Genomic DNA, 56,249 nt, shown 5'->3' with positions numbered 1-56,249 from the left:
CGCGACCGAGGCTTACGCTCTGTACGACCCGGACCTGACCGGTCCCCTGCCGGCCCTGCGTCTCGACGTCAAGGCGGCGTACGCCGGCAACATGAAGGCTGGCAACGAGTTCAACAATGACACGAGCCAGACCATGGTGGTCCAGGCCGTCGTGGGTGGGATCGCGATGTCCGGACTGGGATTCATGCAGGCCACCACGTCCGCCGCTCCGACGAACACCAAGGGGGAACCCGACGGCTACGGCGACAGGGGCACCTACACCTTCACGTTCGGTCAGCCAGTGAGCAACTTGGTTTTCACCCTCACGGACATCGACTCAACCTCGAACGACTTCCGCGACGCCTTGGTGATCTCCGGCGGTTTCACCCCTGAGTTCACGGCGCCCGGAGTCGAGCTCTTCGTGAACAACGCCAACGGCAACGGCAACCAGACGACGCCGGACCGGTGGTACCAGTCCGTGAGCGCCAGTGCGGCCGTTGACGACACCGCCGGCTCGAACGGCAACCTTCGAGTGAAGTTCGCCGGGCCCGTCTCGACCTTCGCGATCACCTACTGGAATCGGCAGAGCGCATACGACGCCGGCACCGACACCAACCAGCGCATCTTCGTCAGCGACATGACGTTTGACTACAAGCCCTGCTGAGGCGCCTCTTCCACGGGCACAACAGCCCGGCTCCGCACTGCGGAGCCGGGCTGTTCGTCGTCGTGGAGCAGGTCAGCCCTTGCTGGCCTTGCGCGACTGCGAGGCGGTCTTGGCGCGCGCGTTGGCGTCGAGCACGACCTTGCGGATGCGTACGGCATCGGGGGTGACCTCGACGCACTCGTCGTCGCGGCAGAACTCCAGGCACTGCTCGAGCGACAGGTGGCGCGGCGGGATCAGCTTCTCGAAGTTGTCGGAGGTGGCGGACCGGATGTTGGTCTGCTGCTTCTCCTTGGTGATGTTGACGTCCATGTCGTCGGCGCGCGAGTTCTCGCCGATGATCATGCCCTCGTAGACCTCGGTGGTCGGCTCGACGAACATGATCCCGCGCTCCTGCAGGTTCGTCATGGCGTACGCCGTCGCAGCACCCTTGCGGTCGGCCACGAGCGAGCCGTTGGTGCGGGAGCGGATCTCGCCGGCCCAGGGCTCGTAGCCCTCGGAGATGCCGTGCGCGATGCCGGTGCCGCGGGTGTCGGTGAGGAACTCGGTGCGGAAGCCGATGAGGCCACGCGCGGGCACGAGGAACTCCATCCGGACCCAGCCGGTGCCGTGGTTGGTCATCGACTCCATGCGGCCCTTGCGGGAGGCGAGCAGTTCGGTGATCGTGCCGAGGTACTCCTCCGGCGCGTCGATGGTGAGGCGCTCGTACGGCTCGTGCGTCTTGCCGTTGACCTCCTTGGTGACCACCTGCGGCTTGCCGACGGTCAGCTCGAAGCCCTCGCGGCGCATCTGCTCCACGAGGATGGCCAGCGCCAGCTCGCCGCGGCCCTGCACCTCCCAGGCGTCGGGGCGCTCGGTCGGGAGGATGCGCAGCGACACGTTGCCGACGAGCTCCTGGTCGAGGCGGTCCTTGACCAGGCGGGCGGTCACCTTGCCGCCCTTGGTGCGGCCGACGAGGGGCGAGGTGTTCGTGCCGATCGTCATCGAGATTGCGGGCTCGTCCACGTGGATCAGCGGCAGCGCGATGGGGTTCTCGGCGTCGGCCAGGGTCTCGCCGATGGTGATCTCCGGGATGCCGGCGACGGCGACGATGTCGCCGGGGCCTGCACTCTTGCCGGGCTGGCGCTCGAGGCCCTCGGTGACGAGGAGCTCGGTGATCTTGACGTTCTTGACCGAGCCGTCGCGACGGATCCACGCCACGGTCTGGCCCTTGTTGAGGGTGCCCTCGTGGACGCGCACCAGCGCGAGCCGGCCGAGGAACGGCGAGGCGTCGAGGTTGGTCACGTGCGCCTGCAGCGGCGAGCCCTCGGTGTAGACGGGGGCCGGGATGGTCTCGAGGATCGTCTTGAAGAGCGGCTCCAGGTCGCTGCCCTCGGGCATCGTGCCGTCCTCGGGAGCCACGAGGCTCGCGATGCCGGCACGGCCCGACGCGTACACGACGGGGAAGTCCAGCGCGTCCTGGCTGTGGCTCTCGTCGAGCAGGTCCATGAAGAGCTCGTACGTCTCCTCGACCACCTCGGTGATGCGGGCGTCGCTGCGGTCGGTCTTGTTGACGACCAGGATCACCGGCATGTCGGCGTTGAGCGCCTTGCGGAGCACGAACCGGGTCTGGGGGAGCGGGCCCTCGGAGGCGTCGACGAGCAGCACGATGCCGTCCACCATCGACAGGCCGCGCTCGACCTCGCCACCGAAGTCGGCGTGGCCGGGGGTGTCGATGATGTTGATGACCATCGGCTGGCCGCCGCCGGCCGGTCCGGCGTAGTGGACCGCGGTGTTCTTCGCGAGGATCGTGATGCCCTTCTCGCGCTCGAGGTCGCCCGAGTCCATCACCCGGTCGGCGACGCTCTCGGCCTGGTGCGCGGTGAAGGCACCGGCCTGGCGGAGCATGGCGTCGACCAGCGTGGTCTTGCCGTGGTCGACGTGCGCGACGATCGCGACGTTGCGCAGGTCGGAGCGTGACTGGGTGGGCATGCAGGGGCCTTCCGGGGCAGACGAGGTGGCGCGGGGGCGCCGGGGCGCGGCCGGCACGGCCGCAGCGCGTCCGAGTCTAGTGCGCCGAGCCGCGGATCGAGACTTCGCGGGCTCGCCCTCCGGTCGCCCCTACGACCCCTTCCCGCTGTCGGAGTCGCGGGGTAGACCTGTGCCATGACCTCTCGGGAGATCCACCTCACAGTTCCTGCCCCTCGGTGCACCTTCATCCCGCCCTGGCTGGCCGAACGCGTCGACGGCCCGGAGCGGGCAGCCCTCGACGAGTCGCTGCGCACCCGGCGGAGCGTCGAGGCCCGCTCGGCCCGCAGGATCGTGGTGTCCGGCGGGTCTCCTTGGACCGTCCACGACGCCGACTCGACCACCTCCCTGCCCGGCACGCCCGTACGCAGCGCGGGCGATCCGGAGTCCGGCGATGTCGCGGTCGACGAGGCGGCCACCGGCATCGAGGCGACGCTGGCGATGTTCGCCGAGGTCCTCTCGCGCGAGTCCCACGACGACGCCGGAGCCCCCGTCAGCCTGACCGTCCACTACGGCTCGCGCTACAACAACGCCTTCTGGGACGGCACCCAGCTCGTCTTCGGCGACGGCGACGGCCGGGTCTTCGAGCGCTTCACCAAGCCGGTCGACGTGCTCGCCCACGAGTTCTCCCACGCCGTCGTCGAGCACACCGCCGGCCTGGTCTACCAGGGCCAGTCCGGCGCGCTCAACGAGTCGGTCGCCGACGTCTTCGCCTCCTGCCTCAAGCAGCGGCTCCTCGGGCAAGAGGCCGCCGACGGCGACTGGCTGATCGGTGAGGGCATCTTCAAGCCGTCGATCAAGGCGCGGGCCCTGCGCGACATGGCCGCGCCCGGAACGGCGTACGACGACCCCGAGCTCGGCGCGGACCCGCAGGTCGGACACATGGACGACTACATCGAGACGACCGACGACAACGGCGGCGTGCACCTCAACTCCGGGATCCCCAACAAGGCGTTCCAGCTCGCGGCCGTCGCCATCGGTGGCACGGCGATCGAGGGCGCCGGCCGGGTCTGGTACGACGCGCTCGTCGGCGACGCCGTCCCCGAGGACGCGGACTTTGCCACCTTCGCCGCTGCGACCGTCGCGGCTGCCGGGCAGCAGGCCGACGCCGTACGCGAGGCGTGGGCCCAGGTGGGGGTCGAGCCGACAGCAGGCACGTCGGCACCCTCGAGATCCTCCGCGCCTGCAGGTGCCCAGCGGCTGCGGGTCGAGCGCAGCGGCGGCTTCATCGGCCGGACGGAGACGGCAGAGGTCGACCTCGACGACGACCTCCGCGGACTGGTGGCCGACGCTGCCCTCACGGCCACGACCGGTGGGTCCGAGCGGCCGATGCCCGACATGTACGTCTACACGTTCACCGTCGACGGCAGCGACCCGATCCGGGTGCCGGAGCACCGGTTGACGGCGAGTCAGGCGGAGCTGGCCCGGCGCACCCTTCCGTAGGGGTGAGGGATCCCGCTCGATTCGAGCGTGGGTCAGGGATTTCTTGACGAAACGTTGCGAACGCGCTCCACAGGCGGACTAGACCGGGTTACGGTGCGCGCACGCCACCAGACCGTGGGGAGCCCGTTCGGGTTCGAGGGTCGGTCGGCGCCATCACTCGCGCAGCGCGAGCACATCGCGCTGCCTGCATCCCAGAGGAAACACATGTCTCACTTCTCGACCGCGCGCTCGCGCGGTGTCGTCGTCCTCGCTGCCGCGGCGGTCCTCGCCGTCGGCGCCGGATCCGGTGCTGTCGCCGGGTCCCTGATCACGGGCCAGGACATCAAGAACCGGTCCATCGAGGCCGAGGACCTCGACCGCGGCGCGGTCACGACCACCAAGGTCAAGAACCGGACCCTCAAGCTCAAGGACCTGAGCTCCGAGGTCACCGCCAAGCTCGGCACGCAGGGTCCCGCCGGCCCCGCCGGCGCTGCCGGCACTCCCGGCGCCAAGGGCGAGACCGGCCCGCAGGGCCCGAAGGGCGAGAGCGGCACCGCGACGTACGCCGGCCCCAACTGGAGCATCGTCGACCGCAACGTCATCGGCAACGGCGACTCCTACCTCCGCTCCGGTCCGTTCGTGGGACCGACCGTCAAGCCGCCGATGGGTGTCGGCAGCCTCGGCATCCGCACCGGCTCCGGCGCGGACAAGGCTGCCTTCGGCAACCAGGTCGACTTCGCCGGCAAGCCCCTCGCGTCGATCGCGTCGGTCAGCTTCTGGGAGTTCACGACGGGTGAGAACCGTGGCACCACGCAGGCGCCCACGCCCGACAACCTCGCCAGTGTCGCGATGGAGATCAACCCCAGCAACGGTGCCCAGACCTTCAGCACCCTGAACTACGTGCCGCACAACCTGCCCGCCAACGTGTGGACCAAGGTCACCGCCGACACCAAGGACTGGTGGCTGAGCGGCGCCGCCGGCACCGCGACCGGCTGCAACCAGACGACGTACTGCACCCTCGACGAGGTCAAGGCGAAGCTGCCCAACGCGACGCTCTACACCGTCCAGGTCGGCAAGGGCCGCGACAACGCGTTCTCGGGCGCCATCGACGCGCTGCAGCTCGGCGCCACGACGTACGACTTCGAGCCCTTCGGCGTCATCGAGAAGACCTCCTGATCCAGGTCCGACCACCACGGACGGCCCGCTGTGCACGGCACAGCGGGCCGTCCGCTGCTCCCGGCAGGAGAGGACCTCCCTCGGGGTGGCGGCAGGCCCGCGCCGGGCCAGTAGGTTCGGCCGCATGCCTCGACTGCGTCGCACCTTCCCCGACCAGCCGGGCTGGTCGCGGCGTCGCTCGGGCAAGGGCTTCGCCTACCTCGACGAGCAGGGCAACCGGCTCGACGCCGAGCAGGTGCAGCGCTGCAAGGACCTGGTCATCCCGCCCGCGTGGACCGACGTGTGGATCACGCCCCACGCCCACGGGCACCTGCAGGCCGTCGGCACCGACGACGCCGGTCGCAAGCAGTACCTCTACCACCCGCAGTGGCGCGCGAGCCGCGACGCCGCGAAGTTCGACCGGATCCTCCTCTTCGGCAAGGCGCTGTCGAAGGCGCGCGAGCGGGTGCTGGCGGACATCGGGGCCGAGGGGATGTCGCTCGAGCGCTCGTGCGGGGTCGCCGTTCGCCTGCTCGACCTCGGCTACTTCCGGATCGGCAACGACGTCTACACCGACACCAACGGCTCGTTCGGCCTGACGACCCTGCGCAAGGACCACGTCTCCCGGCACGGGGGCGCGCTGCGGTTCCACTTCGTCGGCAAGTCGGGCGTCGAGCACACCATCGACATCGACGACAAGGCGGCGATCGAGTCGCTCGAGGTGATGCGCCGCCGCCGCGGGGGCGGTGACGAGCTGCTGGCCTGGAAGGACGGCAAGCGCTGGCGCGACCTCGGTGCGAGCGACGTCAACGACTACATCCGCACCTGCTTCGGCATCGAGGCGACCGCCAAGGACTTCCGCACGTGGCACGCGTCCGTGATCGCGGCGGCCGTGCTCGCCGAGACCGACGAGGCGGGGGAGACCAAGGCGTCGCGCAAGCGGGCCGTCTCGGGTGCGATGAAGGAGGTCGCGGAGTTCCTCGGCAACACCCCGACCCTCGCGCGGACGGCGTACGTCGACCCGCGCGTCGTCGAGGCGTACGAGCGCGGACGCACCATCAAGGTGCGCGCGACGTACGACACCGCGGACGCGCGGCAGGCCGCGCTCGAACGGGCCGTGCTCAAGCTGCTCGCGACCTGAGGTCTTCCCGACCTCGGTTCCACTGGGCCAGACCACCCCTGGGGATGGGACGCTTGTCACCTCGGAACGGGCCACGGGTGCCCTAGGTTGTGCCGGTGCCCCGGGTACTGATCGACGCATGACGACCGTCGCCGGGTGGGCGGGCACGGCGCGGCGCCACGCGGTCGCCCTGCACACGAACTTCCTCGTGCTGGCCTTGCTCGGCCTCGTGGTCAACCCGATCGTCCTCGGGGCCGTCGGCTCGGTGGCGTTCGGCATCTGGAAGACCGCGCAGCAGGCCCTCACCTTCGTGACGTTGGCCGACGGACGCTCCACCCAGGCGCTGAAGTGGGTCGTCGCGTCCCGCGACGGCGAGGTGCAGGGCGACGAGCTCCGACGCGACGTCGGGGCGACGCTGGTGGTGTGGCTGCTCTGGCTGCCGGTCTCGCTCGCCGCAGCCGTCCTCCTCGTCGGTCTCGCGCTGCCCCGGCTGGTCGACGGCGCCGACCCGAGCCTGACCTTCGGTGTGGGGGCGGTCCTCGCGGTCGGCACAGTGGTCGGCGGAGTCCTCGGGATCCCCGACGCGGTCCTGCGGGGGAGCAACCTCGTGCACCTCTCGGCGTACGCCTCGACCGCAGTGGCGGTGGGCGTGGCCGTCGCCTCCGTGGTCGCCGTGTCGCTGTCCGGCGGCCTCGTCGCGCTGGCCGTGACCTCCGTCGTGGGCAGCGTGGTGCTCGGGGCGACCACGTGGTGGATCGCCGGCCGTCGCGTGGCCTGGTGGGGTGCCGCGCGTCCGCATGCGGGTGAGATCGGCCGCCTGTCGCGGTTCAGTGGCTGGCTGCTCGCCTGGGCGACCGTGGACCGGGTGCTGGTGTCCGCGGAGCTGCTGCTGCTCGGCGCCGTGCTGGGGCCCGCGCTCGCGGCGTCCTTCGCCATCACGTCGTACGCCACGGTCTTCGCGGTCGGCGCCGGCATGCTCACGACGGGCGCGATGATGCCGAGCCTGGGCGGGCTGCTCGCCAGGGGCGGCGACGCCGAGGCGGCCGGCCTGGTCTCGCTCGCGAAGAGCCTCAACGCCGCGATCATCGTCGTGGCCGGCGGGGCCATCGTGCTGCTCAACGAGGCCTTCGTGACGGCCTGGGTCGGCGCCGAGCACTACCTCGGCGACCCGGTCAACGCCCTCATGGTGGTCGCGATGGCCCAGGTGATGCTGCTGCGCACCGACGCGCAGATCCTCGACGTGAGCCTCCAGGTCGCGCGGATGGTGATGTGGGTGGGGTCGTCCCTCCTGGTCAGCGTCGTCATCGCGTGGCTGGTGCTGCGCGAGACCGAGAGCGCGACCGCGATGTACGTCGCCCTGATCGCCGCCCGGCTGCCCGCCAGCCTGCTGGCGCCCCGGCTCGCGCGGGAGCAGGTGCCCCACGTGCCGGGAGCGGGTCGCGGGCTCGTCGCGGTGGTCGTCGGCCTGGCCTCCTGCGTGGCGCTCGGCGCGGTCGTCTCGCCCGCCGGCCCGCTCGTCGAGATCGCGGTGTCGGTGGTCGCACTGGCCGGGCCGACGGCCCTCGTCCACGCGTACGTCCTGACGCCCGACGCCCGCCGGTGGCTGCGCAACCGGACCGGGCAGGACGTGACGCCATGAAGATCGCCATCACCGGAGCCGCCGGGTTCATCGCCTTCCACGTGGCCCGAGCCCTGCTCGCGGACGGGCACGCGGTGTCGGGGATGGACTCGTTCACCGGCCACGACCCGGACCTGGCGCGGCAGCGGCTGGCCCTGCTGCTCGAGCACCCCGAGTTCGAGTTCGTGCAGCTCGACCTGAGCGAGGCCGCCGATCTCCAGGACTGGTTGACCCGGACGGCTCCCGACGTCGTCCTCCACCTCGCCGCGGAGGCCGGGGCGCGTACGTCCTTCGCCGACCCCGGCGCGTACGTCCGCGCCAACATGATCGGCACCCTCCACCTGCTGGAGGCGTGCCGGGTCGTGGCGCCCGCGCACCTGCTGATCGCGTCGTCGTCCTCGGTGTACGGCGCGAACGAGCTCCCGCCGTCAGCGGAGACCGACCGCACGGACTTCCCCGTCTCGTTCTACGCCGCGACCAAGTCCAGCGCGGAGTCGATGTCGCACGCCTACTCCCATGCCTTCGACATCCCCACCACGTGCCTGCGCCTCTTCACGGTCTACGGACCGTGGGGCAGGCCGGACATGGCCCTGTTCACCTTTGTCCGGTTGATCCTCGAGGGCGAGCCCATCGAGCTCTACGGCGACGGGCAGCTGATGCGCGACTTCACCTACGTCGCCGACGTCGTCGACGCGGTGCTGGCGCTGATCCCCCTCACGCCGGCGCCGGGGCAGGCGCACCCGGCGAGCGACTCGCTCAGCCCGGTCGCGCCGTGGCGGACGGTCAACGTCGCCGGCTCGCAGCCGGTGCTCGTCACCGAGCTCGTCTCGGCGGTCGAGGCGTCCCTGGGCACGGTGGCGGAGAAGGTCCTGCTCCCGCGTCAGCAGGGCGACGTGGTGGACACCCACGCCGACGTCGGGCTGCTGACAGCGCTGACCGGCCTCAAGCTGCAGACCCCTGTGGGAGAGGGCGTCGCCGCCTTCGTCGAGTGGCACCGCGCGCACTATCGCGTGTGAGGCGCCAGTGCAGTGAGGTAGGAGTCAGCGACCGCGGCCGGCGTCATCGCCGCCACCCGTGCCCGGGCGTGGTCCAGCGCTCCTGGTGCGGGTGCGGCGACCACCCGGCGTACGACCTGCGCCACGGCCTCGGGTGAGTCGCGGTCCGCGACGAAGTAGGGGTAGTCCGGCCCGAGCAGGGCGCGGTGCTCGGGCAGGTCGGAGGCCACCACAGGTACGCCATGGGTCACCGCCTCGAGCACCACGTTGGGCAGGCCCTCGTGGTGGCTGACCAGGATCACGGCCAGCGACCGTTCGAGGACCGCGTGGACGTCCTCGACGTACCCGGCGAGGTCCACCGCGTGGTCCCGCACGATGGCTCTCACCTCGCTCTCCAGTGCGCCCTGGCCCACGATGACGTGCCGGAGGTCCGGGTGCGCGGCTGCGCTCAGCGCCATCGCACGGGCGACGACGTGGACGTTCTTCTGGTGCGCCAGCCGACCGATGAAGGCGATGGTGTCCCGGGCCGCCGGAGCCCGCGGCGGGGGTGCGACGACAATGTTGTCGACGACGACGGTGGGACGCGACGCGGGCCGCCCTGCCGTCCGCCAGTAGTCAGCCCCTTCGCGGGAGATGGCCAGGATCAGGTCCGCGCGACGGCCGAGAGGTCGGCGTATGGTGCTGCGCCACCCGGGCGGGTGCGCCGAGTCCCGTTCGGCGATGACCCAGGGGAGGCCGAGCCCCGCGAGGGCCAGCCGTCCGACGATGTCGCCCATGGTCAGCCACGTCATCACGACGTCCGGTCGGGTCTCCCTGATGATGCGCCGCAGGTCGACCACCGCGCGCGGGTCGCGGTGCGAGCGGCCCGCGGGGAGTGGCCGATCGACGATGCCGGCGAGGTCGAGCTGCGACTCGTGAACCCCGCCGGGGTGTCGCACCAGCACGACATCCAGACCCTCGCGCGTGGCGAGCTCGTTGACGAGGCGTACGCACTGGCGCTGCGCACCGCCGTCGGCGAGGTTGGGGATGAAGACGAGGAGCCTCATGGCCGTCGGAGTCTCCCAGACCCCGATCGCACCGGGTGACTGAAGCGGCGTACACCCGCAGGGGTGAGGCCAAGTCTTTACCTGGGAGCATCAATCGTCAGGTTGCCCCTGACATTGGGTGTGATCAGGGTTACGTTGCCATCGTCACGTCGACCTGTGGGGTGGCTGTAGGGCTGGGATGGGTCGGCGTGACGATCAGCGGTGGGCATCAGGCCCGCCCTGGAACGAAGGGGACCCATCAGCATGCCCAACTTCAACGCCACGCGCTCGCGCGGAGTCGTCGTCCTCGCGGCCGCGGCCGTGCTCGCCGTCAGCGCCGGATCGGGCGCCGTCGCCGGCGCCATGATCACCGGCAAGGACATCAAGGACCGTTCCGTCGAGGCGCGCGACCTCGGTCGCGGGTCGGTCACCACCACCAAGGTGAAGAACCGCACCCTCAAGCTCAAGGACCTCAGCTCCGAGGTCACCGCCAAGCTCGGCGTCCAGGGCCCGGCTGGCCCTGCCGGCGCCACCGGCGCCAAGGGCGACACCGGCGCCAAGGGCGACACCGGCGCCAAGGGCGACAAGGGCGACAGCCGCGTCACCTACGTCTCCGACCTCAACGGCCCGTGGACGGTGCGCGCGGCCGACGTGGCGGGCGCAAGGTTGACCGGCGACGGCATCATGGCAGGTCCCTTCGCGAATCCGGGCGCCTGCGGCACCGCCGGTGTCGACTACGCCCGCGTCGACTTCTCCGGGATGAACGGGCAGCCGCTGTCGTCCCTGGACAACCTCGTCTACTACGCCCGCTACTTCTCCAACACCGACACGGCCGGCGTGGGCGCTCCCAGCATGCGCGTGTTCTTCGAGGGCACGACCGGCGGTCAGGCCAACCGGCTGACCTTCTCGCCCAACACGCAGTTCAACACCCCCACCAACTACGACATCGGCGAGGGCGAGTTCCACGAGTGGGTCGTCACCAGCGGCACCGCTCGATTCAACGACGACGCGGGCAGCAACCCGGCCGGTGAGGCCCCGTGGTCGTCCTACATGGCCGCTCACGGTGCCAAGAAGATCGTCAACATCAGCATCCTGAACGGCTGCGGTGACGGCACCAACTGGAGCAGCCTGCTCCGCTGGGCCGAGGTCAACGGCCAGACCTACAAGTTCGGCAGCTGATCCAGAAGAGCTCACGAGGTTGCGAGGGTCCCGGCCACATCGGCCGGGGCCCTCGTCCCGTCCCAGGGGTCGTGCGTCAGAGCTTGCCGACGACGTAGTCGATCGCGCCGGTGAGCTTCTCGACGTCCGCCGGGTCGATCGCGGGATACATCGCGACGCGCAGCTGGTTGCGGCCGAGCTTGCGATAGGGCTCGGTGTCCACGACGCCGTTGGCTCGCAGCACGGCCGCGATCTGCGCCGCGTCGATCGAGTCGTCGAAGTCGATCGTGCCGATCACCAGTGAGCGGTCAGCAGGCTCGGCGACGTACGGGGTCGTGTACGCAGTCCGCTCCGCCCAGCCGTAGAGCGCGTCCGAGGAGGCCGTGGTGCGCTCGACCATGCCCGTGAGGCCGCCCTGCGCGTTCATCCAGTCGAGCTGCTCGGCCATCAGGAAGAGCGTCGCGACCGACGGGGTGTTGTAGGTCTGGTTCTTCGAGGAGTTGTCGATCGCCGTCGGCAGGTCGAAGAACGGCGGGATGTAGCGGTCGCTCCCCGCGATCTCCTCGGCGCGGGCGAGGGCGCGCGGCGACATGAGCGCGATCCAGAGCCCGCCGTCGGAGGCGAAGCACTTCTGGGGGGCGAAGTAGTAGGTGTCGACCTCGGTGAGGTCGACCGGCAGGCCGCCGGCGCCGGACGTCGCGTCGACGAGCACGAGCGCGTCGTCGGCCACGCCCGCGGGGCGGCGTACGGGCGCCATCACCGCGGTGGACGTCTCGTTGTGCGCCCAGGCGTAGGCGTCGACGCCGTCCTCGGCGACCGCCTCGGGGCGCGAACCGGGATCGCTGGCGATCACGCTCGGGTCGGCGAGCCACGGCGCCTTTTTCGCCGACGTGGCGAACTTCGAGGAGAACTCGCCGAAGGTCAGGTGCTGGCTCTTCTCCCGGATCAGGCCGAAGCAGGCGATGTCCCAGAACGCGGTCGCGCCGCCGTTGCCGAGGACGACCTCATAGCCGTCCGGCAGGTCGAAGAGGGCGGCCAGGCCCTCGCGTACGCGGCCGACCGTCTGCCTCACCGGAGCCTGGCGGTGGGACGTGCCCATCAGCCGGTCACCGGTCGCGGCGAGGGCGTCGAGGTGGCTGGTCTGGATCTTCGACGGACCAGCTCCGAAGCGGCCGTCGGCCGGGAGGAGCTCGGCGGGGATCTTGAGGGCGTCGGTCATGGAGGAACCTCACGTGGAACGGGAACGGTGGGTCCTGACGACGCTGTCAGAGAAGTCCCTATCCTGACATCCGCCGCTTTGCCACGTACGACGGGGGACTCAGGATGGACACGGACCTGCGCATCCAGCGGGTGCCGATCACGCACCCCGACGCGCAGCTCCTCGTCGAGGCCGTGCAGGAGGAGTACGTCGCCCGCTACGGCGGTCGCGACGAGTCGCCGATCACCCCGTCGGACTTCGACGACCCGCAGGGACAGTTCTTCGTCGGCTACGTCGACGGCGTGCCGGTGACCACCGGGGCGTGGCGGCGCAGCACGGTCGTCGCACTCGGCGTCGACGTCACGGCCGAGATCAAGCGGATGTACGTCGTGCCGGCGCAGCAGCGCCGCGGCATCGCCCGGCGAATGCTCGCCCACCTCGAGTCCACCGCCGCGGCCGCCGGGGTCGAGGGCCTGGTGCTGGAGACCGGCCTCGAACAGCCGGAGGCGATCGCGCTCTACACGTCGTCCGGCTACGAGCCGGTCCCGGGCTTCGGCTATTACTGCGGCTCCGACCTCAGCCGGACGTTCGGTTGCCGCCTGCACCCGGTGGTCGAGTAGTCCGTCGAACTACACCGCTGATCTTCACGCGTTGCCCGGACGAGCCCTCGCGGGCCGACCTACGGTCGCGTGGTGCGCGGATCGTCGTGGGTCGTCGCAAGGGTCGTGGCGACCCTTGCCCTGCTGCCGACCCTGCTGGTCGGCGCCACCTCCGCGTCGGCCGACGAGACCGGCACCTCGCCTCGCGGCACGGTCACCAGCTCCGCGCCGTACCTGATGCCGCTCGAGCCGTACGCCGGCTACCAGCCGCAGACCACCTGTCGCCGCCACCCCAAGCCGGGCGTGCTCATGCTCGCCGACTGGCTCGTCGCCCGCGGCGGTGGCTACGGCGCGATCACCCGGCCCTGCGAAGGGTCGAGCACCAGCGAGCACAAGGAGTCGCGAGCCTTCGACTGGGTCCTCGACGCGACCAGCGAGACCGACCAGGCGCTGGGCGCCGCGCTGCTCGACGAGCTCCTCGCCCCGGACGACACCGGCCAGCCGAGTGCGCTCGCCCGGCGGATGGGCATCATGTACGTCATCTGGGACGACCAGATGTACGCGGCGTATGACGGCTTCGTCGCCAAGCGCTACCTCAGCTCGGGCTGCCGCAACCGGCGCACCTGCTCACCGACGCTGCGGCACCGCGACCACATGCACCTCTCACTGACCCGGCAGGGCGCGAAGGGCCTCACGTCCTGGTACGCCGCCCAGGCGGCGCTGACGGTCGCTCCGCCGACGGTCGCACCGCCGACGTAGGCTCGTCCCATGGAGCGCGGCCTGATGCTCAACGACGGTGACTGCGGCTTCTGCATGCGCACCGCCGCCCTCGTGCCGCGGCTCGGCGTCGACATCGACAGCTCCACGATCCAGGCGGTCGACCTGGCCGCCCTCGGCGTCGACGCAGAGCGTGCGGTGGTCGAGATGCCGTACGTCCACCCGGACGGGCGCGTGGACTACGGGCACCGGGCCTTCGCCGCGATCCTCGGCACCGGTCCGCTCCCGTGGCGGGTCGTCGGGCGCCTCATGCGGACCTGGCCGATCGACCCGCTCGCCCGCCGCGTCTACCACTGGATCGCCGCGAACCGGTCCCGGCTGCCGGGCGGGACCCCTGCCTGCGCGATCGACCAGCGCTAGTTCCCCCAGGCCTCGTTCCAGCCCTCGACGTCGCTGGCCGGGCGGGTGCTCGGGCCGGCGTACACGGCGGAGGGCCGGATCAGTCGGCCGGTCGTCTTCTGCTCGAGGATGTGGGCCGACCAGCCGCCCGTACGGGCGCAGGTGAACATCGACGTGAACATGTGGGCCGGCACCTCGGCGAAGTCGAGGACGATCGCCGCCCAGAACTCGACGTTGGTCTCGAGCACGCGGTCGGGACGACGCTCCTTGAGCTCGGCCAGCGCGGCCTTCTCGAGCGCCTCGGCGACCTCGTAGCGCGGGGCGTCGAGCTCCTTGGCCGTACGACGGAGCACGCGGGCGCGCGGGTCCTCGGCGCGGTAGACGCGGTGGCCGAAGCCCATCAGGCGCTCGCCGTTGTCGAGCAGCTCCTTGACGTACGACGACGCGTCGCCGTCGCGCTTCTCGACCTCCTCGATCATCCCGAGCACGCGCGACGGCGCACCGCCGTGCAGTGGGCCGGACATCGCGCCGATGGCGCCGGAGAACGCGGCGGCCACGTCGGCGCCGGTCGAGGTGATGACGCGGGCGGTGAAGGTCGAGGCGTTCATGCCGTGCTCGGCGGCCGACGACCAGTAGGCGTCGATCGCGTGCGCGTGCTTCGGGTCGGCCTCGCCGTGCCAGCGGATCAGGAACTTCTCGGCGAGGGTCTTGCCCTGGTCGACCTCGGCCTGCGGGACGACCGGCTTGCCGAGGCCGCGCGCCGACTGGGCGGCGTACGACAGCACCATGACGGCGACGCGGGACAGGTCGAGGCGGGCCTGCTCGTCGGAGATGTCGTAGGTCTGGCCCATGCCGAGCATCGGCGCGAGCATCGCGACGCTGGCCTGCACGTCGGCGCGCACGTCGCCGGTGTGGATGGCGATGTTGTACGGCTCGGCCGGCGGCAGGCCGGGGGTGTAGGAGCCGTCGACGAGGAGGCCCCAGACGTTCTCGAAGGGCACGCGGCCGACGAGGTCCTCGATGTCCACGCCGCGGTAGCGCAGCGCGGAGCCCTCCTTGTCGGGCTCGGCGATCTGGGTCTCGAACGCGACCACACCTTCGAGGCCGTGCTGGATCTCGGTCATGGGGACTCCTTGTGAATGCGGGGTCCCGGGAGGAACAGCACGGGACGGCTCATTGTGCACCCGGCGACTAGCCTCGACGCCATGGACCTCTCCGGATTGCGCGAGGAGTACGGCCGGGGTGGCCTCGACCTCCCCGACCTGGCCGACGACCCGGTCGAGATGTTCGAGCAGTGGCTGCAACAGGCAGTCGACGCAGGCGTCCACGAACCCAACGCGATGGTGCTCGCGACCGCGACGCCGGACGGCCGACCGTCGAGCCGGATGGTGCTGCTCAAGGGCGTCGGCCCGGACGGCTTCGTCTTCTTCACCAACCACGCGTCCCGCAAGGGCGACGAGCTCGCCGCCAACCCGCACTGCGCGCTGCTCTTCCCCTGGCACCCCCTCGAGCGGCAGGTGCGCGTCGAAGGCGTCGCGTCGGTGCTGAGCGACGCCGAGGTGTCCACCTACTTCCACTCCCGACCGCGGGGCGCGCAGCTCGGGGCGTGGGCATCCGCCCAGTCCCGGCAGGTCGCCTCGCGCGACGACCTCGCGGAGGCGTACGCCGCCGCCGGTGAGCGCTTCGGCACCGACGAGTCCGCGGGGTCCGTGCCGGTGCCGCCCACGTGGGGTGGCTACCGCGTCGTGCCCGAGGCCGTCGAGTTCTGGCAGGGGCGGCCCAGTCGGCTCCACGACCGCCTGGTCTACCGCCGCGCGGGCGACGGCTGGACGATCGAGCGGCTCGCGCCCTAGCCGACACCATGAAGGCAGTTCGGCCGGGGATCAGCCGGGCTGAGCGTGGCTGGGGACTGCACCGGCGCGAACTGCCTGCATGGTGCGCGGTCCACTGCCACATCGTCGCTTGTGAGTGAGCGCTCACTCACTTACACTCGCCGACGTGACCCCTCGTGCCCGCCCGATGACCCCCGACGACCGCCGGGAGGCACTCGTCGACGCGACCATCCCGCTGCTCCACGAGCACGGCCGCACCGTCACCACCAAGCAGATCGCCGACGCGGCGGGTGTCGCGGAGGGCACGATCTTCCGGGTCTTCGACTCCAAGGACGACCTCGTCACCGCGGCCGTCGACAAGGCGCTCGACATGGAACCCTTCTTCGCCGACCTCGAGTCGATCGACCTCGACCAGGACCTGCGGGCGCGGCTGACCGACCTGTGCCGCCACCTGCAGGACCGCTTCCGCGGGATCTTCCTGCTGATGAGCGCGATGGGAATGGTCGGCCCGCCCAAGGCCCACCGACACATGGAGGACGGTCGGCGTCGGGCCGAGAAGATCATGGTCGCCGTGGTCGAGGCTGACGCCGACCGGCTCACCTGCACGCCGGTCCAGCTGGTCCACATGCTCCGGATGCTCACGTTCTCCGGGACCCACCCCCACATCAGCGACGGGCACATCCTCACGCCCGACCAGATCGTCGGCACGCTGCTCGACGGCGTACTGAAGAGCAAGGACTCCTGAATGCTGCTCCGTCTCGTCCGCACCTACCTCCGGCCGTACTCCGCCCCGCTGGCCGTCGTGGTCGCGCTGCAGTTCGTCGGCACGATGGCCGCGCTCTACCTGCCGAGCCTCAACGCCGACATCATCGACAAGGGCGTGGTGACCGGCGACACCGGCTACATCGTGCGCCACGGCGGGCTGATGCTCGCCGTCTCGCTCGTGCAGATCATCTGCTCGGTGATCGCGGTGTGGTTCTCCGCGCGCAACGCGATGGGGTTCGGCCGCGACCTGCGCGCCGCGATCTTCCACCGCGTCGGCACCTTCTCCGCCCGCGAGGTGCAGCAGTTCGGCGCCCCATCGCTGATCACCCGCGAGACCAACGACGTGCAGCAGGTTCAGATACTCGTGCTCATGGCCGGCACGCTGCTCGTCGCGGCGCCGATCATGATGGTCGGCGGCATCATCATGGCCGCCCGCGAGGACGTCGGGCTGTCCTGGCTCGTGCTCGCCGTGGTGCCGGTGCTCGGCGTCTCGATCGGCTTCATCGTGCGCAAGATGGTGCCGAGCTTCCGGCTGATGCAGGAGCGGATCGACGAGGTCAACCGGCTGCTGCGCGAGCAGATCACGGGCGTACGCGTCGTGCGGGCCTTCGTCCGCGAGGAGCACGAGGTCGAGCGGTTCCGGGGCGCCAACCAGCAGCTGACCGACGTGGCCGTACGCGCCGGTCGCTGGCAGGCCGCGATGTTCCCGACGGTGATGATCGTCGCCAACGTGGCGACGGTCGGCGTGCTGTGGTTCGGCGGGCACCGCGTCGAGAACGGGCACATGGAGGTCGGCGCCCTCACCGCGTACATCTCCTACCTCATGCAGATCGTGATGTCGGTGATGATGGCGATGTTCATGCTGATGATGGTGCCGCGCGCGTCCGTGTGTGCCGACCGAATCAGCGAGGTGCTCGACACCGAATCGTCGGTCGTGCCGCCGGCCGACCCCGTCACCGACCTGCCCCGACGGGTCAGCCTCGAGCTCGACCGCGTCACGTTCGCCTACCCCGGTGCCGACGAGCCGGTGCTGCGCGAGGTCACCCTGACCGCGCGGCCCGGCGAGACGGTCGCCATCGTCGGGTCGACCGGCGCCGGCAAGTCGACGCTCGTCAACCTGGTGCCCCGCCTCTTCGACGTGACCGGCGGCGCCGTACGCGTCGGCGGTGTCGACGTACGCGAGATCGGTCTCGACGCCCTGTGGTCGCGTCTCGGGCTGGTGCCGCAGAAGGCGTTCCTCTTCCGCGGGACCGTCGCCGACAACCTGCGCTACGGCAAGCCCGACGCCACCGAGGACGAGATGTGGGCGGCCCTCGAGATCGCCCAGGCGAAGGACTTCGTCGAGGCGATGCCCGACGGCCTGGACGCCGAGATCGCCCAGGGCGGATCGAGCCTCAGCGGCGGGCAGCGCCAGCGGATGGCGATCGCGCGGGCGGTCATCCGCCGCCCCGACGTCTACCTCTTCGACGACTCGTTCTCCGCGCTCGACCTCACCACCGACGCCAAGCTGCGCGCCGCGCTCAGACCGGTGACCCGCGACGCGACGGTGGTGATCGTCGCGCAACGCGTGGCGACCATCCGCCACGCCGACCGCATCGTCGTCATGGAGGACGGCGCCGTCGTCGGCACCGGCAGCCACGACGAGCTGCTCGCGACGTGCTCGACCTACCAGGAGATCGTCCAGTCCCAGCTCACCGCGGAAGAGGTGGCGTGAACATGAGCACCGACACCACCACCACTGGCGCCAAGGCCGAGCCCGGCACGCTGAAGGAGACCGAGCGCGTCCAGCAGGGACCCGGCGGCCCCGGCCGCGGCCCGATGGGCGGCGGGATGATCGGCCAGAAGGCCGACACCTTCTGGCCCTCCCTCAAGCGGCTGCTCGCGCGGCTGCGTCCCGAGCGCGCCAAGACGTACGCCGTCCTGGTGCTGACCGTGGTCAGCGTGGTCCTCACGGCCGTCGGCCCCAAGATCCTGGGCCGTGCGACCGACCTGATCTTCGCCGGCCTGATCGGCAAGGACGTGCTCGCGTCGGGCGCCACCCAGGAGCAGGCGATCGAGGCGCTGCGCGCCCAGGGCGAGGACCGGCAGGCCGACATGCTCGCGTCGATGGACCTGACGAACGGCGTCGACTTCTCCTCCGTCGCCGACGTGCTGATGATCGTGCTCGCCGTCTACGTCGCGGCCTCGCTGCTCGCCTGGCTCGGCGGCTACCTCCTCAACGACGTCGTCCAGGGGACGGTCCTGCGGATGCGCTCGGAGGTGGAGGACAAGGTCCACCGGCTGCCGCTCGGCTACTTCGACAAGCAGCCGCGCGGCGAGCTGCTGAGCCGCGTCACCAACGACATCGACAACGTCAGCCAGACGCTCCAGCAGACCCTGAGCCAGATGCTCACCTCGCTGCTCACGGTCTTCGCGGTACTCGGGATGATGTTCTGGATCTCGCCGCTGCTCGCGCTCGTCGCGCTGGTCTCGGTGCCGATCTCGATGTTCGTCACCGGCGCGGTGATGAAGCGCTCGCAGGGCATGTTCATCCAGCAGTGGCGCCGCACCGGCACCCTCAACGCCCACATCGAGGAGACCTTCTCCGGCCACTCGATCGTCAAGGTCTTCGGGCGCCAGGGCGAGGCCGAGCGGGTGTTCGCCGAGCAGAACGACGAGCTCTACGAGGCGTCGTACGGTGCCCAGTTCGTCAGCGGCCTGATCATGCCGATCATGATGTTCGTCGGGAACCTCAACTACGTCATCATCGCGGTGCTCGGCGGGCTGCGGGTCGCCAGCGGCACGATGTCGCTCGGTGACGTGCAGGCCTTCATCCAGTACTCCCGGCAGTTCACGCAGCCGCTGACGCAGGTCGCCTCGATGCTCAACCTGCTGCAGTCCGGCGTCGCGTCGGCCGAGCGGGTCTTCGAGCTGCTCGACGCCCCCGAGGAGCTCGAGGAGGAGCGCGGTCAGTCCGCTGCGATCGAGGACGCGCACGGCGAGGTCCGCTTCGAGGACGTGTCGTTCTCGTACGACCCCGAGCGGCCGCTGATCTCCGGACTGTCGCTCGTGGCGCAGCCCGGCAGCACGGTCGCGATCGTCGGTCCGACCGGTGCGGGCAAGACCACGATGGTCAACCTGGTGATGCGGTTCTACGACCCGCAGGCCGGGCGGATCCTCATCGACGGCGTCGACATCGCCTCGATCCCGCGCGGCGTGCTGCGTGGCCGGATCGGAATGGTGCTGCAGGACACCTGGCTCTTCGCCGGCACGATCCGCGACAACATCGCGTACGGCCGGCCCGGCGCCACGGAGGAGCAGATCCTCGAGGCCGCCCGGGCGACGTTCGTCGACCGCTTCGTGCACTCGCTGCCCGACGGCTACGAGACCGTCATCGACGAGGACGGCTCCAACCTGTCGGCCGGCGAGCGCCAGCTGGTGACAATCGCGAGGGCGTTCCTCTCCGACCCGGCGCTGCTGATCCTGGACGAGGCCACGTCCTCGGTCGACACCCGCACCGAGCTGCTGCTGCAGCAGGCGATGGCGGCGCTGCGCTCGGACCGTACGTCGTTCGTGATCGCGCACCGGCTCTCCACCATCCGCGACGCCGACCTGATTCTCGTCATGGAGGACGGCTCGATCGTCGAGCAGGGCTCGCACGAGGAGCTGCTGGCGGAGGGTGGCGCGTACGCCCGTCTCTACCGCTCGCAGTTCGAGTCGCCGGCCGAGGAGGCCGAGGCGTTAACCCATTGAGCGGCCCCGCCCCTCGACGTACGGTGGTCGTACACAGAAGGGAGGTGATCCGAAGAATGAGTTCTTTTCGGATGAGTGAGGTGGCTGCCCGCTAGGCAGCCCCCGGCATCGCCGACAGCTGCCGGCGAATTCACCGCAGCCACCCGACCCGCAGGCGCCCGGAGTCCATCCACCGGGGCCCTCTCACCAGGGGCAGCACGCCTGCGGGTCGCTGCATTTCCTGGGTGGCCTCCGCCTGCTGTCGCGATCCCCGGGTACCCGGGGAAACTGGAGCCTCCACCCCGAAACTTCGCGGGTGAGGCTCCAGTTTGGATAGGGAACCTCGGACCTCGGCGTCGTACGCCGGCGGGTAGTCCACCGGGAAATGGTCAACGTACGCCGTTCCGGACAGCCATTTCCCGGTGTACTACCCCGCCGCCGGTGTGGTGCAGGTCTCGTACGCCGTGGCTGGCATCCCCACCACCCTCGGCATATGGTTGTGGTCAGCAACTATTGCGATCGGCAACCACGAATCGAAGGCACGCAGTGACCCAGGCTCCCACCCTCACCGCCGAGCAGGCCGGCGAGATGACCCACCGCCAGGTGCTCGAAGCACTCAGCGGGCTCCTCCTCGCGATGTTCGTCGCGATGCTCTCGAGCACGATCGTCAGCAACGCGCTGCCGACGATCGTCGACGACCTCCAGGGCAGCCAGACCGGCTACACCTGGGTGGTCGTCGCGACGATGCTCGCGATGACCGCGACCACGCCGATCTGGGGCAAGTTCGCCGACCTCTTCGACAAGAAGCTGCTCGTGCAGACGGCCCTCGTGATCTTCTCGATCGGCTCGCTGATCGCCGGGTTCGCGCCTTCGATGGAGGTGCTGATCGGCGCCCGCGTCGTCCAGGGCCTCGGCGTCGGCGGCCTGACCGCGCTCGTCCAGGTCGTCATCGCCACGATGGTGTCGCCGCGCGAGCGCGGCCGCTACAGCGGCTACATCGGTGCGGTCTTCGCCCTCGCCACGGTCAGTGGCCCGCTCGTCGGCGGCGTGCTCGTCGACACCGTCGGCTGGCGCTGGTGCTTCTTCGCCGGCCTGCCGGTCGCGGCCCTCGCCTTCGTCGTGCTGCAGAAGACCCTGCGCCTCCCCGTCGTCAAGCGCGAGGTGTCGATCGACTACCTCGGCGCGTTCCTGCTGGTCGGCGGTGTCTCGATCCTGCTGGTCTGGGTCTCCCTCGGCGGACAGAACTTCGACTGGATCTCGTGGACCAGCGGCCTGCTCGTCGCCGGCTCGATCGCGATCATCGCGGCGGCCATCCACGTCGAGGCCAACGTCGCCAAGGACCCGGTCATCCCGCTGCACCTCTTCAAGGACCGCACCCTCACCCTCGCCACCGTCGCGTCGGTGCTGATCGGTGTCGCGATGTTCGGATCGACGGTCTACCTGAGCCTCTACTTCCAGCGCGCCAAGGACATGAGCCCGACCGAGGCCGGCCTGATGTCGATCTGCATGGTCGGCGGCCTGCTCGTGTCGAGCATCGTCAGCGGCCGCATCATCACCGCGACCGGCCTGTGGAAGCGCTGGCTCGTCGGCGGCATGGTCGCCGTCATCGTCGGCATCGCACTGCTCGCCACGATCGACGCGAGCACCCCGCTGTGGCACACCGGCATCTTCATGGCCGTCCTCGGCCTGGGCCTCGGCGCCACCATGCAGAACCTCGTGCTCGCCGTGCAGAACACCATCGCGCTCTCCGACATGGGCGCCGGGTCCTCGGTCGTCGCGTTCTTCCGCTCGCTCGGTGGCTCGGTCGGCATCGCCGCCCTGGGTGCCGTCCTGGCCCATCAGGTCGCCGACGCTGTGAAGGTCGGACTCGGCAAGCTCGTCGCAGAGCAGCCGGCGTACGCCGACGCCGTCAGCCACAGCACCGGCGGCATTCCGGACCTGTCCACCCTGCCCGAGCCGATCCGCGCGATCTTCGAGAGCGCGTACGGCGACGCGACCGGTCACATCTTCCTGGCCGCGCTGCCGTTCGCCGTGGCCGCGCTCATCGCCGTGCTCTTCATCAAGGAGGTCCCGCTGCGGACCTCGGTGAAGCGCGATGATGAGCTCATGGCAGAGGTCACCCCGCAGGCATGAGAACACCCCACGACGTTCTTCGTCTCCCCCGCTCCGCTCCTCCGTCGAACAACGCCGCAGGGACCCCGTGAGCACGCGCGACGACGACCTGCGTCGCATCGAGTCCGAGGTCGGCAGCCTGATCCGCCGCGTCAAGCGGGTGATGGGGGAGCGCGCCCGCGACGTGCACCCCGACCTGCACCCGATGACGTACGTCATCCTCACGCACCTGGCCACCAACGGCCCGATGCGCGGGGCCGACCTGAGCGACGCGTTCGGCATGGACAAGGGCGGGGTGAGCCGTCAGGTGCAGGCGCTCGTCGACCTCGGGCTGGTCGAGCGCCAGCCCGACCCTGAGGACCGCCGCGCGATCCTGCTCGACGCGACCGACGAGGGCCGCAAGCGCCTCGAGGTGATGGGCCGGCACCGCAGCGACCGCTTCGACGAGCGGCTCGCCGCCTGGAGCGACGCCGAGCTGGCCGGGTTCGCCGACAAGCTGGCGGCGTACAACACCGCCCTCTCCGACGACTGACCCGCCCTGCCCCTGGTACCTAGGGACGATTTGGTAGGTCGATCATGTGGATCGCCTACCAGAACGTCCCTAGATACCGAGGTGTCAGCGGAGCCAGGCAGCGGTGTCGACGGGCAGCGTGCCGCCGTCGGCGGGGCCGCTGGCGAGCAGCAGCTCGCCCTCGGGCAGCTCGACCGGGGTGGTGCCGCAGTTGAGCACGACCGTGAGCGGGCCGCGACGGAACGCGAGCACGTCGGTGCCGAGGTCGATCAGCTCGACCTCCTCGCCGGCAGACCAGGCGAACTCGCGGCGAGCCCGCAGTGCGTCGCGGTAGAACTCCAGCGTCGACGCCGGGTCGCCGGCCTGGGCCTCGACCGTGAGCGGCGCCCAGTCGGCCGGCTGCGGGATCCACGGCTGCGTCGAGCCGGGCCCGAAGGCGTACGGCGCTTCGGTGCCGCTCCACGGGATCGGCACCCGACAACCGTCGCGGCCGACCTCGCCGGTGCGGAGGTACGACGGGTCCTGGCGGTCCTCCGGGGCGACGTCGACCTGCTCGAGGCCGAGCTCCTCGCCCTGGTAGAGGTAGCTCGAGCCGGGCAGCGCGAGCATCGTCAGCGTCGCGGCGCGGGCACGGGCCAGGCCTTGCACGCCGCCGCCGTAGCGGGTGACGTGGCGTACGACGTCGTGGTTGCTGAGCACCCAGGTCGGGGCCGCGCCGACGCCCTCGACCGCGGCCAGCGTGTCGGTGATGACGTCAGCGAACGCCTCGGCCGACCACTCGGCGAGCAGCCAGGCGAAGTTGAACGTCTGGTCGAGCTCGTCGGGGCGGATGAAGGCAGTCATCGACTCGATCGTCTGGGTCCAGGCCTCCGCGACGGCCATCCGGTCGGCACCGGCCTCGTCGAGGATCGTGTTCCACGAGCGGTAGACGTCGTGGACCTCGGGCTGGTCCCACATCGGCTCGTCGGAGATCGTGCGCTCGACCATCTCGTGGGCGCTGCTCGCGGGCGTGCCGCCGGCCTCGACGACCTGGTCGCGCAGCGACGCCTCCTTGAAGAGGCCGTGGGCCACGTCGACGCGGAAGCCGTCGACGCCGCGGTCGAGCCAGAAGCGCAGCACGTCCTCGAACATCGCCGGGACCTCGGGGTTGCGCCAGTCGAGGTCGGGCTGGCTGGAGTCGAAGAGGTGGAGGTACCACTGGCCGTCGTCGACCTGGGTCCACGCCGGGCCGCCGAAGACGGACTTCCAGTTGTTCGGCGGGCCGTCGGGGGAGTCGCGGAAGAGGTAGCGGGCGCGCTCGGGGCTGCCCGGGCCGGCGGCCAGCGCGGCCTGGAACCACACGTGCTCGTCGGAGGTGTGGTTGGGCACGAGGTCGACGACGACGTGCAGGTCGAGGTCGTGGGCCCGCGCGATCAGGTCGTCGGCATCCGAGAGCTGGCCGAACAGCGGGTCGACGTCGCGGTAGTCGGCGACGTCGTAGCCGTGGTCGTGCTGCGGCGAGGTGTAGAACGGCGTGATCCAGAGCGCGTCGACGCCCAGGTCGGCGAGGTGCGGCAGGCGCGACGTGATGCCCGGCAGGTCACCGATGCCGTCGCCGTCGCTGTCGGCGAAGCTGCGGACGTAGATCTGGTACACGACGGCGTTGCGCCACCAGTGGACGTTTGGATCGATCAAATCAGCCATGTCCACATCCTCTCAACGAGGGGGGAGGGCCGGTCAAAACGGGACGCAGGCCGGGTGGCTATCGCGTCGGGGAGTGCCCGCCGAAGAGCTCGGCGTCGACGGCGATCCAGGTGTGCTCGGCAGTCGCCACCACCCGGCCGTCGGCGTCGTACAGCGTCGCGGCGGTGAGGGTCTTGCGTCCGTCCTGGCCACGCCCCTCGCCGACCACGACGTGTGGCTCACCGATCACCGGGAGGTCGTCGACCCGCGCGGTCATCCGGCCCAGCACCATCAGTCGTTCGGTGAGGTCGCCCGCCCAGCCGCCGATGCAGTCGAGCGCGGCCCAGGTCGCGGCCACCGACGCGCGCGGCGCGTCGTCGACGTACGTGTGCCAGTCCTCGTGCAGGCTGGGGTGCGGCGTCCACGGGGCCGCGACCAGCGCGCCGGCGGGCCCGTCGCCGGTCTGGCCGGGGAAGATCCGCAGGCCGTCACCCTCGCTGCGCGACGTACCGCAGGCGAAGCACGTCGGAAACGGGTGGAACTCGTGACCCGGGTACGACGACTCGGCCGCGGTCGCGACGTCGTGGGGGACGGGGTCGACCAGGCCCAGCTCGCGCTCGACCCGGTGGGCGGTGGCGACCACGGACCCGTCGAGCGAGGCGGTCAGGACGCCGCCCGCCTCGCTGACCTGGAGGGGCGTGTCGAGCGGAGGCGGCTGGCGCAGCGACACCTCGATCGTGGGCCAGCCGTCCGTACGGTCGTCGGGGGCGTCGGCGCGGTCGAGGGCAGCCAGTGCCCCGGCCGTCCAGCCGCCGTTGCCGGAGTCGGGCGGGCCGCAGAAACGCTGCGGCACGAGGAGTTCGGTCACCGGCCTCACTGTGCCACGGGTGGGCGGAGCGCGGCAGCCGCCGATGGGACACAATGGCCCGCGTGAGTGACCTGATCGACACCACCGAGATGTACCTCCGCACGATCTACGAGCTCGTCGAGGAGGACATCGTCCCGCTGCGCGCCCGCATCGCCGAGCGGCTGCACCAGTCCGGGCCGACGGTGTCGCAGACGGTCGCCCGGATGGAGCGCGACGGGCTGCTGACGGTGGAGGGCGACCGGCACCTCGAGCTCACGGAGGAGGGCCAGCTGCTGGCCACCCGCGTGATGCGCAAGCACCGCCTCGCCGAGCGCCTCCTCACCGACGTGATCGGCCTCGACTGGGAGCTCGTCCACGCCGAGGCCTGCCGGTGGGAGCACGTGATGTCGGAGACCGTCGAGCGCCGCCTGCTCGAGCTCCTCGACCACCCCACCGAGTCGCCCTACGGCAACCCGATCCCGGGGCTCGACGAGCTCGGCGACGTCAGCGGCGAGGACTTCATGACCGACGTCGAGCCGCTCTCGGCGGCCGCCGGCGCCGAGGACCAGCTGGTCCACGTCAAGCGGATCTCCGAGGAGATGCAGAAGGACGAGGAGCTGATGGGCCTGCTCCGCCGCGTCGGCGCCCTGCCCGGAAAGACCGTCACCATCGCCCGCACCGACGAGGGCATCCTCATCGGCTCCGGCGGCGAGACCGCCGAGCTGGTGGTCGAGGCGGCCGAGCACATCTTCGTCCGCCGCTAGGCGACCCGCGCGGCGAGCTCTGCGAGGAACTCGCTGCACCCCACCTCGAGCTTGTACGACGCCAGGTCGTCGCCGCGGGTCACGCCACGGTTCACGATGACGATCGGCGTGCCTCCCTGGGCCGCGCGCTTCACGAACCGCAGCCCGCTCATGACCGTCAGCGACGACCCCGCGACGAGGAGCGCGCCACCACTGCCGAGCGCCTCGACGGCGGCGTAGCAGCGGGCCACCCGGTCAGCGGGCACGTTCTCGCCGAAGAAGACCACGTGGGGCTTGAGCGGACCGCCGCACGCGCAGGTCGGCACGACGAAGTCGTCGGTCTCGTCGAGGTCGACGTCACCGTCGGGGTTCGAGAGCGCCGAGGCGTGCCGCTCGATCCAGTCGGGGTTGAGCTCGTCGAGCACCCGCTCCAGGTCCGCGCGCGACGACGTCGCGCGGCAGGTCAGGCAGACCACGTCGGCGACCCGGCCGTGGAGGGCGACGAGGCGCCGCGAGCCGGCGGCCTCGTGCAGCCCGTCGACGTTCTGCGTGATGAGCAGCAGGGGGTCGAGCTCGGCGAGCGCGCGGTGGCCGTCGTTGGGCTCGGCGCGCCCCATCCGCTGCCACCCCACGTGGCTCCGCGCCCAGTAGTGCCGCTGCGCCTCGGGCGTCGCGACGAACTCCTGGTAGGTCATCGGCGCCCGCGCCGGGGCGCCCGGGCCGCGGTAGTCCGGGATGCCGGAGTCGGTCGAGAGCCCCGCGCCGGTCAGCACGACCAGCGGCCGGGTCGCTAGCAGGTCGAGCGCGGTCGCCTCGCTCGCCCGGGTCGACGCCAGCGTCACGCGCCGTACCGGACCCGCGCGCGGGCTCGAGCCTTGTCCGCCTCGACCTCGCGGTTCTTCGGGGGAGCGGTCGTCACCAGGTCCTCGAGCAGGTGCTCGGTCACGTGGGCGATCTCCTTCACCGCGGCGTAGAACGCGTCCTCGTTGGCCTGGGACGGCTTGGTCGTCCCGGCGATCTTGCGGACGTACTGCAGCGCAGCGGCCGTCACCTCGTCACTCGACGCGGGCGGCTCGAAGTTGTTGAGCGGGCGGATGTTGCGGCACATTCCCCGAGAATACGTCGACCAGCCAGGGCTAGACCCTGAAGAAGGAGACGTCCTCGCCCGTCACCAGCGCCACCTTGCCCGACGCCACCGGCACGAGGCGTACGTCCGCGACGTCGCTGCCGTGCTCCACCTCGACCATCCGGTTGGTCATCGAGCCGTCGTCGAGCGACAGCACGGAGACCCAGCCGGTGGTGCCGCTCCAGCCCTGCGAGACGACGGTCAGCGCCACGCGCTGCTCGGGCAGCCAGGTGAACTGCCGCGGGTCGGCGCCCGCACCGGCGAAGGTGTCCCGGTCGTAGCGGACGACGTCGATCTGGCGCGGGCTCGTGAGGTCGGTGACGTCGAAGAGCGCCGCCTGTGCGCCGCGCGTCATGCCGTCGAGGCTGGCGTCCTGGCCCATCCCGATGAGCCGGTGCTCGCCGAGCGGGTGGAGGTACTCCGAGAAGCCGGGGATCTTGAGCTCGCCCAGCAGCCGCGGGTCGGAGGGGCTGCTCAGGTCGATGGCGTAGAGCGGGTCGGTCTGCCGGAAGGTCACGACGATCGCGAGGTCGTCGAACCACCGCACCGACTTGATCTGCTCGTCGACGCCGAGGTCGTCGACCCGGCCGTCCTCGACGAGGTCGGACCCGTCCTCGCGCAATGTCAGCACCGAGTTGAAGTTGCCGGTCTCGCTGCTCGGCCCGACCGCGACCCGCAGCGATCCGCCGACGGCATCCATCGACCAACGGTCGGCGATCGTGCCCTCGACCTCACCGGAGGCGACGTACGTCGTCTCGGCCCGGTCGAGCGCGAAGGCGAAGATCGGCGTCGTGCCGGTCGGGGCGAAGCCGCCCATCCTGCAGTCCAGGCAGTCGTCCCACATGCCCCACTGCGGTCCGCCGGCCGCGAGGTAGAAGCGGTCGGTCGAGAAGTACGACGTGTCCGAGTCGGTCGCGACCGCCGTCGTGGTGCGGCTCGTCGGCGACGCGGGGTCGAAGGCGACGACCGTGGTGGTGCCGAGCGCGATCTCCTCGTCGTCGGGGACGGCGACGTCCTCGCAGTCGACCAACGGGTCGCCGTCGACGGTCGGCAGCCAGTCGGCCAGCGTCGTGTCGCGCACCAGCGACCGGTTGCGCAGCCGTGAGCGGATCTGGCCGAGGGTGCCGTCGGGGTAGGAGAAGTCGAGCTCCGGCAGCCCGTTCTGCAGCACGACGCGTACGACGTCGCCGTGCAGGCGCACGGCGGACGCACGCCCGCGGATCGTGGTGGCGTCGACGATGCTCGGCGAGCTCGGGTCGGAGAGGTCGACCGTCGTGATCGTGGTCGACAGGCCGTCGTCCGACGTGCCGAGCACGACGGCGCGGCCGCCGACGAACAGCAGCTCGCCGCCCGGGTCGCCGACCAGGCCGTTGCCGCGGGCGTCGTCGATGCGGGTGGACGACAGGAGCGAGGGCTCGTCGCCGGAGACGTCGTAGGCCAGCAGCTCGCCGTCGCGCATCCGGAGCAGCAGCGAGCCGGCGACCTTGACCACGTCGGACTCGTCGACGCCGAGCTCCTGGACGTTGGTGCCCGACTCGTTGCTGGTCGAGCGCGAGGTCGTGACGGCGGACCGCTCGCTGCCGGCGGCCGAGGCGCTGGGGGACTCCGCGTCGGACTGCGAACCGAACATGACGATCCCGCCGCCGCCCCAGCCGTAGGGGCCGACCTGCTCGAGCGCGCGCTCGACGTAGGAGTCGAGCAGGTCGTCGCAGCTGCCGGCGACGGTGAGGTCGGCGTTGGCGAGGGCGATGGGCGGCGCCGTCGGCGGCACGTTGCGCGAACCCGGGTCGTTCCCCAGTGCGTAGCCCACGCCCACTGCCGCGGCGAGGGTGGTCGCGGCCGCGACAGTGGTGGTCATCCTGCGAAGGCTCATGGCGGTGGGACGGCCGGACGGGGGGCCCGGTTCCGCGTGGGACGATGGCGCGATGAGCGACTCGCGTGACTTCGACCTCGTCCTGTTCGGAGCCACGGGCTTCACCGGTGGCCTCACTGCTGACTACCTCGCGGCGCACGCTCCGGCCGTTCTGCGCTGGGCGATCGCCGGTCGCAACGCCGACAAGCTCGAGGACGTACGCCGCCGGCTGGCCGATGACGCGGGCGCCGAGGTCGAGGTGCTGGTCGCCGACGCGACCGACCCTGCGGCCCTCGCCGACGTGGTCCGCCGCGCGCGCGTCGTCGTGACGACGATCGGCCCCTACCTCGAGCACGGCGGCCCGCTGGTGGCGGCCTGCGCCGAGGCCGGCACCGACTACCTCGACCTCACCGGCGAGCCCGAGTTCGTCGACCAGACCTACCTCGCGCACCACCAGACCGCCGTCCGCACGGGCGCCCGGCTGGTGCACGCCTGCGGCTTCGACTCGATCCCGCACGACCTCGGCGTGTACTTCACCGTCCAGCAGCTGCCGTCCGACCAGCCCATCACCCTGCGCGGCGTCGTCCGGTCCGCCGGCACGTTCTCCGGCGGCACGTTCCACTCCGCGCTCAACCAGTTCTCGCGGGCCAGGGACATGCGGACGACGTACGCCGCTCGCCGTCGCGCCGAGGGCAAGCCCGCCGACGGTCGCTCGTCGCGGTCGGTCGGCGGCAAGCCGCACCGCGACCCGGTGCTGGGCTACTGGCTGCTCCCGCTGCCGACGATCGACCCGATCATCGTCGCGCGCAGCGGCGCCGCGCTGCCGGCGTACGGCCCGAAGTTCCGCTACTCGCACTGGGCGGGCACCAAGACGCTGCGCTACGCCGCGGGCGGTGCGGCCGCGGTCGGCGCCCTCACCGTCGCCGCGCAGGTGAAGCCGCTGCGCGACTTCCTCAAGAGCAAGGTGCCGCAGGGCTCGGGACCCGACGAGGCCAAGCGCGACCAGTCGTGGTTCACCGTCGACTTCGTCGGCGCGGCCGGCGGGACGACGGTCCGCACGCGCGTCTCCGGCGGCGACCCGGGCTACACCGAGACCGCGAAGATGCTGTCGGAGGCGGCGCTGTGCCTCGCCTTCGACGACAACCCGGACACCTCCGGCCAGGTCACCCCGGCGCAGGCGATGGGCGACGCGCTGCTCGCGCGGCTGCAGGCCGCGGGCATCCGCTTCGAGACGGTCGCCTGACGGGTCGGGCTATGCCGGGTCGCTGAGGGTCGCCAGGTCGAGCAGCCGGACGTTGGCCGGGTCGCCGTTGGCCGCGAGCGACCAGATCGTCGTGTCGTGGTCCGCGCCCGGGAGGCGTACGACCGCCTCGCCGGCGACGTGGAAGTGGCCGTGTGCGACAAGCCGCGGGCGTACGCCGAGCACCGCGCGGGTCACCTGGGCCATGCCCGCGTCGGCCTCGGCCAGGATCACCTCTGGCCAGTCCATCGGGTTGCCGCGGACGATCTCGGCCACCGGAGGCGTGCACAGCGGGGGCGCCGGGCTGTCGTGGAGGAACATCACGTCGGCCTGCCCACCGGCGAGCGTCAGGTCGACGTGCTCGTCGGTGATCACCTCGCCCGGCCACCAGCTCACGCCCTCGGTCAGCAGCAGCCGGTTCACCGATGGAGCGCCACCGAGGGCCACGAGCGACCGCCCGTCCAGCTCCCAGCGGTGGCCGCGCGGCAGCAGTGAGACGTGGTCGCTGACCTCGAGGGGCAGCGGCGTGCCATCGATGTCCTGGTGCGCCGGGTCGGCCCACAACGCCTTGAGGCGCGCCCAGTGCTCGTGGTTGCCGGTGATGCAGAGCAACCGCAGTCCGACCTCGGCGCACACCGCTTCGATGGCCGCGAGGTAGCCGTCGGGGTCGGCTCCCATCCCGAACCGCAGGTCGCCCAGCTGGACGGCGACGTCGACCTCCCGACCCAGCGCACGGAGGACCTCGACCGCCCAGTCGCGATCACCCTCGAGGTCGCCGACGAGTCCGATGATCACGCGGACGAGCCTGCCACGAGCCGACGTCACGGGTGTCGGGGCACACTGGCCACGTGATCGCCTTCGACCTGGCCCTCCGCCTGCACGACGCGGGCGTGGCCTGGACACCCGGCAACGGCGACGAGTTCTGGGTCCCCGACCGCGAGCTCGACGACATCACCTTCCTCGTCAGCGACATGGTCGTCGAGGTCCGCGACCACGCGGGCAGTCGCGTCCTCGCCTTCAACGGCACGACCGAGTGGGCGCTCGACAGCGTCGAGGAGCGCGAAGCCGTGTGGCTGCCGCGACTCGACCAGGTCCTCGACCTCCTCGGAGCGCACTTCGTCAGCCTCACAGCGCGATCCGGCGGACACGTCGTACGCATCACGGAGTCGGACGGCGAGCAGGAGCACGTCGACGTCAGCGCCGCCGACGCGGCCGCGCGAGCCCTGCTGAGCCTGCTCGAGCGGGACGTCCAGACCCCCGGCTGAGCGGCCGTCGAGAAAACTCGCGCGTGTCTCTCAACCTCCGGCACGCGGGGGGTCTCTAGGTGAGTGATGGAACAAGACGCTGAGTTTGCCGAATTCATGTCTGCTCGTTGGAGTGCGCTGTATCGGACGGCGTACCTCCTCATGGGACAGCACCACCAGGCCGAGGATCTCCTCCAGGACGTCCTGGCACGCACGTGCGTGCGGTGGCCGTCGATCAGGGACAAGGGACTGGCAGAGGCGTACGTCCGACGCGGGCTGATCCGTGCTGCCTCCCGGCAGTGGCGACGTCGCGGCCGCGAACGCTCCACAGACCTCGTGACGGACGTCGGGCAGCCGGGTGAGATGGAGCTCAGCGCCCAGAAGCTGGTGCTCTGGGAGGAGATCCAGCGACTGCCTCCCCGGATGCGGGCAACGCTGGTCCTCCGCTACCTCGAGGACCTGTCGGAGCACGACACGGCCGCCCTGCTCGGAGTGTCGGTCGGATCCGTCAAGAGCCAGACCCATCACGCCCTCAAGCGGCTGCGCGCCGCCATGCCAGAAATGGAGCACCGCTCATGACGCACATCCACGACCTCCTGACCGAGATCCACGGGACGATCGTCGTGCCGGCACCGGATCACCCGGAGCTGCACCGGCGAGCCGCCCGGCTCCGCGGACGACGCCGACTGGTACGGGCCGCAGCAGGTGTGGCCGTGGTCAGCGCTGTCGCCGTCGCCACTGTGGCGGTGACCTCGCCGAGGGACGGGGCGTCGACCGATTCGTCGGTGGCCTCGCCACCGGCCCCCATCGGCGTCCCAGTCGTCCTCGACGGGCAGCTGACCACCGTCACGTCGAACGGGAGCACCATCGACACAGGAGTGGCCGGCGCGTTGCTGGGCGTCTATCGCGACCGGGCCGTGGTACTGGACGGCGATCAGCTGATCGGTCTCGACGACGTCTCGATCAGCTCGGTGCGGACTGCGTTTGTGGACGCCTCAGGCGCGACCTTCCAGAGGGAGGACGGGACCCTGGGCGCTGTCGGCGATCACCTGGTCGTCTTCTGGACGAACTGCCGGTCCTGCCACGGCACGCAGGCGCCTGACACTGACCTGCTGGCGGACGGGCTCCTGATCGGGGCCGGTGAGAAGGGGTTGGTGCTGGAGGACGGATCCGGACTTCGGTTCCTCGACGCCGCGGGTGCTCATCCTGTCCGGCTGGGCAGCGACGGCGCTCGGGTCGAGGTGACCAGCGTGCAGGTCGCGGGCGACACCGTGGCCGTGGTGAGTGGAAGCACGGTGCAGTTCTTCGACACGGACGGCACTCGTCGCTCCGGGTTCCTCGGGGGAGTGGTGGGTGCCCTGTCGGCCGACGGCACGACGTACGCGTATGCGCCGACGGCGGATGAGCTCGCGAGCGGCATGAAGCCGGGACTGAGCTTCTACGACACCACCACAGGGCAGCTCCGACGGACTCCGCTCGATGGTGCGCTCGGCTCGATCGCGTGGCGTGGAGGCGACCTGCTCGTGGTGACGGATGGGGGAGCAGCGCAGACTCTGTGGCGGTGCCACATGCGTGGCTGTGAATCGCTCTTCGAAGCCGGCGGCTCATCACTCAGTCTTCAGTGAGCGCAGGTGCACGCTGATCGGGGCGGCGCCGCAGTCAGTTCGTCGTGCAGCGACCGATCCGGTGGGTGATCTGATCGTGCGTGGTGCCCCAGGCAAGAGTCGAACTTGCGACCTTTCGCTTAGGAGGCGGCTGCTCTATCCACTGAGCTACTGGGGCGGGACGTGCGTAGATCCCTGCGGAAAACTCGCACGCACCGCGGAAGTCTAGTGATGTCTGTACTGACCGAGCATGCCGGCCGTCGCGCTCGTGCCGCCGAAGACGCGTTCGGCAACTAGCCCATCCCGCTCACTAGGACATGCACCAGAGCCCGCAGTGCGCGGGCGATGAGTTCATCCCCTCCGACTGCATTGACGAGGCACGCAGCCGCAGCGGCCTCGACGCCCGGACTGAGCCGTTCACGCGCCGTGCGTGTCACGGTGGTGGGTGAGTCGGTGCCCGCGCATCATCGAACTGCCCCGTTCTCGGTCAAGTTGAGGCGGGGACAACTACAGGGCGCGCAGGAACTGGTGCAGGACGTCAGCGCAGAGGTCGAGACCCGTCATCGGTGGCGACACGAGGCGGGTGCACAGGGGGTTGGCGTACAGGCGGCTGGTGCTCTCATCGTCCCTGCTGAATGGCACGCTCACGACGCTCGACAGAGGCGAGCGTGACTCCTGCCAGAAGTCCAGCTCCCTAGACGGGGGGCGCAGCGTTCAGCCACGCGTAACCCCCGCTCAGGGCTGCGGTCGCGGCCAGGAACGTGACGACCATGACCGCGGTAGGCGCGACTCTGCGAAGCCGCACCAAGGGGGTCGCAAGAACGAGCAGCAGTCCCAGTACGAGGACGGTGGTCCAATAGACCGGGCTCGTGGAGTCGGCTACGACCGTGAGGCCGTAGATCCCATCGGCAACCAGGACCCCAGCGAGGACCCCGGATCCAAGCGCGACGGGCATGGTGCGCGTACTGGCAGCACCCGCGGCGGCGACACCGACGAACGGTCCTGAGACCAGGCCGATCGCGCCCCACAGCGTCGGGTCGTAGGCCAAGCCCCGCAATTCGGATGCAAAGGTGTAGCCCAGGACCAGGCAGACGAAGCTGACAGTGCCGAGCAGGGCGCCCCGCCTCAGTGACGGCCGCTGCGCCATGACCGCCAGCGCCGTCAACGCCGCCCATCCCGACGGCGAGTTGGCCAGCGGGTGCCACGCGTCGGGAAGCAGGCCCTGGGCCCATGACGTCACCGCTCCGAGCACGAGGCTGACCGCGGCGACACCCAGAACGGACCCGATCAGGGCCACGGTACGCGCTGTGGGCGTGGTGGTCGGGCCAGGGGCGGTGGAGTCGGTTTTAGTGTGCACGCGATCTGTCTATCGGTGCAGCGGGTGCACCACCAGCGGAAGGCCGGAGTCCGGCACCCAGAGGCAAGACTTCGGTACTTGAGGAGGATCGCCGAGCCGCCAGAACACCCCACAGGTACTTCAGGTGGAGGCGGCGTGTTCGTCCAACCCCTGACGGTGTGGCATGACGATCCTCCTGTCGGACCCACGGGTCTCCGCCATCCCCCTCCACGAGTCGGGCGAGCGCATGGTCGCTCTCGACGCATCCTTCGGATCAGCAGGCGCGCTGGTGCGCGCCGGGTTGGCGGCGCGACTTGTCGAGGCGCAGCGACTGCTGCCGCCCGGGGTGGGTCTCGAGGTCGTGGAGGGGCACCGTCCAGCGGCCGCGCAACAGGCGATCATCGCGGGCTACTCCGCCGAGCTCCGCGCCGCCCATCCCGGCATCCCCGCGGGCGAGCTGTACCAGCTGACCAGCCGGTTCGTTGCGCCAATCAACGTGGCACCCCACGTCGCAGGAGCGGCGGTGGACGTGACCCTCGTCGACGCGACCAGGAAGCCCCTCGACCTCGGCACCCCCATCGACGCAAACCCCGAACAGTCCAACGGCGCGTGCTACTTCGCGGCCGACGGCATCGGCAGCACGGCGCGGGCCTGCCGTGACCTCCTGTCCGCCGCACTCACCGGAGCGGGGCTCGTCAACTATCCGACCGAGTGGTGGCACTGGTCCTATGGCGACCGCTATTGGGCCCTGACGACCGGTGCGCCGGCAGCGCTCTACGGACCCGTCGACGTGCAGAGCGACGCGGCATGACCGCCATGACAATCGCAGCCACCGACTTCGTCGCAGGCCCGCGACTGAACATCGACCTGCACGCCGTAGCAGCGAACACGCGCGTGTTCGTCGCCCGCGCGCAGGGCGAGGTCATGGCCGTCGTCAAGGCGGATGGCTTCGGCCACGGGGCCATCGACGTCGCGCGCACGGCTCTCGCCAACGGCGCGACCCGCCTGGGCGTGACGAGCCTCAGCGAGGCGACAGCGTTGCGGGCCGGCGGCCTGAGGGCGCCGGTGCTGAGCTGGTTGAACGCCGTGGATGCGGACTGGGCCTCGGCGGTGCGTCACGACGTCGAGGTGGCCGTACCCTCCCTGGCGCACCTCGATGCGATCGTGAACGCGGCGACCGGGGCACGGGTCCATCTCCACCTCGACACCGGTATGGCCAGGGACGGGGCATCACCGAGCGAGTGGGGGCAGCTCTGCCGGGCCGCGAGGCGCGCGGAGCGACACGGACGGCTGAGGGTCGTCGGAGTGATGGGGCACCTGGGCTGTGCCGATGTCCCGGTGGACGGGTGCAACAGACAGGCGCGCCAGCTCTTCATGTGGGGTGTCCGGTCCGCGCGGTCCGCAGGGTTGCGCCCGCAGCACCGGCACCTCGCGGCCACGGCCGCCACCCTCACTGACTCCGACGCCCACCACACGATGAGCAGGATCGGCGCGGGACTGGTCGGCATCGACCCGTCCCGAACGGTCGACCTGGAGCCTGCGCTCAGCCTGACCGCCCCACTCGTGAGCGTCCGCACCGTGCCGGCCGGTGCCCGCGTCGGCTACGGCCACGCGTGGACGACTCCCGCACCGACACGTCTCGGGCTCCTGCCGGTCGGGTACGCCGACGGGCTCCCGCGTATCGCCTCCGGGCAGGCTGAGGTGCAGGTCGGCGGCCAGCGTCGTCCTCTGGTCGGACGCATCTCCATGGACATGGTCGTCGTCGACCTGGGCGACGTCGTGGTCGCCATCGGTGACGACGCTGTCGTCCTGGGTCCCGGGCACGCCGGGGAGCCGACCGTGCGGGAGTGGGCTGGGTGGGCCGACACCCTCGAGCACGAGATCGTCACCGGCCTCGGGGCACGCGTGCGCCGCACCACCAGCGGGGCTGCGACGCATCGCCATGTCCGGCAGGCGTTGTGATGACGGTCCGGGTGGCCGTGATCGGCGGAGGCCAGAACTGCGAGCACGAGGTCTCCTTAGCGTCTGCGGCCGGGATGGTGCGTGCCCTGCTGGTCAAGGGGTACGAGGTCGTCTCGCTGACCATCGCGACCGACGGGACGTGGCGCGACGGTGCGGGGCGAGGGATCGAGCTGGCTGACGCGATCCGCGTGCTCGGCACGTGCGACGTGGCTGTCCCGGCGGTGCACGGCCCGCGCGGTGAGGACGGCACCCTGGCCGCGCTCTGCGAGCTCGCCCTGGTGCCGTACGTCGGATCCGGTGTCCGGGCAGGAGCGGTCGCCATGGACAAGTGGACGACGAAGCTCGTGGCGCAGGCCGTCGGCATCGTCACCGCCCCGGGGGTCCTGCTGACGGCAACCACGGCCAGGTCTTATGTGTGGACGCGACCAGTCGTCGTCAAACCGGTCGCTGCCGGGTCGAGCCACGGGGTCTCACTGGTCTCCGGGCCTGACGACCTCGAGCCCGCCCTCAGCTCGGCACTGGCGCTCGACGACCGGATGCTGGTGGAAGAAGTGGTGACAGGTCGTGAGATCGACGTCGCCGTGCTCGGTCGGCCGGGCGGAGAGCGAATGGTCGCGCCGCTGCTCGAGATCACGGTCGAGGGCGTGTTCGACTTCGACGCCAAGTACGTCGCCGGCACCACCTTCGACGTACCCGCCCACCTCACCGACGGTGAGACCGCCGCGCTGTCCGGCTCGGCCATCGCCATGTACGACGCACTCGGGTGCGCAGGCGTGGCTCGGATCGACTTCTTCCTGACCGCCGACGGCCCGGTGCTGAACGAGGTCAACACGATGCCGGGGTTCACCGAACAGTCCCAGGTGCCCCGGATGTTCGCCGCTGCCGGCATGTCCTACGGTGACCTGCTCGACATCCTGGTCCGCGACGTGCTCGACGGATGAGCACACCGACGGGGCGTGTCGCCGGGCTCGACGTCCTGCGGGGCATCGCCATCGCACTGGTGATGCTGAAGCACGCCTCTCCCACCTTCTTCCCCGGGGCAGGCGTCGTCGGGGTGGTCATGTTCTTCGCCCTCAGCGGCTACCTCATCACCGGCCTGCTGGTGGGCGAGATCGAGCGGACAGGGACGGTGGACCTCCGAGGGTTCTACGTCCGCCGTGCGCACCGCCTCGTGCCGGCGCTGGTGGCGCTGGTCGCCGGCATCGTGGTTGTCACCCTCGCGGTCGACCCACTGGACGACCGCGCCCAACTCGGGAAGACCGTGCTGGTGGCGCTCACCTGGACAGGAAACCTGCCTTTCGGCCATGCCAGCGACGCGACCTTCCACCTCTGGACCCTTGCCACCGAGGAGCAGTTCTATCTGTTCTGGCCGGCTGTGCTGGCGCTCGCCGTCGCGCGGCAAAAAGTTGGTGCGACCCTGGTGCTTGCCACAGCGGCCTGCACCGCCGGGTGCGTGGCGACCGTGGTCTGGCTGCGAGAGGCACCGGATCTTGCCTATGCGCTGCCGACCTCGTGGGCGCTCTGTTTCGTTGTCGGAGCCGCCACGCGGATCCTGCAGCACCGCATGCGCGTGCCGTCCCTGATGGCGCTTCCCGTTCTGGCTGCACTGGGTGTGCTGAGCGTGGTTCCATTGCGGGGACATGCGCTCACCTACCTGGCAGGAGGTCCCGCCATCGCGGCCCTGACGGCGGTGCTGCTCATCTCCTGGCGCACCTGGAACACCGTGTCGACGAGGCCGCTCCGGGCGCTGGCGTGGCTCGGCACGGTCTCCTACGGCGCCTACCTCTGGAATTATCCACTCACCCTCTGGCTGCGTCCGTCGTGGGGCGAGGTCGCCGGTCCAGCAGCCATGGTGCTCACGGTGGTCGCGGCCGCAGCGAGCTGGCACCTCGTGGAACATCCCCTCCAGCACCAGCGAGCCCCAGAACCAGCAACGCCATGACCCGCGGATGGCGCGCGTGGGCGCCCGACGTCGCCCGGGGAGTCGCCGTCCTGGCGGTGGGCTTGGTCGAGACGGCTCTCGGCCTCCCGTACGACGGCGCCTCGGTGAGCGTGCTGACGGTAATCATCGGCACCGCCACTGCGGTTGCGCTTGGCCGTCGAGCACCCGGGGTGGCGCTGACGGTCGTGTGGGCCGTCTACGCCGTGCAGCTCCTGGCCGGCACACCGACGATGTTGGTCCAGGTCGCCGTCGCGTTCGTCGCCTTCGGCGCCGCGCGATGGGGCAGTACCGCCACCGTGTGGCTCAGCGGACTGTCGATGCCTGCTGCCGGGCTGGTGGCCTACCTCGCGCTGGTCGTCGACAAGTCCTTCCTCATCGATCTCCCCACGAACGGTCACCTCCTCGATCTCGCCGCCAGCATGGTCGGCACCTGGCGGGCCGTCGCCGTGCTGCTCACCGCCCTGCTGCTGGCCGGACCGTGGCTGCTCGGACTCGTGCTGCGCTACGACGCCCGAGCCAGGGAGTCGAGGGTCTCTCAGGTCGCCGCGGAGCAGGCCGCCGCTACCGCCCACCGCGAGGCCACCCAAGCCCGAGAGATCGCCCGCCTGCGGGAGGAGCAGACGCGGTTGGCCCACGACGTCCACGACGTGGTCGGGCACTCACTCGCCGTCATCCTCGCTCAGGCAGAGGCTGCACAGTTCATCCCGGACGACGACCCGGAGGGCCTCCAAAAGACGATGAGGACGATCGCCTCCTCCGCGCGCAGCTCACTGCAGGACGTACGCGAGGTGCTGACTCCGAAGCAGGAGCCGGTGCCTCGCCCGAGTGGGATGGACGAGCTCCTGGAGAATGTCCGTTTGAGCGGCCACGACGTGGACCTCGTCGAGGCAGGGACTCCTCGCCCCCTACCTCCCGAACTCGACTTCGTGGTCTATCGGGTGCTTCAGGAGATGCTGACCAACGCTATCCGGCACGGACGCCGCGCCGCGCCCATCAGCGTGGAGAAGCAGTGGCATCGCGAGCTGCGCATGGAAGTGTCCAACGCGGTCGACGCCACCGAAGACGAGACCGAGAACGACGCCGAGGCAACCGCTGCAGTAGGCGGGGTAAACGGGGGTCAGGGCATCGACGGCATGCGGCGCAGGCTGGCATCGGTCGGAGGTCGCCTCGACGTCCAGCGCCACGAGGGGAACTCAGGACCCACCTTCACTGCGACCGCGTGGATCCCGCTGCGTACGGTGCTGAGGTGACCGACGACATCCGTGTCCTGCTCGTCGACGACCAAGAGCTCTTCCGTGCCGGCGTCGCGGTCATCGTCGACGCCCAGGACGGCATGCGTGTCGTCGGACAGGCAGGTGATGGCCTGGAGGCGCTGCGCCTCGTCGAGGAGGTCGAGCCCGACGTCGTGCTCATGGACATCCGGATGCCCGAGATGGACGGCGTCGAGACAACACGGCAGCTCTACCAACGCGACCGCACCGCCCGACGCACTAAACCGTTGCGAGTCGTGGTGCTGACAACGTTCAACCTCGACGACCGCGCCGCAACCGCCATCCGACACGGCGCGAGCGGATTCCTGCTCAAGGACACCACCCCCCTGATGCTCCGCGACGCGATCCGCACCGTCCACTCCGGCAACGCCGTGCTGGCACCGCAGGACCTGTCGGTGCTGCTCGACACCCAGTTCAAGGCACCGCGGCCGGTCCCAGTGGCCTACGGCTCGCTCACTGACAAGGAGCGGCAGGTCTTCGCTGCGGTGGCCAAAGGCTTGTCCAACACCGAGGTCGCAGCCGAGATCTTCGCAAGCGAGTCAACAATCAAGACCCACGTGGGAGGTATCTTGCGCAAGCTGTCGCTGCGCGACCGGGTGCAGATCGTAGTCTTCGCTCACGAGCACGGATTGACCCGCTAGTCGGGCACTCTCCTCTGCGCTGCGATCGACGGCGTCGACACCAACCCGGTCTCGCTGCACCCAGTCCCGATTGCTCAAGCCGGCGACGCCGAGCCCATAGATGCCGAGCATCAATCCAGCACTACGCACGAATGGTTGTCACAATTGCTCCGCGAGTGCTTGGGGACGGTTGAGGCCAGCGGGACCTGAGCGAGGAAGGCTTGGGTGGCCGGACATTGCTAGCAACCGTCAGAGCGGCCAGAACCGGCCAGAACTGGTCACGGTTGGCCACTCAAGTCCTTCCGGATCTTGACTCAGGTCCTGCTGGGGCACCACGTGATGAGAGGACCATCCCAGGTCACGCCTACAGCTATAGGTTTTATGCACGTCCTACTGGGGCGGGCCATGTGCACATTCGTGTTGAGAACGTCCACTGACGCTGGTCATTTTGGCAGGAGCGGGTTGACGTGACGAATGCGACCCCTGAGCGTGTCCGATTCCGTCGCCGCGCGGGGCTATTGCAGGTTCGCCTGCAACCGCTGCGCCATGACCTCGCGGGCGACTTTCATGTTGACGCCGGTCGTGTGTGACGTCGCGACCCGGACGACGCGTTCACTGTGCACGTCCCACAACCACAAGCCTCCGCTACGCCAGTCATCGACCAGCAGGTGGCGGTTCGTCAGCCACACCTGCGCCCCGAGGTGGCACTCGCCCGATCGCTCGTTCGCGAGCATCGCGACGACTTCGCCCGTCGATGGGTCCACGACAACGACACCGCTTGTGTCCCGCGCCCGTCGATTGCGAGAGCACTGCGGAAACGCCAGGTGGCTGGCGGCAGCGGGGCCACCGCCCGTCGTAGGGAAGAGTCGGAAGTCCAGGTTGACGACCGAAGGTGCGATGCCTACTTGGTGGGTGATGACTCGCGCAGGGTGCGACGAGTTCGCGCCCTGCACTTCGAACGTCTCGCCGACGACGCCCGGAGTGGCGTAGAACTTGTTGTAGGGGACCTTCGAGAGGCCCCCGGTCGTCACGTCAAGGGCGCAGCCCTTCGGTCCGCAGGCTCCCCTGCCGTTCCGGTCCTTGAAGAACAGCGTCGCCGCATCTTCGGACCACTCCAGGGCAACGGCGTGATCCACGTCCACGGGCAGGTCCCCGGGCACATCGAACCGTCGGAAGGTGTTGTCCCGAAGGTCGACAGTCACGAGTCCGGACGGGTCCGCCAGTGCCACCCTCCGACCGTCTCGTGAGAGAGCCATCGACAGCTCGCCGTACGCACGGGCACCGAACCCGTACCGCTGCAGGTCGAACTGCCGCCACTTGCCCGTCTGCGTCATGAGATAGGGATGGCCCACGCGGATCGCCTCGGCGTTGTCGTCGGTCGAGAACAGGTTCAGCTGTGCGAGCAGCATGCCGCGACCGACGGGTGCGTCGTCAACTGTCGGTGCAGAGACGGCGCTCATGAGGTCGATGTCGAGGCTGCCCTTGGTCGGCGTGGCGTTGACGGAGGGAAGCCTCAGTCGAAGGGCGTCAGGTACGGGCCCCAGGGCTTCTGGCGGCGCGGGTGTAGACGTCGCGGTGGTCAGGGGCCGGTCGGGCGCAGGAGCAGGGCTGGTCTCCGCTGTGACTCCGTCAGAACAACCGGTGGCCCCCAGCAGGACCCCGCACAAAGCAACTACGCCGCCGTGCCGCACGGGCAATCCCCCTCTCCACCTGTGATGTCGTCGCGCACGGTAGACGAGGGGCAGGACAGTTCGGTTGCGACGAATGCGCCGACATGGGGCACCGCGACCACCCCGAACGGCTCCCGCTGACTGGGTCCGCACCTGTGGATGGGACCCGTGGTGAGGACCACGACGGCGTACGCCGGCCCGCGCCCGCGGGCGTACGTCGGTCGAAATCGCGCCTGCGGTGGAAGGTGAAATCTTGCAGTCGTGAAGTAGGTTCAGTCCCCGTCAGCCAGTACACCCCTGTCGAAGGTGAGCCCCGTGTCGGATGAGTTGCGTCCGGAGCCTCCCGACGGCGCGCCCAGGCGCAAGGGCAAGGTCACGCGCAAGCACACGGTCGGTCGCGTCATCCTGATCAGTGCCGTCGTGCTCGCGATGGTCACCGCGCTGGGCGTCGTCTACCTCGTCCGCCACCTCAACGGCAACATCGAGGGGATCTCGCTCGAGAACCTCGGTGGTGAGGAAGAGCGTCCGGAGGAGGTCTACACGGGCAACGGCGAGCCGCTCGACATCCTCGTGATGGGCTCGGACTCGCGCGACTGCGAGGGCTGCGACATCGACCAGGAGGGCGGCGGCGGCTCCGACACCACCATCCTCATCCACCTGTCTGCCGACCGAAGCCGGGCGTACGCCGTCTCGATCCCGCGCGACTCCATCGTCGACCGGCCGGAGAGCGGGTGCGACTCGCCGCCCGCGACGGAGGTGATGTGGAACATCGCCTACGACCTCAACGGCCCGACCTGCACCCTTCGCCAGCTCGAGGAGAACACCGGCATCCGCGTCGAGCACTTCGTGGTCGTCGACTTCGGCAGCTTCGGCAAGATGGTCGACGCCGTCGACGGCGTGGACGTCTGCGTGCCGGAGGACATCGTCGACAGGGCGCACGGCATCTTCGTCCCGAAGGGCAACCCGTCGAACCTCACCGGCGACCAGGCTCTCGACTACGTGCGGGCCCGCTACGTCGGGGAGAAGATCCAGCAGAACGACATCTCCCGGATCCGGCGGCAGCAGGAGTTCATCGGCGCGCTCGTACGCCAGGTGAAGTCGGCCGGCACGCTCACCCGACCGGACAAGGTGGTCCGGTTCCTCAACGCTGCGACCAACGCGCTGCAGACCGACGACGAGTTCGACGACGTCACCAAGATCGCGCGGGTGGCGCTCCAGCTGCAGAACATCGGCCTCGACAAGGTCAAGTTCGTGACGCTGCCGACCGACTACTTCCCGGTCGACGACCCCGAGTTCAGCGGCAAGGTCTTCTGGACCGAGCAGGCCACCGAGATCTGGAAGCTGCTCGCCCTCGACAAGGTGCTCCCGCCCAAGCTCATCGGCGGCACGTCCGTCAGCGCCGAGGGTCCACCCGGGACGTCGGAGTCGCCGACCGCCGGCGAGAGCGAGTCGCCCTCGCCCTCGGAGACCCCGAGCGAGACCCCGAGCGAGACGCCGTCCGAGACCGCCTCCGAGACTCCCTCCACGCCGACGGCTCCCGAGACGACGGAGCCCGAGGAGGAGCAGATCTTCGGGGTCTGCGCATGACGACTCCGGACGTTCCTGTCGAGCAGGAGCCGGAGTGGCAGCGTCGCCGTCGCCTGGCCGCGGCCTTCGGCGACGACGTACCGGAGCAGACCAGCGACGACACCGACGCCCGCGAGGACCGCGCCGGCAAGGGCGACGACTGGTATCGCAACGAGGTGCCGCCGCACCACGGCTGATCGCGCTACCCGGGCGAGCGGGCGGGCGGGTGCGCCGGGGGATGGCGAAACGGCCCGCCCCTTCCGGGACGGGCCGTTCGACGTGAGGTCGGGTCAGACCGCGGTGCCGCCGCGCGTGGCGAGGAGGTCGCGGATCTCCTCGAGGAGGGCGACGTCGGCCGGGGTGCCGGGCTCCTCCGACGGGAAGAAGCGCTCCTTGGCCTTCGTGTAGGGCGTGACGACGAAGAAATAGACGACGGCGGCCATGATCAGGAACGAGATCACGGCGTTGAGGAAGGCGCCGAAGCTCTCCGGCGCCGTGGAGAAGATCTGCGAGTTCGTGTCGGGCAGCAGCCCGAGCAGCCACGCGGTGAAGGTGCTCACGACCGAGGCGAAAGCCAGCGCCATGATCAGTCCGGTGGCGATCTCGATCAGGTTGCCCTTGAGGATGAATGCCTTGAAGCCACCCATGGTGTGCCTCCCCTGGTGAGGCCCCCGAGAGGGCCGGCGGAATGAGTGAATGCACAGCACGCTAGCGGTTCCAGGCCACCGTCAGGAACTGTGCCAGCGCCGCGCTGGCGACCGCGGTCGCCTCGTCCGCTGACGCGGCGACCACGACGAGAGCGCCGCCAGCGGGGCCGTCGGGAACCTCGGTCGGCGTCGCGAGGACGGTGACGTCGCTCGCCACGACGCGCGTCTCGCCGGTGCCGGGATCGGTGGCCACCAGGTCGACCCGGTCGCCGGCTCGGAGGAGCGCCGCCATCCCCGCGTCGGGCAGGCGTACGGGCATCACCGTCTCTCCCGGCCGCGCGTCGGCGAGCGACGGACCGACCAGGCGTACGTCCGTGAGCACCTCGCCGCGGCCCATCGGGCCCGCCAGCACCCGGCCCGCTGCGGCCTCCGCAAGATCGGGTGGCGCGAGGTCGGCCGGGAACGCGCGACGCACCAGGTCGTCGTCATCCAGGACGGCTCCCGACGGCAGGTCGCGGGCCGCGACCAGCACGTCGACAGTCTCCGGCGGCGGGGGAGCGACCGTACGCAGCGCGGCGAGAACCGCGCAGGCGGTGAGGAGCGCCGCGATCACCCGGCGGCGGCGGCGCAGCTGCTGGCGTACGGCGCGAAGCCGGCGCCGCGCCGGCGGGAGTCCCGGGAACATCCCCCGACGCTAGGCCGCGGAGGCCCGGTCGTGCCGGGGCTCTCCACAGGGGGTCTCGATACGCGGGCTACGCGACGACCGAGACGGTCAGTCGGAGGAGGAGGAGGAGGAGGAGGAAGAGGTCTTCGGGGACGACGAGGACGACGAGGATGAGCTCGAGGAGTCCGACGACGACGACGAGCCCGACGTGGAGGCCGCGGCCGGCGCCGAGGAGGGGGTCGACGGGGGGACGGACGACGAGGAGTCCTTGCGGCTGTCGGTCCGGTAGAAGCCCGAGCCCTTGAAGACCACGCCCACCGCGTTGAAGAGCTTGCGCAGCTTGCCCTCGCACACGGGGCAGGTGGTCAGCGTGTCCTCGCTGAAGCTCTGGAACTGCTCGAACTCGTGACCGCACTCCGTGCAGGCGTACTGGTAGGTGGGCATCGTGGGATCCTCGGAAGACAGCGGGGGACGACTGGGTGGTGCAGTGATGGGGCTGTTCGGCCGGGCCTGCGCGACGCGCTGGCACTCAGGCCGTTCGACTGCCAATGGTACGGCACAATGGAGCACGCGATGAGCGACCAGCCCCCCACCCCTTCCCCTGATACTGCCCCCGACGCCGGAGCCGACTCCGCCGACACCCCGCGTACGAGCCGGTGGCAGGCGTTCCGCCGGTTGCCGCGCGCGGTGCGCTGGACGGCCTGGACCGCGGTGGGCGTGGTACTCGTGCTGGTGGTGCTGGCGGCCGCCGTCGTGGGCGTCGTACGCCGACCGCTGCCGCAGACCAGCGGTGAGGTGACGGTGCCGGGGCTGACCGCGTCGGTCGACGTGCTGCGCGACGACTACGACATCCCGCAGCTCTACGCCGACACCGACGCCGACCTGTTCCGCGCGCAGGGCTACGTCCACGCGCAGGAGCGGTTCTTCGAGATGGACTTCCGGCGCCACGTGACCGCCGGCCGGCTCTCGGAGATCTTCGGCGAGGACACCCTCGAGACCGACAAGTTCATCCGCACGATGGACTGGCGCGGCGTCGCCGAGCAGGAGTGGGCGCTGCTCCAGCCGGCCACGCGCGACGCGCTGACGGCGTACGCCGAGGGGGTCAACGCCTACCTCGCCGAGCGCAAGCCCTCGGAGATGGCCGCGGAGTACGCCGTGCTCGGGCTCAGCGGGCTCGACTACACGCCCGAGGAGTGGGAGCCGGTCGACTCGCTGGCCTGGCTCAAGGCGATGGCGTGGGACCTGCGCGGCAACATGGACGCCGAGGTCGACCGGGTGCAGCTGTCCGTCGACCACACCCCCGACGAGATCGCCGCGCTCTGGCCGGCGTACCCCTTCGACCAGCACCCGCCGATCGTCTCCGGCGGCGGCGTCGTGGACGGCGTCTTCGAGCAGAACGCCACCGCCAACGGCACCCGCAACCCGACCCGCCCGGCGTACCCGCCGGAGGTCGTCGCCGCCCTCGATCGCGTGCAGGACACGGTCGCGGCGATGCCCGACCTCGTCGGGTCCGGGCGCGGTGTCGGCAGCAACTCGTGGGTCGTCGACGGCGAGCACAGCGCCACCGGGATGCCGCTGCTGGCCAACGACCCGCACCTCGGCATCAGCCAGCCCGGCATCTGGATGCAGATGGGGCTGCACTGCCGCGAGATCTCCGCGGAGTGCACCCTCGACACCTCGGGCTTCACCTTCTCCGGCGTCCCGGGCGTGATCATCGGCCACAACGCCGACGTCGCCTGGGGTTTCACCAACCTCGGCCCGGACGTCACCGACCTCTTCCTCGAGCAGACCGAGGGCGACGACCGCTACGTCCGCGACGGCGAGAGCGTGCCGATGCAGGTCCGCACCGAGACGATCGAGGTCCGCGGCGAGGACGACGTCTCGCTCCGGGTGCGCGAGACGGTGCACGGACCGCTGATCAGCGACGTGTCGTCGGAGTTCGCGACGGTCGGTGCCAATGCGCCGACCGACGAGCCCGGCGAGCGTGGCAGCGGGTACGCCGTCGCGCTGGCGTGGACCGCCCTCGACCCGGCGCCCACTGCCGACGCGATCCTCGAGCTCAATCGCGCGTCGAACTGGGACGAGTTCCGCGCGGCCGCCGCCGACTTCGCGGTCCCGGCTCAGAACCTGGTGTACGCCGACCGCGAGGGCCACATCGGCTACCAGTCGCCCGGCCGGATCCCGATCCGTCGCTCCGGCAACGACGGCACGATGCCCGTCGAGGGCTGGATCAGCGCCAACGACTGGACCGGCGACTACATCCCGTTCGACGGCCTGCCCAGCGTGCTCGACCCCGCCGAGGGCTTCATCGTCACCGCCAACCAGGCCGTGATCGGCCCGGACTACCCCTACCTGCTCACCGAGGACTGGGACTACGGGTACCGCTCAACCCGCATCCGCGAGCTGCTCGCCGCCGAGGGCGAGTTGTCGGTGCAGGAGATGGCGAGCCTGCAGCTCGACTCGGCGAACCCGATGGCCGGGATGCTCGTGCCCTACCTGCTCGACATCGAGGACCTGCCCGGGCGCTACTACCGCAACGCGCAGGACCTGTTCCGCGGCTGGGACCTCTCCTCGCCCGCCGACAGTGCGCCCGCGGCGTACTTCAACGTGGTGTGGCGCAAGCTGCTCGAGCTGACCTTCCACGACGACCTGCGTACGCGCTCGTGGCCCGACGGCGGCGACCGGTGGTTCCGCGTCGTCGGCGCGATGCTGCCCGAGCCCGCCGGCCCCTGGTGGGACGACGTCGACACCGAGGGCGTCGTCGAGACGCGTGACGACATCCTGCGCGAGGCGATGCTCCAGGCCCGCGACGAGCTCACCCGGCGCCAGGCGCGCGACCCGCGCCGTTGGACCTGGGGCCACCTGCACCGGATGAACCTCCACAACGCGACGCTCGGCGAGTCCGGCATCGCGCCGATCGAGCGGCTCTTCAACCGTGACGGCTGGCAGGTCGGCGGCGGCGGGTCGATCGTCGACGCCACGTCGTGGAACGCCGTCGACGGCTACGAGGTCACCGCCGCGCCGTCCATGCGGATGGTGGTCTCGCTCGCCGACTTCGACGACTCGCGCTGGATCAACCTCACCGGCGTCTCCGGCCACCCCGCGTCGTCGCACTACTCCGACCAGACCGAGCTCTACGTCGCCGGCCAGACCCTGCCCTGGGCGTACTCCGTCTCCGCCGTCGAGGCGGCGACCGACGACCGGCTGGTGCTGCTGCCGGGAGGCTGAGGGGGCGTACGGAGGGGTCGCCGGGACAGTCTCAGGAGTCCCGTAGGTCTCCTGCGTCACGGCGCTGGGCGGAGTTCGGCGCGGTTGTGCCGTTGCAACAGCACAGTCGCGCGGGAGTCACCGCTGAAGCGGTGACTCCGACAGGGCGACCACCCCGCTCCCCGTCAGCGCAAACCCGACGGGCAGGTCGTGGGGGTCGGTCGGTACGGCAACCCCGACCTCGTCGTCGTAGAGCACGACCGCGACCGGGGTCCCGGCCGGCACCCGGGCGAGCGCGCGGTCGTAGCAGCCGCCGCCCTGGCCGAGCCGCTCGCCGGAGGGGGACGCGGCGAGGCCGGGGACGAGCACCACGTCGGCACCGCCGACGGCGTCGACGCCGAGCCGCGGTCCGGTCGGCTCGAGCAGCCCGCGCACTGCGGAGGCGAGGTCGTCACGCCCGGAGTAGAGCGTCCAGTCGAGGTCGAGGTCGGGCAGCACCACCGGCACGATCACCCGCTTGCCGGCGGCGACCAGCGCGTCGAGGAGGAGCCCGGTCCCCGGTTCGCTGCCGACGGAGACGTACGCCGCCACAGTGGCGGCGTCGCGCACCGGCGCCCAGCCGAGGGCGACGCGGGAGACGGACCCCGCGAAGTCGGCCGCGGCGGCCAGCGGGCGGCGCCGACGGGCGGCCCGCACCTGGTCGCGCACCGCGCCCTTGGCGACCGCATTGTCTGCCGAGTGTCCTGTGTCCACCTCAGCAGCCTACGATCGAAGCATGGCAAGCAAGGGCAACGGCCGAGGCCTCGAGATCGCGCGCGAGAAGATGCGGCAGGCGGGCGTCGACGAGGTCGCGATCGACACGTTCGCGCACTACTACCGGCTCCTCGAGCACGGCGAGACCGGCATGATCGCCGAGGACACGATCGAGCCCCTCGACATGGAGGCGCTGGCCGACGTCGACGTGCCCGACGACGTCGCGACCCGGGCCATCGGCAAGACGGCGGTCATTAAGCTCAACGGCGGCCTCGGCACGTCGATGGGGATGGATCGCGCCAAGTCGCTGCTGTGCGTACGCCGCGGGCTGAGCTTCCTCGACATCATCGCCCGCCAGGTCCTGCACCTCCGCAAGCAGTACGACGCCACGCTGCCGCTGCTGTTCATGAACTCGTTCCGCACCTCGTCCGACACGATGGCGGCACTCGCCCGCTACGAGGACCTGCCGGTCGACGGCCTGCCGCTGGAGTTCCTGCAGAACAAGGAGCCCAAGCTCCTCGCTGCCGACCTCATGCCCGCGGCGTACCCGAAGGCCCCCGACCTCGAGTGGTGCCCGCCCGGGCACGGCGACATCTACACCGCGCTGCGTGGCACCGGCCTGCTCGCCCGGCTGCAGGACGCCGGCTACCGCTACGTATTCGTCTCCAACTCCGACAACCTCGGCGCCGTGCCCGACGCGCGCGTCGCCGGCTGGTTCGCGCAGAGCGGCGCCCCGTTCGCGATCGAGGCCGTGCGACGTACGCCGTCCGACCGCAAGGGTGGCCACTTCGCCCGCCGCAAGAGCGACGGCCGCATCGTGCTCCGGGAGTCGGCGCAGACGCCCGACGCCGACCGGGAGGCGCTGACCGACCTCGACCGCCACCGGTTCTGCTCGACCAACAACCTGTGGTTCGACATCGAGGCGATGACCGACACGCTCAATGCGCGCGGCGGCATCCTCGGCCTTCCACTGATCCGCAACGTCAAGCACCTCGACCCGGCCGACCGGTCGACCCCCGAGGTGATCCAGGTGGAGACCGCGATGGGCGCGGCGATCGAGGTGTTCGAGGGTGCGCGCACCATCGAGGTCGGTCGCGACCGCTTCGTCCCGGTGAAGACCACCGACGACCTCCTGGTGCTGCGCTCCGACGTCTACGACCTCGGCAAGGACTTCGTGCTCGACCAGGCCGGCGACGACGTCCCGTACGTCTCGCTCGACGGCGACTTCTACAAGCTGGTCGGCGACTTCGACAAGCGCTTCCCCGACGGCGCGCCCTCGCTGCGCGACGCCGACTCGTTCACCGTCGAGGGCGACTGGACCTTCGGCCGCGGCGTACGCGTCGTGGGCGACGTGGCCCTCGCGTCGTCCGCCGCCCAGCGGGTCGAGGGCGGCACCGTCCTCGATGAGCAGGAGAAGCATGGCTGAGCCGCTCCCCGGCCTCCTTCCGGTGGCCGACTACGTCGAGCGCATCCTCGCCACCGTCTCGCCGCTCCCCGCGTTCCCGCAGCCGTTGATGGAGGCCCTGGGCCTTGCGCTGGCCGAGGACGTCGTGGCGCAGATCTCGCTGCCGAGCTTCGACAACTCCGCGATGGACGGCTACGCCGTCGTCGCCGAGGACGTCGCCGGCGCCACCGAGGACGCGCCGGTCACGCTGCCCGTCGTCGGCGAGATCGGTGCCGGCCAGTCGTCGATCCTGGCGCTCTCGCCGGGCACGGCCGTCAAGATCATGACCGGCGCGCCCGTGCCCGCCGGTGCGACCACGGTCGTACCGTACGAGTGGACCGACCGCGGCGTCGCCCAGGTGCGCATCGACCGGCCCGCCCGCCCCGGCCAGCACATCCGCCCGACCGGCGACGACATCGCCGAGGGCGACATGCTGCTCGAGGAGGGGACCGTCCTGGGCGCGCGCCACCTCGGCATGCTCGCCGCCGTCGGCCGCGCCACCGTGCGTACGCGCCCGCGTCCTCGCGTCGTGGTGATCTCCACCGGCTCCGAGCTGCGCGACCCCGGCACGCCGCTGGGCCACGACTCGATCTACGACGGCAACTCCTACCTCCTCGCCGCGGCCGCCCGCGCGGCCGGCGCGATCGCCTACCGCGTCGGCATCGTCCCCGACGAGTCGCACGCCTTCACCGAGGCACTCAGCGACCAGCTGGTCCGCGCCGACCTCGTCGTCACCAGCGGGGGAGTCAGCGAGGGCGACTTCGACGTCGTCAAGGAGTCGCTGTCGCACCACGGCACGATGTGGTTCGGCGGCGTCGGCATGCAGCCGGGCAAGCCGCAGGGCTTCGGCACGATCGGCGAGGACGCCACCCCGGTCTTCACGCTGCCCGGCAACCCCGTCTCCTCCTACGTCTCCTTCGAGATGTTCGTGCTGCCCGCGATCCGCCGGATGATGGGCAAGCTGCCCTACGTCCGGCCCACCTCGCGCGCCCGCCTCACCCACGGGATCTCCTCGCCCGAGGGCAAGGTCCAGCTGGTGCGGGGAGTCTTCGACACCGACCGCGGCGGCAGCTTCGTCTCGCCGGTCGGGGGCCACGGCTCCCACCTCATCGGCGACCTGGCCACCGCCAACTGCCTGATCGAGGTGCCCGCCGACGTCACGTCGATCAGCGCCGGCGAGATGGTGGCGGTCCGCAAGCTCGACGAGGAGTTCTGATGGCACCCGAGCGGCTGACGCACGTCGACGAGACCGGCGCCGCCCGGATGGTCGACGTGGGCGACAAGCCCGTCACCGCGCGTACGGCGTCCGCCACCGGCCGGGTGCTGGTCAGCCGCGCCGTCATCGCCCTCCTCCGGGGCGAGGGCGTGCCGAAGGGCGACGCGCTAGCAGTGGCCCGCATCGCCGGGATCATGGGCGCCAAGCAGACGCCGGCGCTGATCCCGCTGTGCCACCCGCTGTCGATCTCCGGGGTCACGGTGGACCTCGCCGTCACCGACGAGTCCGTCGACATCACTGCGACGGTCCGCACCACCGACCGCACCGGCGTCGAGATGGAGGCGCTGACCGCCGTCTCGGTGGCCGCGCTCACCGTCGTCGACATGGTCAAGGCCGTCGACAAGGCCGCGGTCATCACCGACATCCGCGTCGAGACGAAGTCCGGCGGCCGGTCCGGCCAGTGGTCCAGGTGAGGGCAGTGGGTCCGATGAGCCTCCGGGCGGCCGTGGTGGTCGCGTCCAACCGCGCCGCGTCGGGGGTGTACGCCGACGAGACCGGACCGCTGATCGCCGACTGGCTGCGCGGCCAGGGCTTCGACTGCGACGCGCCTGCCGTCGTCCCCGACGGCGACCCGGTCCACGAGGCGATCGCCGCCGCCGTCGCCGCGGGTGCCCGGGTCGTCCTCACCACCGGCGGCACCGGGCTGACCCCGACCGACCGTACGCCCGAGGCAACCGCGCCGCTGCTCGACCGCGAGGTGCCGGGCATCGCCGAGGCGATCCGCGCCGCCGGGGTCGCGAAGGGCGTGCCAACCGCGATGCTCTCGCGCGGGCTCGCCGGCATCTCGGGCGACTGCCTCGTCATCAACCTCCCCGGCTCGCGCGGCGGCGTGAAGGACGGCCTGGGTGTCCTCGAGCCCGTCCTCGCCCACGCGGTCGAGCAGGTCGTCGGGAGCGACCACTGAACGCGCTGTCGGGGTCGGCGCCCGGCTGGCCCGCCCGCCTGGAGTCCTACGGCGTGGTGGTCCGGTCGCTGCGCCGGTCGGACGCCGACGAGTGGCAGGCGGTGCGCGCCCGCAACCAGGACTGGCTGCGCCCGTGGGACGCGACCGTCCCGCCCGGCGCGACGCCGCGCCCCTCGTCGTACAAGGACGTCGTGCGCTCCCTGCTGCAGCAGGCGCGGCGCGGCCAGTGCCTGCCGTTCGTCGTCGAGGTCGACGGGCGTTTCGTCGGCCAGGTGACCGTCAGCAACGTCGCGCGCGGGTCGGCGCAGTGGGCGTCCATCGGCTACTGGCTGTCCGCGGACGTCGCCGGCCGCGGCGTCGCGCCGCGGGCCGTCGCGATGGTGATCGACCACTGCTTCGGCCCCGTGGGCCTGCACCGCATCGAGATCTGCGTCCGACCGGAGAACACGAACTCGCTGCGCGTCGTGGAGAAGCTCGGTCTCGAGCAGGTCGGCTACGCGCCGCGCTTCCTCCACATCGACGGCGCTTGGCGCGACCACCGGATCTTCGCGGTGACGGTGGAGGAGTGCCCCGAAGGAGTCAGCGCGCGCCTCGAAACACATCAGTCACACCAGTAGTTCTGCGACACACCACTTGACATCCGCCTCGCTCGTGCTCCGCCCTCCTACGCTGCCAGCGTGGACCTGAGCGCTCTCATCTTCGTCGCCCTTGCCGTGGCGTGGGCCGTCTACCTGATCCCCAAGGCCCTGAAGCACCACGACGAGGTGGTCCGCAGCCGGTCGGTCGAGAAGTTCTCGCACACGATGCGGGTGCTCGCTCGCCGCGAGCCCGTCGACCGCCGCAGCGCCCGGCTCGTCGTCGCGCCGATCCGCGCCGCACTCCGGCCCCCGGTGGAGACCAAGGCCCACGCGCCGGTCGAGCCCGTGCCGGCTGCCCCGTCCGCTCCGGTCCGTACGTCGCCGCAGGCCGAGCGCGCCTCCGCCCGCCGCGCCGCCAAGCGTCGTCGCAACGTCCTCGCCCTCATCGCTCTCGCCAACGCCGTCGTCATCGGCCTGGCCGCCGGCGCCGTGATCTCCTCGCCGTGGGTGGCCGCTCCGGTCGGCGTGCTCGTCGCGTGGCTGGTCGCCTGCCGCGTCTCCGTCCGCGCCGAGCGCCGCCAGCGCGACGTACGCTCCGCGATCGAGATCGGCTACCCGCCCCACATCGAGGCGGACGACGACGACCTCGACATGACCGGCGAGATGCCCATGACACCGCCGCAGCCCCGCACCCCGAGCGCACCCGCGCCGGCCGAGACGCCCGCCGAGGCCCCCGCGGTCCGCGCCGAGGCTCCGGTGCCCGGCGGCTGGGACATGGTCCCGACCACGCTCCCGACCTACGTCAGCAAGCCCGCCGCCCAGCGTCGTACGGTCTCGACCATCGACCTCGACTCCACGGGCGTGTGGTCGAGCGGCCGCAACGACGAGGACTCCGCCCTCGCCCGCTCCGCCGAGAAGTCCGCCAAGTCGGCCCGCGACGCCGACGAGGCCCGCCGCGCCAGCGGCGCCTGACGCTCCCGCAGGCCGATTCGGTGGGGCCCGATCTGCTCGTGTATCTTGGCGTCGCGCCGTGAGGCGCGTGGGGGTGTGGCGCAGCTGGTAGCGCGTCTCGTTCGCATCGAGAAGGCCAGGGGTTCGAGTCCCCTCACCTCCACAAAAACCGCAGGTCAGTGGCCATCCCGACATCCTGATGAAGGAGATTGGGATGGCCACTCCGCGTTTACTCCGCACATTGGGCCCGACAGGGCTGCTTGCCTCGCCCCATCTCGGGCGCTCTCGTCGGCTCCCGGGAGCCCTCGGACACCTGAGGGTCATGACAACCGAGAAGATCCGAGACCGCTCCGCCCACGTGACGTCCCTGTCGCTGGCCGACGGCGTGCTGTCCCTGTCCGAGCTCTGCGTGCAGCTGCAGGTGAGTGCTCAGACGATCTACGACCTGCGGAGCCAAGGACGCGGGCCACGCGGCTTCCGGGTGGGGCGTCAGCTGCGCTTCCGGACCAGTGAGATCGAGGCGTGGCTGACGCGCCTGGAGAGCGAGGACGATCGACGGCACCAGCCGAGGGGGCACTGATGGCGCGCCCCCGTACTCCCCTGGGCGCCTATGGGTCGATCGCGGTACGCCGCCGAGGTGACCGGGTGATAGCCGAGACCCGGATCCGCGATGCGGACGGACGGCTGCGACACGTCCGAGTGACCGCACGGACCTCGGCTCAGGCGCAACGAGTCCTCAGGGAGCGGCTCGTGAATCGGCCCACCTTCGGCGGCACCAAGGCCCTCCTGGCGCAGAGCACCTTCGCTGATCTGGTCGAGGTGTGGCTGGCCGACCTCGCCGTCCAGCAGCTCGCTGAAGGAACCAAGCAGAACTACCGCGACCAGGTGCGTCTGCACGTCCTGCCGGCGTTCGAGCCCTACACGCTCGTCGAGATCACCACCGGCCGGGTCGAATGGTTCCTCAAGTCGCAGGCTGCGATCTCCTCTTCGCGGGCGCGCCAGTCTCGAACCCTGTTGAACCTCCTCTTCGGATTCGCGTTGAGGCACGACGCGGTGACCCGTAACCCCGTCGCAGGGACCACGCCGTTGCGTCACCCGAAGAGCCAGCCAAGGGCCCTCACACTCGAACAGATCGCCGCAATCCGCACGGCCGCCGCGAACTGGAGAAGCGAGCCAGGCCTGCCAGGACCGAAACCCGACGGGCAGGTCCGCGACATCATCGAGGTGCTCCTGGGAACAGCCATGCGCACCGGAGAGGTCCTCGCGCTGCGCCCGTGCGATCTCGACGACCGCCCGGCCGGGATGGTCGCAGCGGTGACAGGCACCGTTGTCCAACGCAAAGGCCAGGGTGCGATCCGCCAAGACCGCCCCAAGTCCGAAGCCTCGATCCGGCGGATCCCGGTACCCGAGTTCGCGGCAAGTGTCTTGCGACGCCGCTCCATCGGAGTCGAGGAGGCCAGGACGATCTTCGCCAGCCGCACGGGCGGTCCGCTCAGCCCGTACAACGTCCGGCGCACCTTCCGAGACTTCCTGGTCGGGGCCGACCTCGGTGACTCTGGGATCAGCCTCCGCTGGTACCGACGCACAGGCGCCACGGTCATCGCCAGGGGGATGGGCAGCGACGCGGCAGCAGCCTTCCTCGGGCACTCCTCAACGGCGATCACAGAGGGCCACTACATCGAGCGCGACCCGACCGTCGATCCGACCCCGGCCGCGCACTTGGAGCGGACACTGCGACCCGTCACCCCCGATGATGCCCTTCTGGTGCAAGTAGCTGCAGCGCAGGAGGACGCACTGCTCGCGGCCCTCGACCATGAGACGGACGACGACCCCGTGTCGTAGCGCCGTCACCGTATGGGAACGAGACCGGCACCAACGGCCGCGAGGGCGGTCCTTTGTCACCGCGCCGATTCGCGGCGCTGTGCAGTGCCTTAAGGTCACGTTCAACTGCGCGATGAAAGACACAAGCAACGAAGCCGACGTGGACGTGACGGGTGACGCCACAATCCGACGGGCGTTGGATTTGTCGGGCCGTCCATCGCGGCCCACGGTCCTGCTGATTCAGCATCACCGGTCTGACCGGGACTGTTTCAGTAACGGTGTTTCCGGCGGTTTCCATTAGTAGGTCTCTGCTGCCGGCCAGCGGTCGGCGAAGG

At 70.6% G+C, this 56,249-nt stretch carries 55 protein-coding genes and 2 tRNA genes (1 of these 57 running past the window's edge); 39 read left to right on the top strand and 18 right to left on the bottom strand.

Going from position 1 to position 56,249, the window contains the following annotated elements; all coding sequences use genetic code 11:
* Positions 1–643: the 3' portion of a hypothetical protein gene (locus EUA94_RS17270; RefSeq protein WP_129428140.1), read on the top strand. Its footprint begins 104 nt before the window's first position; only the last 643 of its 747 coding nucleotides appear in the window; the start codon falls outside the window, past its left edge; its stop codon occupies positions 641–643.
* Between the two features lie 72 nt (positions 644–715).
* Here the strand turns inward: EUA94_RS17270 and typA are convergent, their stop codons facing one another.
* Positions 716–2,611, bottom strand: a complete 1,896-nt coding sequence (gene typA / locus EUA94_RS17265) for a translational GTPase TypA (protein WP_129428139.1) — start codon at positions 2,609–2,611, stop codon at positions 716–718.
* Positions 2,612–2,785: 174 nt separating this feature from the next.
* Between typA and EUA94_RS17260 the strand changes: the two genes are divergently transcribed.
* The 5 genes from EUA94_RS17260 to EUA94_RS17235 all read left to right on the top strand — a co-directional run bounded on the left by EUA94_RS17260 (position 2,786) and on the right by EUA94_RS17235 (position 8,978).
* The gene (locus EUA94_RS17260; protein WP_129428138.1) at positions 2,786–4,090 is read left to right on the top strand and encodes a M4 family metallopeptidase; all 1,305 of its coding nucleotides are present in this window, start codon (positions 2,786–2,788) and stop codon (positions 4,088–4,090) included.
* Between the two features lie 204 nt (positions 4,091–4,294).
* Positions 4,295–5,245, top strand: a complete 951-nt coding sequence (locus tag EUA94_RS22230; protein WP_165356954.1) for a hypothetical protein — start codon at positions 4,295–4,297, stop codon at positions 5,243–5,245.
* Between the two features lie 124 nt (positions 5,246–5,369).
* Entirely contained in the window at positions 5,370–6,365 is a 996-nt protein-coding gene (locus EUA94_RS17245) for a DNA topoisomerase IB (RefSeq protein WP_129428135.1), read from the top strand.
* A 118-nt stretch (positions 6,366–6,483) separates the two neighbouring features.
* Entirely contained in the window at positions 6,484–7,983 is a 1,500-nt protein-coding gene (locus EUA94_RS17240; RefSeq protein ID WP_129428134.1) for an oligosaccharide flippase family protein, read from the top strand.
* Positions 7,980–8,978 (top strand): NAD-dependent epimerase/dehydratase family protein, encoded by a 999-nt coding sequence (locus EUA94_RS17235; protein ID WP_129428133.1) that lies wholly within the window; start codon positions 7,980–7,982, stop codon positions 8,976–8,978. Before EUA94_RS17240 ends, EUA94_RS17235 begins: the two co-directional genes overlap by 4 nt.
* Here the strand turns inward: EUA94_RS17235 and EUA94_RS17230 are convergent.
* The gene (locus EUA94_RS17230) at positions 8,966–10,003 is read right to left on the bottom strand and encodes a glycosyltransferase (RefSeq protein ID WP_129428132.1); all 1,038 of its coding nucleotides are present in this window, start codon (positions 10,001–10,003) and stop codon (positions 8,966–8,968) included. The genes EUA94_RS17235 and EUA94_RS17230 overlap by 13 nt on opposite strands.
* Before the next feature lie 243 nt (positions 10,004–10,246).
* Between EUA94_RS17230 and EUA94_RS22445 the strand changes: the two genes are divergently transcribed.
* Complete coding sequence (locus tag EUA94_RS22445) at positions 10,247–11,161, top strand: collagen-like protein (RefSeq protein WP_207210606.1); 915 nt, start codon at positions 10,247–10,249, stop codon at positions 11,159–11,161.
* A gap of 76 nt (positions 11,162–11,237) precedes the next feature.
* Here EUA94_RS22445 and serC read toward each other — a convergent pair whose 3' ends face one another.
* Positions 11,238–12,359 carry a phosphoserine transaminase gene (serC, locus tag EUA94_RS17220; RefSeq protein WP_129428131.1) on the bottom strand — a complete coding sequence of 374 codons (1,122 nt, stop codon included), beginning with the start codon at positions 12,357–12,359 and terminating at the stop codon, positions 11,238–11,240.
* A 104-nt stretch (positions 12,360–12,463) separates the two neighbouring features.
* Here serC and EUA94_RS17215 point away from each other — a divergent pair, with 104 nt between their 5' ends.
* The 3 genes from EUA94_RS17215 to EUA94_RS17205 all read left to right on the top strand — a co-directional run bounded on the left by EUA94_RS17215 (position 12,464) and on the right by EUA94_RS17205 (position 14,074).
* Positions 12,464–12,958: a GNAT family N-acetyltransferase gene (locus EUA94_RS17215; protein WP_207210605.1), complete on the top strand. Its 495-nt coding sequence runs from the start codon at positions 12,464–12,466 to the stop codon at positions 12,956–12,958.
* A 72-nt stretch (positions 12,959–13,030) separates the two neighbouring features.
* Complete coding sequence (locus EUA94_RS17210) at positions 13,031–13,696, top strand: VldE C-terminal domain-containing protein (protein WP_129428130.1); 666 nt, start codon at positions 13,031–13,033, stop codon at positions 13,694–13,696.
* A gap of 9 nt (positions 13,697–13,705) precedes the next feature.
* Complete coding sequence (locus tag EUA94_RS17205; protein WP_129428129.1) at positions 13,706–14,074, top strand: thiol-disulfide oxidoreductase DCC family protein; 369 nt, start codon at positions 13,706–13,708, stop codon at positions 14,072–14,074.
* On the opposite strand, the gene EUA94_RS17200 is transcribed toward EUA94_RS17205, so the two are convergent.
* Positions 14,071–15,177, bottom strand: a complete 1,107-nt coding sequence (locus tag EUA94_RS17200) for a citrate synthase 2 (protein WP_129428128.1) — start codon at positions 15,175–15,177, stop codon at positions 14,071–14,073. The two genes, EUA94_RS17205 and EUA94_RS17200, sit on opposite strands and share 4 nt — an antisense overlap.
* An 81-nt stretch (positions 15,178–15,258) precedes the next feature.
* On the opposite strand from EUA94_RS17200, the gene pdxH reads away from it, so the two are divergent.
* From pdxH to EUA94_RS17170, 6 genes are all read left to right on the top strand, one after another.
* Positions 15,259–15,906 carry a pyridoxamine 5'-phosphate oxidase gene (gene pdxH, locus EUA94_RS17195; protein ID WP_129428127.1) on the top strand — a complete coding sequence of 216 codons (648 nt, stop codon included), beginning with the start codon at positions 15,259–15,261 and terminating at the stop codon, positions 15,904–15,906.
* Positions 15,907–16,051: 145 nt separating this feature from the next.
* Complete coding sequence (locus EUA94_RS17190) at positions 16,052–16,630, top strand: TetR/AcrR family transcriptional regulator (RefSeq protein WP_207210604.1); 579 nt, start codon at positions 16,052–16,054, stop codon at positions 16,628–16,630.
* Positions 16,631–18,364, top strand: coding sequence for an ABC transporter ATP-binding protein (locus tag EUA94_RS17185; RefSeq protein WP_129428126.1), 1,734 nt, complete (start codon positions 16,631–16,633; stop codon positions 18,362–18,364).
* 2 nt (positions 18,365–18,366) lie between these two features.
* On the top strand, positions 18,367–20,382 hold the full coding sequence (locus tag EUA94_RS17180) for an ABC transporter ATP-binding protein (RefSeq protein WP_129428125.1): 2,016 nt from the start codon (positions 18,367–18,369) through the stop codon (positions 20,380–20,382).
* A 525-nt stretch (positions 20,383–20,907) separates the two neighbouring features.
* Positions 20,908–22,494, top strand: coding sequence for an MDR family MFS transporter (locus EUA94_RS17175; protein WP_340640867.1), 1,587 nt, complete (start codon positions 20,908–20,910; stop codon positions 22,492–22,494).
* Between the two features lie 67 nt (positions 22,495–22,561).
* The gene (locus EUA94_RS17170; RefSeq protein ID WP_242494941.1) at positions 22,562–23,005 is read left to right on the top strand and encodes a MarR family winged helix-turn-helix transcriptional regulator; all 444 of its coding nucleotides are present in this window, start codon (positions 22,562–22,564) and stop codon (positions 23,003–23,005) included.
* 84 nt (positions 23,006–23,089) lie between these two features.
* Here the strand turns inward: EUA94_RS17170 and EUA94_RS17165 are convergent, their stop codons facing one another.
* Entirely contained in the window at positions 23,090–24,667 is a 1,578-nt protein-coding gene (locus EUA94_RS17165; protein WP_129428123.1) for a glycoside hydrolase family 13 protein, read from the bottom strand.
* Positions 24,668–24,725: 58 nt separating this feature from the next.
* A complete protein-coding gene (locus EUA94_RS17160) occupies positions 24,726–25,514 on the bottom strand; it encodes a hypothetical protein (RefSeq protein WP_207210603.1) in 789 nt (262 codons plus the stop codon).
* 62 nt (positions 25,515–25,576) lie between these two features.
* Here EUA94_RS17160 and EUA94_RS17155 point away from each other — a divergent pair, with 62 nt between their 5' ends.
* Complete coding sequence (locus EUA94_RS17155) at positions 25,577–26,257, top strand: iron-dependent transcriptional repressor DtxR (RefSeq protein WP_129428121.1); 681 nt, start codon at positions 25,577–25,579, stop codon at positions 26,255–26,257.
* Here EUA94_RS17155 and EUA94_RS17150 read toward each other — a convergent pair.
* The 3 genes from EUA94_RS17150 to EUA94_RS17140 are packed head-to-tail and all read right to left on the bottom strand — an operon-like array spanning position 26,254 to position 29,220.
* Positions 26,254–27,078 carry a Sir2 family NAD-dependent protein deacetylase gene (locus EUA94_RS17150; RefSeq protein WP_129428120.1) on the bottom strand — a complete coding sequence of 275 codons (825 nt, stop codon included), beginning with the start codon at positions 27,076–27,078 and terminating at the stop codon, positions 26,254–26,256. The genes EUA94_RS17155 and EUA94_RS17150 overlap by 4 nt on opposite strands.
* Complete coding sequence (locus EUA94_RS17145; RefSeq protein ID WP_129428119.1) at positions 27,075–27,344, bottom strand: DUF2277 domain-containing protein; 270 nt, start codon at positions 27,342–27,344, stop codon at positions 27,075–27,077. Before EUA94_RS17145 ends, EUA94_RS17150 begins: the two co-directional genes overlap by 4 nt.
* Positions 27,345–27,372: 28 nt before the next feature.
* Positions 27,373–29,220 carry a beta-propeller domain-containing protein gene (locus EUA94_RS17140; RefSeq protein ID WP_165356953.1) on the bottom strand — a complete coding sequence of 616 codons (1,848 nt, stop codon included), beginning with the start codon at positions 29,218–29,220 and terminating at the stop codon, positions 27,373–27,375.
* 67 nt (positions 29,221–29,287) lie between these two features.
* Between EUA94_RS17140 and EUA94_RS17135 the strand changes: the two genes are divergently transcribed.
* Positions 29,288–30,457: a saccharopine dehydrogenase family protein gene (locus EUA94_RS17135; RefSeq protein ID WP_129428117.1), complete on the top strand. Its 1,170-nt coding sequence runs from the start codon at positions 29,288–29,290 to the stop codon at positions 30,455–30,457.
* Positions 30,458–30,466: 9 nt separating this feature from the next.
* Here EUA94_RS17135 and EUA94_RS17130 read toward each other — a convergent pair whose 3' ends face one another.
* The gene (locus EUA94_RS17130; protein ID WP_129428116.1) at positions 30,467–31,249 is read right to left on the bottom strand and encodes a metallophosphoesterase; all 783 of its coding nucleotides are present in this window, start codon (positions 31,247–31,249) and stop codon (positions 30,467–30,469) included.
* Between the two features lie 53 nt (positions 31,250–31,302).
* Here EUA94_RS17130 and EUA94_RS17125 point away from each other — a divergent pair, with 53 nt between their 5' ends.
* The 3 genes from EUA94_RS17125 to EUA94_RS17115 all read left to right on the top strand — a co-directional run bounded on the left by EUA94_RS17125 (position 31,303) and on the right by EUA94_RS17115 (position 33,323).
* Positions 31,303–31,719, top strand: coding sequence for a pilus assembly protein CpaE (locus tag EUA94_RS17125; RefSeq protein ID WP_129428115.1), 417 nt, complete (start codon positions 31,303–31,305; stop codon positions 31,717–31,719).
* Between the two features lie 66 nt (positions 31,720–31,785).
* Entirely contained in the window at positions 31,786–32,277 is a 492-nt protein-coding gene (locus EUA94_RS17120) for a SigE family RNA polymerase sigma factor (RefSeq protein WP_129428114.1), read from the top strand.
* A gap of 299 nt (positions 32,278–32,576) precedes the next feature.
* A complete protein-coding gene (locus tag EUA94_RS17115; RefSeq protein WP_129428113.1) occupies positions 32,577–33,323 on the top strand; it encodes a hypothetical protein in 747 nt (248 codons plus the stop codon).
* A gap of 81 nt (positions 33,324–33,404) precedes the next feature.
* On the opposite strand, the gene EUA94_RS17110 is transcribed toward EUA94_RS17115, so the two are convergent.
* The 3 genes from EUA94_RS17110 to EUA94_RS17105 all read right to left on the bottom strand — a co-directional run bounded on the left by EUA94_RS17110 (position 33,405) and on the right by EUA94_RS17105 (position 34,599).
* Positions 33,405–33,480 (bottom strand) — tRNA-Arg (locus tag EUA94_RS17110).
* Positions 33,481–33,809: 329 nt separating this feature from the next.
* Positions 33,810–33,944, bottom strand: a complete 135-nt coding sequence (locus EUA94_RS22985) for a hypothetical protein (protein ID WP_277986123.1) — start codon at positions 33,942–33,944, stop codon at positions 33,810–33,812.
* 52 nt (positions 33,945–33,996) lie between these two features.
* Positions 33,997–34,599 carry a DUF6518 family protein gene (locus EUA94_RS17105; protein ID WP_129428112.1) on the bottom strand — a complete coding sequence of 201 codons (603 nt, stop codon included), beginning with the start codon at positions 34,597–34,599 and terminating at the stop codon, positions 33,997–33,999.
* Positions 34,600–34,822: 223 nt separating this feature from the next.
* Between EUA94_RS17105 and EUA94_RS17100 the strand changes: the two genes are divergently transcribed.
* The 6 genes from EUA94_RS17100 to EUA94_RS17075 are packed head-to-tail and all read left to right on the top strand — an operon-like array spanning position 34,823 to position 40,454.
* A complete protein-coding gene (locus EUA94_RS17100; protein ID WP_129428111.1) occupies positions 34,823–35,449 on the top strand; it encodes a M15 family metallopeptidase in 627 nt (208 codons plus the stop codon).
* Positions 35,446–36,600 carry an alanine racemase gene (alr, locus tag EUA94_RS17095; protein ID WP_129428110.1) on the top strand — a complete coding sequence of 385 codons (1,155 nt, stop codon included), beginning with the start codon at positions 35,446–35,448 and terminating at the stop codon, positions 36,598–36,600. The genes EUA94_RS17100 and alr overlap by 4 nt, the downstream gene beginning before the upstream one ends.
* Positions 36,600–37,541 (top strand): D-alanine--D-alanine ligase family protein, encoded by a 942-nt coding sequence (locus tag EUA94_RS17090; protein ID WP_129428109.1) that lies wholly within the window; start codon positions 36,600–36,602, stop codon positions 37,539–37,541. Before alr ends, EUA94_RS17090 begins: the two co-directional genes overlap by 1 nt.
* Positions 37,538–38,542 (top strand): acyltransferase family protein, encoded by a 1,005-nt coding sequence (locus EUA94_RS17085; protein ID WP_129428108.1) that lies wholly within the window; start codon positions 37,538–37,540, stop codon positions 38,540–38,542. Before EUA94_RS17090 ends, EUA94_RS17085 begins: the two co-directional genes overlap by 4 nt.
* Positions 38,539–39,792, top strand: a complete 1,254-nt coding sequence (locus EUA94_RS17080; protein ID WP_129428107.1) for a sensor histidine kinase — start codon at positions 38,539–38,541, stop codon at positions 39,790–39,792. The genes EUA94_RS17085 and EUA94_RS17080 overlap by 4 nt, the downstream gene beginning before the upstream one ends.
* Positions 39,789–40,454: a response regulator gene (locus EUA94_RS17075; RefSeq protein WP_129428106.1), complete on the top strand. Its 666-nt coding sequence runs from the start codon at positions 39,789–39,791 to the stop codon at positions 40,452–40,454. Before EUA94_RS17080 ends, EUA94_RS17075 begins: the two co-directional genes overlap by 4 nt.
* A 494-nt stretch (positions 40,455–40,948) precedes the next feature.
* Here EUA94_RS17075 and EUA94_RS17070 read toward each other — a convergent pair whose 3' ends face one another.
* Positions 40,949–41,893, bottom strand: coding sequence for a hypothetical protein (locus EUA94_RS17070; protein ID WP_129428105.1), 945 nt, complete (start codon positions 41,891–41,893; stop codon positions 40,949–40,951).
* A gap of 525 nt (positions 41,894–42,418) precedes the next feature.
* On the opposite strand from EUA94_RS17070, the gene EUA94_RS17065 reads away from it, so the two are divergent.
* Together EUA94_RS17065 and EUA94_RS17060 are read left to right on the top strand one after the other, a co-directional pair.
* On the top strand, positions 42,419–43,690 hold the full coding sequence (locus EUA94_RS17065; protein WP_129428104.1) for an LCP family protein: 1,272 nt from the start codon (positions 42,419–42,421) through the stop codon (positions 43,688–43,690).
* A complete protein-coding gene (locus EUA94_RS17060; protein ID WP_129428103.1) occupies positions 43,687–43,866 on the top strand; it encodes a hypothetical protein in 180 nt (59 codons plus the stop codon). Before EUA94_RS17065 ends, EUA94_RS17060 begins: the two co-directional genes overlap by 4 nt.
* A 93-nt stretch (positions 43,867–43,959) precedes the next feature.
* Here EUA94_RS17060 and EUA94_RS17055 read toward each other — a convergent pair whose 3' ends face one another.
* The 3 genes from EUA94_RS17055 to EUA94_RS17045 form a co-directional block, all read right to left on the bottom strand.
* Positions 43,960–44,316: an MscL family protein gene (locus tag EUA94_RS17055; protein WP_129428102.1), complete on the bottom strand. Its 357-nt coding sequence runs from the start codon at positions 44,314–44,316 to the stop codon at positions 43,960–43,962.
* A 61-nt stretch (positions 44,317–44,377) separates the two neighbouring features.
* Positions 44,378–45,001 (bottom strand): SAF domain-containing protein, encoded by a 624-nt coding sequence (locus tag EUA94_RS17050; RefSeq protein WP_129428101.1) that lies wholly within the window; start codon positions 44,999–45,001, stop codon positions 44,378–44,380.
* 87 nt (positions 45,002–45,088) lie between these two features.
* On the bottom strand, positions 45,089–45,424 hold the full coding sequence (locus EUA94_RS17045; protein WP_129428100.1) for an FmdB family zinc ribbon protein: 336 nt from the start codon (positions 45,422–45,424) through the stop codon (positions 45,089–45,091).
* Positions 45,425–45,553: 129 nt separating this feature from the next.
* Between EUA94_RS17045 and EUA94_RS17040 the strand changes: the two genes are divergently transcribed.
* Positions 45,554–48,208, top strand: coding sequence for a penicillin acylase family protein (locus EUA94_RS17040; protein ID WP_129428099.1), 2,655 nt, complete (start codon positions 45,554–45,556; stop codon positions 48,206–48,208).
* Positions 48,209–48,325: 117 nt separating this feature from the next.
* Here the strand turns inward: EUA94_RS17040 and EUA94_RS17035 are convergent, their stop codons facing one another.
* Positions 48,326–48,940, bottom strand: a complete 615-nt coding sequence (locus EUA94_RS17035; protein WP_129428098.1) for a 5-formyltetrahydrofolate cyclo-ligase — start codon at positions 48,938–48,940, stop codon at positions 48,326–48,328.
* A 22-nt stretch (positions 48,941–48,962) separates the two neighbouring features.
* Here EUA94_RS17035 and EUA94_RS17030 point away from each other — a divergent pair, with 22 nt between their 5' ends.
* The 9 genes from EUA94_RS17030 (at position 48,963) to EUA94_RS16990 (ending at position 55,935) form a co-directional block, all read left to right on the top strand.
* On the top strand, positions 48,963–50,366 hold the full coding sequence (locus EUA94_RS17030; RefSeq protein WP_129428097.1) for a UTP--glucose-1-phosphate uridylyltransferase: 1,404 nt from the start codon (positions 48,963–48,965) through the stop codon (positions 50,364–50,366).
* Positions 50,359–51,600, top strand: coding sequence for a molybdotransferase-like divisome protein Glp (glp, locus tag EUA94_RS17025; protein WP_129428096.1), 1,242 nt, complete (start codon positions 50,359–50,361; stop codon positions 51,598–51,600). Before EUA94_RS17030 ends, glp begins: the two co-directional genes overlap by 8 nt.
* The gene (gene moaC, locus EUA94_RS17020; protein WP_207210601.1) at positions 51,600–52,073 is read left to right on the top strand and encodes a cyclic pyranopterin monophosphate synthase MoaC; all 474 of its coding nucleotides are present in this window, start codon (positions 51,600–51,602) and stop codon (positions 52,071–52,073) included. Before glp ends, moaC begins: the two co-directional genes overlap by 1 nt.
* 14 nt (positions 52,074–52,087) lie before the next feature.
* Positions 52,088–52,564, top strand: a complete 477-nt coding sequence (locus EUA94_RS17015; protein ID WP_129428095.1) for a MogA/MoaB family molybdenum cofactor biosynthesis protein — start codon at positions 52,088–52,090, stop codon at positions 52,562–52,564.
* Between the two features lie 53 nt (positions 52,565–52,617).
* Complete coding sequence (locus EUA94_RS17010; protein WP_242494940.1) at positions 52,618–53,181, top strand: GNAT family N-acetyltransferase; 564 nt, start codon at positions 52,618–52,620, stop codon at positions 53,179–53,181.
* A 60-nt stretch (positions 53,182–53,241) separates the two neighbouring features.
* On the top strand, positions 53,242–54,114 hold the full coding sequence (gene sepX, locus EUA94_RS17005) for a divisome protein SepX/GlpR (protein WP_129428093.1): 873 nt from the start codon (positions 53,242–53,244) through the stop codon (positions 54,112–54,114).
* Positions 54,115–54,183: 69 nt separating this feature from the next.
* Positions 54,184–54,256 (top strand) — tRNA-Ala (locus EUA94_RS17000).
* Between the two features lie 159 nt (positions 54,257–54,415).
* Complete coding sequence (locus EUA94_RS16995) at positions 54,416–54,673, top strand: helix-turn-helix transcriptional regulator (RefSeq protein WP_165356952.1); 258 nt, start codon at positions 54,416–54,418, stop codon at positions 54,671–54,673.
* A 170-nt stretch (positions 54,674–54,843) separates the two neighbouring features.
* Complete coding sequence (locus EUA94_RS16990; RefSeq protein WP_165356951.1) at positions 54,844–55,935, top strand: site-specific integrase; 1,092 nt, start codon at positions 54,844–54,846, stop codon at positions 55,933–55,935.
* The last annotated feature ends 314 nt before the right edge of the window (positions 55,936–56,249 follow it).

The sequence above is a fragment of the Nocardioides zhouii genome (assembly GCF_004137345.1).
Lineage (GTDB): Bacteria > Actinomycetota > Actinomycetes > Propionibacteriales > Nocardioidaceae > Nocardioides > Nocardioides zhouii.
Note: the sequence above shows the minus strand (reverse complement) of the source record. Positions and strands in the feature narration are given on the sequence as shown.

Coding starts and splice junctions, on each gene's coding strand:
- EUA94_RS17070 (WP_129428105.1), bottom strand. CDS start 41,893: ATGAGCGCCGTCTCTGCACCGACAGTTGACGACGCACCCGTCGGTCGC.
- EUA94_RS17180 (WP_129428125.1), top strand. CDS start 18,367: ATGAGCACCGACACCACCACCACTGGCGCCAAGGCCGAGCCCGGCACG.
- glp (WP_129428096.1), top strand. CDS start 50,359: ATGGCTGAGCCGCTCCCCGGCCTCCTTCCGGTGGCCGACTACGTCGAG.
- EUA94_RS17090 (WP_129428109.1), top strand. CDS start 36,600: ATGACGGTCCGGGTGGCCGTGATCGGCGGAGGCCAGAACTGCGAGCAC.
- EUA94_RS17215 (WP_207210605.1), top strand. CDS start 12,464: ATGGACACGGACCTGCGCATCCAGCGGGTGCCGATCACGCACCCCGAC.
- EUA94_RS17055 (WP_129428102.1), bottom strand. CDS start 44,316: ATGGGTGGCTTCAAGGCATTCATCCTCAAGGGCAACCTGATCGAGATC.
- serC (WP_129428131.1), bottom strand. CDS start 12,359: ATGACCGACGCCCTCAAGATCCCCGCCGAGCTCCTCCCGGCCGACGGC.
- EUA94_RS17235 (WP_129428133.1), top strand. CDS start 7,980: ATGAAGATCGCCATCACCGGAGCCGCCGGGTTCATCGCCTTCCACGTG.
- EUA94_RS17200 (WP_129428128.1), bottom strand. CDS start 15,177: ATGACCGAGATCCAGCACGGCCTCGAAGGTGTGGTCGCGTTCGAGACC.
- moaC (WP_207210601.1), top strand. CDS start 51,600: ATGGCACCCGAGCGGCTGACGCACGTCGACGAGACCGGCGCCGCCCGG.
- EUA94_RS17140 (WP_165356953.1), bottom strand. CDS start 29,220: ATGACCACCACTGTCGCGGCCGCGACCACCCTCGCCGCGGCAGTGGGC.
- EUA94_RS17045 (WP_129428100.1), bottom strand. CDS start 45,424: ATGCCCACCTACCAGTACGCCTGCACGGAGTGCGGTCACGAGTTCGAG.
- EUA94_RS17240 (WP_129428134.1), top strand. CDS start 6,484: ATGACGACCGTCGCCGGGTGGGCGGGCACGGCGCGGCGCCACGCGGTC.
- EUA94_RS17085 (WP_129428108.1), top strand. CDS start 37,538: ATGAGCACACCGACGGGGCGTGTCGCCGGGCTCGACGTCCTGCGGGGC.
- EUA94_RS16995 (WP_165356952.1), top strand. CDS start 54,416: ATGACAACCGAGAAGATCCGAGACCGCTCCGCCCACGTGACGTCCCTG.
- EUA94_RS17245 (WP_129428135.1), top strand. CDS start 5,370: ATGCCTCGACTGCGTCGCACCTTCCCCGACCAGCCGGGCTGGTCGCGG.
- EUA94_RS17145 (WP_129428119.1), bottom strand. CDS start 27,344: ATGTGCCGCAACATCCGCCCGCTCAACAACTTCGAGCCGCCCGCGTCG.
- EUA94_RS17100 (WP_129428111.1), top strand. CDS start 34,823: ATGACGATCCTCCTGTCGGACCCACGGGTCTCCGCCATCCCCCTCCAC.
- EUA94_RS17080 (WP_129428107.1), top strand. CDS start 38,539: ATGACCCGCGGATGGCGCGCGTGGGCGCCCGACGTCGCCCGGGGAGTC.
- EUA94_RS17185 (WP_129428126.1), top strand. CDS start 16,631: ATGCTGCTCCGTCTCGTCCGCACCTACCTCCGGCCGTACTCCGCCCCG.
- EUA94_RS17120 (WP_129428114.1), top strand. CDS start 31,786: ATGGAACAAGACGCTGAGTTTGCCGAATTCATGTCTGCTCGTTGGAGT.
- typA (WP_129428139.1), bottom strand. CDS start 2,611: ATGCCCACCCAGTCACGCTCCGACCTGCGCAACGTCGCGATCGTCGCG.
- EUA94_RS17260 (WP_129428138.1), top strand. CDS start 2,786: ATGACCTCTCGGGAGATCCACCTCACAGTTCCTGCCCCTCGGTGCACC.
- pdxH (WP_129428127.1), top strand. CDS start 15,259: ATGGACCTCTCCGGATTGCGCGAGGAGTACGGCCGGGGTGGCCTCGAC.
- EUA94_RS17230 (WP_129428132.1), bottom strand. CDS start 10,003: ATGAGGCTCCTCGTCTTCATCCCCAACCTCGCCGACGGCGGTGCGCAG.
- EUA94_RS22230 (WP_165356954.1), top strand. CDS start 4,295: ATGTCTCACTTCTCGACCGCGCGCTCGCGCGGTGTCGTCGTCCTCGCT.
- EUA94_RS22445 (WP_207210606.1), top strand. CDS start 10,247: ATGCCCAACTTCAACGCCACGCGCTCGCGCGGAGTCGTCGTCCTCGCG.
- EUA94_RS17165 (WP_129428123.1), bottom strand. CDS start 24,667: ATGGCTGATTTGATCGATCCAAACGTCCACTGGTGGCGCAACGCCGTC.
- alr (WP_129428110.1), top strand. CDS start 35,446: ATGACCGCCATGACAATCGCAGCCACCGACTTCGTCGCAGGCCCGCGA.
- EUA94_RS17015 (WP_129428095.1), top strand. CDS start 52,088: ATGAGCCTCCGGGCGGCCGTGGTGGTCGCGTCCAACCGCGCCGCGTCG.
- EUA94_RS17040 (WP_129428099.1), top strand. CDS start 45,554: ATGAGCGACCAGCCCCCCACCCCTTCCCCTGATACTGCCCCCGACGCC.
- EUA94_RS17030 (WP_129428097.1), top strand. CDS start 48,963: ATGGCAAGCAAGGGCAACGGCCGAGGCCTCGAGATCGCGCGCGAGAAG.
- EUA94_RS17050 (WP_129428101.1), bottom strand. CDS start 45,001: ATGTTCCCGGGACTCCCGCCGGCGCGGCGCCGGCTTCGCGCCGTACGC.
- EUA94_RS17205 (WP_129428129.1), top strand. CDS start 13,706: ATGGAGCGCGGCCTGATGCTCAACGACGGTGACTGCGGCTTCTGCATG.
- EUA94_RS17135 (WP_129428117.1), top strand. CDS start 29,288: ATGAGCGACTCGCGTGACTTCGACCTCGTCCTGTTCGGAGCCACGGGC.
- EUA94_RS17060 (WP_129428103.1), top strand. CDS start 43,687: ATGACGACTCCGGACGTTCCTGTCGAGCAGGAGCCGGAGTGGCAGCGT.